This window comes from Streptomyces sp. NPDC044064, from assembly GCF_056434245.1.
Genome location: NZ_JBWKFN010000010.1, coordinates 1 through 56,376 on the forward strand (window position 1 = coordinate 1; position 56,376 = coordinate 56,376).

Here is a 56,376-nt window from a genome sequence, read left to right on the forward strand (position 1 = left end):
GGCTTCATCGTTCGACTTGCATGTGTTAAGCACGCCGCCAGCGTTCGTCCTGAGCCAGGATCAAACTCTCCGTGAATGTTTACCGGTAATCCGGTTAGCACGCACGAGAGCGGTGCGAGAGGAGGAATAGTCCCCTCACACTCAGCGTCCTCGCTGTGTTTTTCAAAGGAACCTCGTCCCAGCTGATGCTGGAGACGGGGTATCAACATATCTGGCGTTGATTTTTGGCACGCTGTTGAGTTCTCAAGGAACGGTCACTTCCTTTGTACTCACCCTCTCGGGCTTTCCTCCGGGCTTCCCTTCGGTGTTTCCGACTCTATCAGATCTTTTCTCGATCCGATTTCCTCGGTGCTTTCCAGGTTCTCGCTTTCGCGTTTCCCTTTCCGGCGGTTCCGACTTTATCAGAAGTTCTTGGCCGGTCTGACCGGCCGCTCATTTCTGAGTAGTTAAGTCGGGGATGCTTCTCAGAGTCACAGTCGCGACACCTTTGGAAGCAGATAGATTCTAAACGATCAGCCCTGAGCTTGTCCAGCTCCGGGCAACTCATTGAATCTACCTCCCCACTCCACCCGTGTCAACGGGTTTTGCGGGGCGAAGAGGAGACTAGCAGCTCACAGACCCCGGACGCACATCAGGCGGCCGTCGGGAGGGTCGTGCTGCGTTCGGCCGCTTCGAGGTCGCCCGTCTCACCGGCGCGTACCGCGCGGCCGCCCAGGACGTAGACGTACGCCAGGAAGGCCACCTCGGCCGCGACCCCTATGCCGATGCGGGCCCAGGTGGGCAGGCCGGACGGGGTGACAAAGCCTTCGATGGCGCCGGACACGAACAGGACCAGTGCGAGGCCTATAGCCATCCCCACGGCGGCCCGGCCTTCCTCGGCCAGTGCGGTGCGGCGGCTTCGGGGGCCCGGGTCGATGACGGTCCAGCCGAGGCGGAGGCCGGTGCCTGCGGCGACGAAGACCGCGGTCAGTTCGAGCAGCCCGTGCGGGAGGATCAGACCCAGGAAGGTGTCGAGGCGGCCGGCGGAGGACATCAGGCCGATGCCGACGCCCAGGTTGAGCATGTTCTCGAAAAGGATCCAGAGCACGGGCAGACCGAGGAAGACGCCCAGGACCAGGCACATCGCGGCGGCCCGGGCGTTGTTCGTCCACACCTGCGCGGCGAAGGAGGCCGCCGGGTGGCTCGAGTAATAGGTCTCGTACTCACCGCCGGGACGGGTCAGCTCGCGCAGCTGGCTGGGGGCCGCGATGGTCGACTGCACCTCCGGGTGGGTGCCTATCCACCAGCCCAGGAGGATCGCGATGGCGGTGGAGACGAGCGCGGTGGGCACCCACCAGTGGCGTGCGCGGTAGACCGCTGCGGGGAAACCCTGGCCTAGGAAGCGCGTGACGTCGCGCCATGAGGCGCGACGGGTTCCGGTGACGGCGCTGCGCGCGCGTGCCACGAGCTGGCTGAGCCGTCCGGTCAGCTGTGGATCGGGGGCGCTGGACTGGATGAGCGACAGGTGGGTGGCGGTGCGCTGGTAGAGAGCGACCAGTTCGTCGGCCTCGGCGCCGTTGAGGCGGCGCTGGCGGCGGAGCAGGGCGTCGAGGCGGTCCCATTCGGCTCGGTGTGCGGAGACGAAGACGTCCAGGTCCATCGGGTCTGCCTGCTCCTCGGCTGGTCGTCCACTGCTCTTGGTGGAGGCTCGTGATGCTGTCAGCTTGTCCTACTGGGGCGCGATGCGCCCTCAGCTTGGCAGACTTGCGCTGCACGGGGCAGACCAGGGGAAGGACGGCGGGCGTGAGTGAGCTGGTGACCGGCGAGGCGGTGGCGCTGGAACTGCGCCCGGCCAAGCTGCCGAGCAGGGCGTTGGCGGTGCTGCTCGACCTGGTCGTGGCAGTGCTCGTGTACATGGGCGTGACCATCGCGCTGGTGGCCGCGACTTCGTCGTTGGACGAGGCGGCCCAGCTCGCGGTGTCGATCGCGACCTTCATGTTGGTGCTGGTCGGCGGTCCGATCGCGGTGGAGACGCTCAGTCATGGGCGCTCGCTCGGGAAGCTGGCGTTCGGGCTGCGGGTGGTGCGCGACGACGGTGGGCCCATCCGGTTCCGGCACGCGCTGGTGCGGGGCTCGATCGGTGTGGTCGAGATCCTGATGACGTTCGGGATCGTGGCCTGCATCGCCTCGCTGGTGTCGGCGCGGGGCCGGCGGCTCGGGGACGTCTTCGCGGGCACCCTGGTCGTACGCGAGCGGATTCCCGTGGGGCGGGCCGGCTTCGTGCCTCCGCCTCCGCCGGAGCTCGCGGGGCGGTTCGCCGAGCTGGACCTGTCGGCCGTGCCGGACGGGCTGTGGCTCGCCGTGCGGCAGTACCTGACGCGGATGCAGCAGCTCGATCCTCAGGTGTCCTGGGACATGGGCCGGCGGCTCGCGGCCGATCTCGCGGCCCGTACCGGGGCTCCGGCACCGCAGGGTGTGCACCCGGCCGCCTTCCTGGCGGCTGTGGTCCATGAGAGGCAGGCTCGCGACGCGCGGCAGGCCTTCGGGGGCCCGGGTCCCGTGGTGCCCGGGGGTGCGCCCGCCGGCTTCGTGCCCGGCGCGCCCGGTGGTGCTGTGCCCGGTGGCTATGCTCCGCCGGTGCCTCAGGCGCCCGCGGCGAACGGGTATCAGCAGCAGGCGCCGGTGTGGCCGCAGAATCCCGGTCAGCCCGGCCCGTCCCAGGCGCCCGTCCGGCCGCAGTCCCAGGCTCCGGTCGTACCGCCCCCCTCGGCGCAGCGGGGCGAGACCCCGTCCGAGCGGCCGGCCGAGGGTTCCGGTTCCACCGGGTTCGCTCCGCCCGCATAGCCGGCCTCTCCGCCGGCTCGGCGGCGTCGGCTCAGTCGAATCTCGACGGCGGTGACTGGAGGTCCTCCAGCTCGATTCCGGGCGCGGACAGGACCACGTCCCCGGCGATGTGCACGGTGTGCTGTTCGCCCGTGTCCAGGGCTGTGACCTGGTATTCGTCCACGGTCAGGGGGGCGTTGTCAGTGGCGTGTGCTTCGCTGTTCACCAAGGCCCAGGACTGGTCCATGGTGCGGGGGGCGAGGACCGGGTCCGTGAAGGCCACGAGGCGCACGCGGGTGGCGGCGGACGAGGGGGTGAGGCGCAGCAGCCGGGCGGTGGCGACGAGGAACGCGGGGGACGTGCCGGTGAAGGCGTGGGCGCGCACATTGCCTTCGGTGGCATGGGCTCCGGTGGGGTCGGTGCGGACCCAGGTGACGCCGTCGAGGGCGGCGCCGCGTACCTGCCAGCCCCCCGCGTGGAGTTCGAGGCGGATGGGGCGGCCGAGGTCGTCCAGGGCTAGGTCGACCGAGCCGCTGTGGTCTCCCGCGGGGGTGGTCAGCCGGGAGACGTAGCGCCAGCCGGACGGGCCGGGGGCGCACTGGAAGTGCTCTTCTGCGAGAGGGGTGTGATCGTGCGGATCGTGGAGCGAATAGCGGCCGCGGGGCATGGGGGTCCTGGGGCTCGACGGGCGGGTCCGGCCTGAGGCCAAAGGGGCAGGCCCCCGGCACGGGGGTGCGGGGGCCTGCCTCGGAGGTACTGGCTGCGGACCTACGGACTCAGTAGCGGTAGTGGTCCGACTTGTACGGGCCGTCGACCTCCACGCCGATGTAGGCGGCCTGCTCGGGGCGCAGCTGGGTGAGCTTCACGCCGAGCGCGTCCAGGTGGAGACGGGCGACCTTCTCGTCGAGGTGCTTGGGCAGCGTGTAGACGCCGGTCGGGTACTCGTCGGGCTTGGTGAACAGCTCGATCTGGGCCAGGGTCTGGTCCGCGAAGGAGTTGGACATCACGAACGACGGGTGACCGGTGGCGTTGCCCAGGTTCAGCAGGCGGCCCTCGGACAGCAAGATGATCTTCTTGCCGTCCGGGAACGTCCAGGTGTGGACCTGCGGCTTGACCTCATCCTTGACGATGCCGGGGACCTTGGCGAGGCCGGCCATGTCGATCTCGTTGTCGAAGTGGCCGATGTTGCCGACGATGGCCTGGTGCTTCATCTTGGCCATGTCCGAGGCCATGATGATGTCCTTGTTGCCGGTCGTGGTGATGAAGATGTCGGCCTTGTCGATGACCTCGTCGAGGGTCGTGACCTGGTAGCCGTCCATCGCCGCCTGCAGGGCGCAGATCGGGTCGATCTCGGTGACGATCACCCGGGCGCCCTGGCCGCGCAGGGACTCCGCGCAGCCCTTGCCGACGTCGCCGTAGCCGCAGACGACGGCGGTCTTGCCGCCGATCAGGACGTCGGTGGCGCGGTTGATGCCGTCGACCAGGGAGTGGCGGCAGCCGTACTTGTTGTCGAACTTCGACTTGGTGACGGCGTCGTTGACGTTGATCGCCGGGAACAGCAGGACGCCGTCGCGCTGCATCTCGTACAGGCGGTGGACGCCGGTCGTGGTCTCCTCGGTCACGCCGCGGATCTCGGAGGCCAGCTGGGTCCACTTCTGCGAACCGTCCGTGATGGTGCGGTGCAGGAGTTCGAGGATGACGCGGTGCTCGTCGGACTCGGCGGTCTCCAGACCGGGGACCTTGCCGTCCTTCTCGTACTCGACGCCCTTGTGGACGAGGAGGGTGGCGTCACCGCCGTCGTCCAGGATCATGTTCGGGCCGCCGGTGGGGCTGTCCGGCCAGGTCAGCGCCTGCTCGGTGCACCACCAGTACTCCTCCAGGGTCTCGCCCTTCCAGGCGAAGACCGGGATGCCCTGCGGGTTGTCGGGCGTGCCGTTCGGGCCGACGGCGATGGCGGCGGCCGCGTGGTCCTGGGTGGAGAAGATGTTGCAGGACGCCCAGCGGACCTGCGCGCCCAGGGCGACGAGGGTCTCGATGAGCACGGCGGTCTGCACGGTCATGTGCAGGGAGCCGGTGACACGGGCGCCGGCGAGGGGCTGCGCCTCGGCGTATTCCTTGCGGATCGCCATGAGGCCAGGCATCTCGTGCTCGGCGAGGGTGATCTCCTTGCGGCCGAACTCGGCCAGGGAGAGGTCTGCGACCTTGAAGTCCTGTCGGCTGTCGACAGTCGTCATTGCGAGCTGCTCCTCGGGGTTGGGTCGAGGTGGGTACGGCTGGTCTGCGCGGCGGCGGACACAGGTGTGCCCGTGAAAGAGGCACAGGCATGCCCACGTACGCGCAGCGCAGTCCGTCGGAGGCCCTCTCTCCCTCGGCCGGTCCGCAGGGGGACCGCCCGACCGCCATCAGCAGCGACGTCTGGCTCCGTCCCAAGCTACACCGGAGGTCCGGGTCGTCCCCAGTCCGCATGCGAACAGTTCAGGTCGTTCCGGGGACGTGGCCGGGGGCCGGAGCGGGGTTTCGCGGGATGGCGGGCAGGGGGCGAAAGCGCGTGGGCGGAAGGCCTCAGACGGGTATGACCTGCGGCTTTCGCACCTTTGAGTCGAGGGTTGGGTGCTCGCCTGCCAGGTCTGCGCCGGCTTCTCTCCTGGCCGGGGAAGAATTACCGCGCCCCGAGTCCGCGGCGAGCGGGACTCGGGGGGCAGGACTCTCAGTGACCGACCGGGTGCGGGGTCGGCCCGCCAGGGGTCGCCGCCGGGTCCGGCCCCTTGGCGGCCTCGGCCTCGTTGTAGATGTCCGGCTCCAGGTAGATGACCCGGGCGATGGGGACGGCGGCGCGGATGCGGGCCTCGGCCGCGTTGATGGCCTTCGCGACCTCGGCGGCCGTGTCGTCGTGCTGGACGGCGATCTTGGCGGCGATCAGCAGCTCCTCGGGGCCGAGGTGCAGCGTGCGCATGTGGATGATGCCGGTGACGGTGTCGCCGTCGACGATCGCGGCCTCGATCTTCTTGACCTCGTCGATGCCCGCGGCCTCGCCGAGCAGCAGCGACTTGGTCTCGGCGGCCAGGACCAGGGCGATCAGGACGAGCAGGACACCGATGCAGACGGTGCCGATGCCGTCCCAGACGCCGTTGCCGGTGAGCAGGGCGAGGCCGACACCGCCGAGGGCGAGGACCAGACCGATGAGCGCTCCGAAGTCCTCCAGCAGGACCACGGGCAACTCGGGCGCCTTGGCGCGGCGGATGAACTGCGACCAGGAGAGCTTGCCCCGCAGTTCGTTCGACTCCTTTATGGCCGTACGGAACGAGAAGCCCTCGGCGATGATCGCGAACACGAGGACGCCCACCGGCCAGTACCAGTGCTCGACCTCGTGCGGGTGCAGGATCTTCTCGTAGCCCTCGTAGATGGCGAACATGCCGCCGACGGAGAACAGGACGATCGAGACGAGGAAGGCGTAGATGTACCGCTCGCGGCCGTAGCCGAAGGGGTGCTGCGGAGTCGCCTCGCGCTGGGCCTTCTTGCCGCCGATCAGGAGCAGGAACTGGTTCCCCGAGTCGGCGAGCGAGTGGACGCCCTCGGCGAGCATCGACGAGGAGCCGCTGAACGCGAACGCCACGAACTTCGATGCCGCGATCGCGAGGTTGGCGCCGAGTGCCGCCACGATCGCCCTGGTACCGCCTGACGCGCTCATGTGTACGCGTAGTCCCTTCGCCCTCGTCCGTCCACGCCGTCCGGGCGTGTGCCCGGCTTTGCCCGTGCTTTGCCGGTGGGCCATTCTTGCAGCCCGCCCGGGCGGCGACGCCTCAGGTGTCCACAGCCATGGTCATACGATCACGGTGGCGCGGAAGACCGTGCCCGTGCCGGACACCTCGGCTTTCTCGTCGGCGGGGACGAAGACCGACTGGCCGGGGGCCAGTTCGTGTTCGCCCGCCCGGACGCGACCGGCCGTGCAGAGCAGGATCTGCGGGGTGTTCAGGGTGAGGTCGTGGGTGGTGCCGCCCTCGGGGAGCACGTACCGGGAGAGCCGGAACTCGTCGATCGGCGTCTCGTAGACCTCCTCGCCGTCCGGGGAGGCCTCGGGGCGCAGCACGCCCGGGTCGCCTGCCTCGAAGCGGACGACGCGCAGGAGTTCGGGGACGTCGACGTGCTTGGGGGTCAGGCCGCAGCGCAGGACGTTGTCGGAGGTCGCCATGGCCTCGACGCCCAGGCCGTTGAGGTATGCGTGCGGGATTCCGGCGCCGAGGAACAGGGCCTCGCCGGGCTGCAGGCGGACGTAGTTGAGCAGCATCGCCGCGATGACGCCGGGGTCGCCGGGGTAGTGGTGGGCGATGTCGGCGTAGGGCGCGTAGTCGCCGCCGAGACGGGTGCAGGCGGCGGTGGCCTCGGCGACCGTGTGGGCCATCTCCTCCGGGTCGGCGCTGAGGATCGCCGTGAGGACCTCGCGCAGGGCCGCCTCCTCCGGGTGGGCGTGCAGCAGGTCGACGTACGGCTTGAGGGAGTCGACGCCGAGGCCGTCGAGCAAGTCGGCCGTCCGGACCGGGTCCCGGAAGCCGCACAGGCCGTCGAACTCGGTCAGCGCGCAGATCATTTCCGGCTTGTGGTTGGCGTCCCGGTAGTTGCGGTTCGGGGCGTCGACGGGGATGCCGCGCCGCTCCTCGTCGGCGTAGCCCTCCTTGGCCTGTGCCAGATCGGGGTGCACCTGGAGGGAGAGGGGGGCACCGGCGGCGAGGATCTTGAACAGGAAGGGCAGATGGGGGCCGAACTTGGCGACCGTCTCCGCTCCCAGTTCCTTCTCCGGGTCGGCGGCGATGACCTCGACGAGCGTCCCGCGCTCAGTGCGCGAGGGGGCACCCGGGTGCGCTCCCATCCACATCTCCGCCTGCGGTTCGCCGGTCGGCTCCACGCCGAGCAGGTGCGGGATGGCGGTGGTGGAACCCCAGGCGTAGGGGCGGACGGTGTTGTCGAGGCGGTCCATGTGGTTTCTCTGTCTCCGTTACATATGCTGCTCGGCCGACGCCGTCGCCGGTCCCGCCCCGGTGGTGGGCGCGGGCCGGACGGCCTGGAGCAAGGTCAGGCCCCGGAAGCGAGCGCCAGGTAAACGGCGGCGAAATCCGTGATGGCGATCAGTTCCGCGAGGGTCTCCAGATCGCCGCCCTCCTCCGGTTCCAGCTCGCTGATCGGTGTGTCGTGGCTGAGGGCCAGGTCGCGGGCGCCGGGAGCGGCGGTGAGGCCACCGCTGGGGCGGTCGCGGAGCAGCACCACGCGCGCGTGCAGTGCGGGCGTCTCCTCCACGCGGTCGCGGAAGAAGTCCTCGGGGTCGGCGCTGGCCGCGAGGGGACCGGCCAGCAGGGCGCTGTGGGCGGCGAGTGCCTCGGGGAGCTCGGCGACCACGGCGGGGCGGCCGGCCAGCTCGGCGAGTGCGGCGGAGAACCTGCGGCCCGCGGGCCCGGCCGAGCTGCCCTCCGTCCAGACGACGGGCAGCGCGTCGGCGAGCTCGGCGGCCAGGGTCTTGGCCGGGTTGCTGTAGGTCGCGATGGCCGGGCCGCAGCGTTCGGCGATGTGGTCCAGGCGGTCGGCGACCTTCTCCAGGGCGTCCGGCCCGGCGGTGAGCAGGCCGATGTGGTCGAGGAGGCCCAGCAGCGGGGTGAGCAGCGCCCAGAAGACGCCCGAGGAGGACGCGGCGAGGGGTTCTTCCTGGTCGTACGGCGTTGTCGCCATCGGTACGAACAGGCCGTGCGCGCCGGCCATCGCCTCGGCGAGCGGGGTGCCTGCGGGGGCCACGGCGACGACCGAGGCGCCGCGGCGGTAGGCCTGCTCGGCGAGCATGGAGAGGCTGGGTTCGGTGCCGTCCGGGGTGGCGATCAGCAGCAGGTCCACGGAGCCGGCCCAGCCCGGGAGCTCCCAGCGCAGGGCGCCCGCGGCCGGGGCCACGCCGGTCGGGGCCAATCGGGTGACGGGGCTGCCGGGGCCGGCGAGGCTGCTGATGAAGTCGGCCGTGTGGGTGGCGGCTGCTCCGGGGCCCGCGATCAGGACGGCGCGGGGCCGGCCGTCGGGCTTGAGGTCGCGGAGACCGGCCTCGATGGCGTGCCGGGCCGCGGTGCGGACGCGGGCGCCGGCTTCCGCCGCGCCGCGGAGGAGGCCTCGTCGGTCGGCCTCGGCGAGGCCCTCCGGGGCGTCGAGCAGCGATTCGTCGAGCATGGGCGGCAGCCTCCGATCGCCGGGGTCCTGTGCAGGGGGTCGAGCGCGGGGGTGGGCGCCTCGCCGTTGCGGGGCGGTGGGCCTCTTACGCGGGGCGGCGGGCCTCGTCGACGAGCAGGACCGGGATGCCGTCGCGGACGGGGTACGCCAGACCGCAGTCCTGGCCGGTGCAGATCAGCTCGGTGTCCTGCTCCTTGAGGGGGGCGTGGCAGGCGGGGCAGGCGAGGATCTCCAGGAGGCCGGCTTCGAGCGGCATGGGGTTTCCCTTCGGGAGTGGACGGCTTTGCCGATGTTCGGTCAGCGTACCGCTGGTGGGTGGGTTGAGCTGGGCTTGCGTGCCGCCCAGGGGACGCTGCCCCCTGGGCCCATGGATTTTTCCCACCTGCCCACCCGTCTCGGGCGGCCGGGAAGCGCGGTCCCGGTGGTGCGGCTCGCGCGGCCCGGCAGGGGGTCAGGCCCTGATGATCGCCAGTGCCTCGTCGCGGATCCTGGCCATCGTTGCCTCGTCCTTCGCCTCCGCGTTCAGGCGGAGGAGGGGCTCCGTGTTGGACGGGCGGACGTTGAACCACCAGTCGGCGGCGGAGACCGTGAGGCCGTCGAGGTCGTCGAGGGTGATGCCGGGGCGGCCCTCGTGGGCGGCGCGGATCGCGGCGAGGCGGGCGCCCTGGTCGGCGACCGTGGAGTTGATCTCGCCGGAGCCCGCGTAGCGGTCGTACTGGGCGACGAGGGCGGACAGGGGGCCGTCCTGGCCGCCGAGGGCCGCGAGGACGTGCAGGGCCGCCAGCATGCCCGTGTCGGCGTTCCAGAAGTCCTTGAAGTAGTAGTGGGCGGAGTGCTCGCCGCCGAAGATCGCGCCGGAGCGGGCCATCTCGGCCTTGATGAAGGAGTGGCCGACGCGGGTGCGGACCGGGGTGCCGCCGTTCTCCTGCACCACCTCCGGGACCGTGCGGGAGGTGATCAGGTTGTGGATGACCGTGCCCCTGCCGCCGTTGCGGGCCAGCTCTCGGACGGCGACCAGCGCGGTGATCGCCGACGGGGAGACCGGGTCGCCGTTCTCGTCCACGACGAAGCAGCGGTCGGCGTCGCCGTCGAAGGCGATGCCCAGGTCGGCGCCTTCCTCCGGGACCCGCTTCTGCAGGTCCACGATGTTGGCCGGGTCGAGCGGGTTGGCCTCGTGGTTCGGGAAGGTGCCGTCCAGTTCGAAGTACATCGGGACGAGGGTCAGGGGCAGGCCGGCGAAGACCGTGGGGACCGTGTGGCCTCCCATGCCGTTGCCGGCGTCGACCACGACCTTCAGGGGGCGGATGGCGGTCAGGTCGACGAGGGAGCGGAGGTACGTCGCGTAATCCTCCAACGTCTCGCGCGTGGTGAGGGTTCCCGGCTCGGCGACCGGTGCGGGGGCGCCCGACTCCAGCCAGCGCTCGGCCAGTTCACGGATCTGCGCGAGACCGGTGTCCTGACCGACGGGGGCGGCGCCCGCGCGGCACATCTTGATCCCGTTGTACTGCGCCGGGTTGTGGGAGGCCGTGAACATCGCGCCCGGGAGGTTCAGCTCGCCGGAGGCGTAGTACAGCTGGTCCGTGGAGCACAGGCCGATCTCGGTGACGTCCACGCCGCGGTCCGCCGCGCCGCGCGCGAAGGCACGGGACAGGGCCGGGGACGAGGGGCGCATGTCGTGCCCGACGACGATCGCCGCCGCACCCGTCACCTCGGCGAAGGCGGCACCGAAGAGGCCGGCCAGCGACTCGTCCCACTGGTCCGGGACCACTCCGCGTACGTCGTACGCCTTCACGATCTGCGACAGATCAGCAGCCACGGCCAACCCTCCTGAAAGTCCTATGGGTGACCACAAACTACCCGTCAGGGGTAAGGGGTGGGTGTGTGGACACCAAGTGGACCCTGAGGTGCCTCCGAGCCGTAACGCGGGGCGGGAGCGGTGTGGAGTGGTACCCGGGGGCCGACTGCCGTCGGGCGGGGCTCAGTTGTCCGGGGAACGCAGGACCCGCAGGTGGCCGCGGCGGGCGACCTCCATGGGGTCCGCGGTACGGCCGCCGCCGCCCGCCTGGGCCGCGCGCTCCTGGGGGCGGGCCGCCTCGCGCACGGCGTTGGCGAGCGCTTCGAGATCGTCGCCGCTGGGCCGTGCCGGAGCGGAGCCGTCGAGGAGGCGGACGACCTCCCAGCCGCGGGGGGCGGTAAGGCGCTCGGAGTGCTCGGCGCACAGGTCGTAGCAGTGGGGTTCGGCGTAGGTGGCGAGCGGGCCGAGGACCGCGGTCGAGTCGGCGTAGACGTACGTCAGCGTCGCGACGGCGGGTCGGCCGCAGGCGGTTCGCGAACAGCGACGTACAGGGCTCACGACGTTGGACGGTACCGCACTCTTGAGCGGGCCGCGACGACTCTCCACCAGGTCACTCCACCGTGTCGTGCTGTGAGACGCCCCACACGCCCCTCCGAACGCGCCCTTCTGACCTGCGGGGACAGGCCTGTTGGAGATGCCGGCCGGGAATCCGTCCGGTCATGAGTCGGTACAAACAACGTCAATTGCCTTGAGTTTGGCGGTCTTGGAGGGTTACGGAAACGAGCCAGACCTTGGCCGGAATGGTCATCCTGCGACATCGGGTGTCGATGGCCCGTTGCCGTGCGGCCGGAGTCCGGTTGCCGCGTGGGTGCCGGGCGGGGGGAGCGTCCGGGGACTACGCTTCACCAGTGATGGACAACCGTGTACCGCCCCGCGCCACCGGCCCCGGGCCCCGTCGACGTGATCGTCACGGGCGAGGCATGAGGGGACCTGTCGCGCCGCCGCAGGTGCCGTTGGCGGCCAGCCGTGCCGAGGTGTTCGCGGACCTGGTGCAGGACTCCGTGGAGCGCCTCGAGCGGCGGTGGCCGCAGCTGGCCGACATCGACTTCCTGGTGCTCGAGGTGCCCCGGCTGGAGCGCCGGGACACCGAGGCGTGGAGCGACGAGGCCGTGCCGTTGGGCGGGATCATCCCCGCGCGGGACGGGCGGCGGGCCCGGGTCGTGGTGTACCGGCGGCCGGTGGAGATCCGGACCAAGGGGCGGGACGAGCGGGCCGCGCTGGTGCACGAGGTGGTCGTGGAGCAGGTGGCCGAGCTGTTGGGGCTGACTCCGGAGACCGTTGATCCCCGCTACGGGGAGGACTAGCCGGCTCCTCCGGTCGCCCGATGCCGCGGCCGGCCGGGGCCGGCTTCGCCCCGGCCCCGCTCCTGACCGGCTACTTCTGCAGTACCGACAAGTCCTCGTCCGCCTCCGGTACCGCCACCAGACCCCGGTCACTCGGAAGCGTCTGGATGGTGAAGCCCGGGATGCCGGATTCCGTGGCCGAGAGGGTTCGGGCGGCGTAGAGGGGGGCGTCGGAGGTGGGTTCCACCGTGAGGGCGTACGTACCCTTCATGCCTGAGGGGACGGGGGCCGAAATGTCCTGTGTGGTGCCCGACTTGACCGTGTAGGTCTTCGTCACCGGGGAGCCGCCCTCGCTGCCCGCCGAGGCGGTGACCTTGACCGTGACCGTCGCGGTGGGCGCGGTCAGCGAGAGGGTCGAGGACTTGCCGCTGTTGTCCGCCGACGTCGCGCGCGTGCCGACGGGGGCCGTGGCGGGGATGAACGCCGTCTCCTGCTTGGCGCCCTTGCCGCGGATCACGCGCAGTGCCGCCACCACCGGGACCGACTGGTCCGTGGGCGTCAGCACCAGGGAGCCCGCCTCGCCGCGGGTGACGTCGCCGAGGTCGGCCGCGGTGGTCATACCGGACTTGACGTGCAGAGTCTCGTTCCCGGCCGGGGTGATCAGGCCGTCGGGCGAGGCCAGGCGGACCTTCAGGTCCGCGTCGGCGTCGCCGGGCGTGAAGGCGATCAGACGGACGTCGGTGGCGTCCTTCGGGATGCCGGGCAGGACCAGGCTGCCGGCCGGGTCGGCGGCCGCCGCCAGCCAGTCGCCGCCCACCTTGTCGTCCAGGGCCTGTACCGCCGCGCCGACCCGGCCGCTGCGCACGTTGACGTGCACCGTCAGATCGGTCTGCTGCTCGTCGGTGAGGGTGGACAGGAGGATGGGCTTGCTCGAGTGCGGGGGGATCGTGAAGCCGTCCGGCACCGTGGACTTGATCGCACCGCCCTTGCCGTACAGCTCGATGTCGACGACCGCGGCGGAGTCGTCCGGGTTGGTGAGGTGCACGTAGTCGGTGCGGTCGGTGGTCGTGCTGGCGCCCGGGAACCAGAACTCGGTGTCCGGGGCGGTGCAGTTGACGCCCTGGAGGCCGCGGCCGGTGCCCGCGGCGACCTCGGTGGTCTCCTGGACGGTCCAGCCCGGCGCGAACTTCCCGTCGGCGGTGCCGATCAGCGCGGGCGCGTCGGCGCCGGAGGTGTCACCGGTGACCGGTGTGCCGGGTTCCTTCGGGGTGAGGACCGGCTTCTCGGCCTTCTTCTTGGTGTCCTTGCCGGTCTTGGTGCCGCTCGTGCCGTCCGCCGACTGCTCGGTGGCCGCCTGGAGTTCGGCCTTGCCGCCGCTCGCCGCGCCCTTGGTGACGGGTGTGAACGACGTGTACGACGTGTCGGCGATGTCGGAGAGGCTGGGCGCGGGGCACACCAGGCCGGCGCGCTCCACGGGCAGTTCGGCGGCCGCCTTGGCGGTGCTCGCGCCGGACGCGGACGGTGAGTCGAGCGCGGCGAAGGCGGTGACGGCGGCCAGTGCGGTCGTGCCGGCGATCAGGGACAGGGTCGTGCGGTTCACTGCTGGCTCCCGTCGGGGCGCTCGCTGCCGGTGCCGTAGGGGTGCTGGGCCTGGTCGTAGCCCTGCTGGTACGCCGTCGGGTCGTACGGCATCTGCCCGTCCGTACCGCCGTAGGCGTAGGGGTCGTACTGGCCGTTCTGGTAGGGGTCGGGCTGGTACGCCTGCTGGTCGTAGCCGCCGGCCGGGTACTGGCCCGCGCCCTGGTACTGGTCGGTGCCGTAGCCGGTGTACTCGGCGCCCTGGTAGGCCGCGGCGTCCCAGTCGGCGTACTCCTGCTGGTGCGGGACGGCGGCCGGGGCCTCCTCCGGGACGGGAGGCACGCCGGGCTGTTCCTGGTCGGCCGCTTCCTCGGCCTGGGCGCGCAGGCGGCGGGCGCGGCGGCCCTCGCCCGTGGCGGCCTGGGCGGGCAGCGGCTGCTCCTCGGGGAGGTCGTCGTCGATGTCTCGGCGGCGGCCGGGCAGGGCGAGGACGACGAGGACGACGGCGAGCGCGCCCTGGGTCCACAGCCAGGCGGTGTGGGTGACCGGGGCGTCGTAGGTGACGTCGAGCCTGCCGCCGGTGGAGGGCAGCTGGAAGCCCTGGGCCCAGCCGTCGACCGTGGTGCGGGTGAGCGGCCTGCCGTCCAGGGTGGCCGTCCAGCCGTCGGACGCGGCGTCGGCCAGGCGCAGGACGCGGCTGCCCGAGCCCGAGGGGACGGTGGTGTGGATGTCCACCGGCCCGGCGGCGACCGGCTGGGCGGCGCCGGAGCCGCCCGCGGACACGATGGTGGCGCGGGAGACCTGCTGGTCGACCCGCCACAGGGCGCTGCCGTTCTGCTGGCTGAGCCTGCTCAGGCCGTGCGTGGCGTCCAGGACGCGGGTGACCTCGCGGGGTGCGCCCTTGTGGACGAGGACGTAGCGGACCGCGAAGCCGCCGAGCTGGCCCGCCTGGTCGGCGCCGGAGCCGGCGACGAGGTTGGCGACGACCTTGTCGAGCTTGGTGTTCTCGCCGTCGGCGGCGGCGAGTTCGGCGTCGCCCAGGCGGGCGCCGGAGCCGCGGACGAGGGTGTAGCGCACGCGCGCGGTGGAGTCGCTGTCGAGGATCAGGGTGCGGGCCTGGTCGTCGGTGGTGGCGTCCTCGGCGACGAACGCGGGGACCTGCACCGGGTCGCGGCGCTCCAGCGGGCCGTCGGCGCCGCGGATCATCCAGCCGGAGGCGACCAGGAGCGGGCCCGCGGCCGAGGCGAAGGCGATGAGGGCGGCGACCGGCTGGCGCCAGCCGAAGCTCTGCTCGGCCACGCGCGCGCGTGCCCCGTCGGCGCCGAGCGCGGCGGCGGCCAGCAGGGCGATGCCGTAGACGAGGGTGGCGGGTCCGGCCCAGGTGGAGTGGTTGGACAGGACGGCGAAGACGAGGCCGACCAGGGCGACCGCCCAGGCGGTCCGGATGCCCAACTGGCGTTCGGAGCGCAGGAGTGCGGCCAGGGCGGCGAGGACGATGCCGATGAGCATCAGGCCGTGGACGGTGCCGGGGCCGCCGGGGCTCGCGCCGAGCAGGTCGAGAGCGGTGGCGGACGAGGAGCCGTACTCCAGGCCCGCCTCCTTGAAGAAGCCCGTCGGGAGCAGGGTGAGCGACCAGGGGGCGAGGACCAGCAGCGGGGTGCCGAGCTGGGCGACGAAGCGCAGGCCGTGGGCGACGAGGTCGCCGCGGCGCACGACCAGCACGCCGAGGCCGAGGAACAGGGCGATGGGCCAGACGATCGGCGTGAACGCGGTGGTGACCGTCAGCAGCAGCGCGTACGCCCAGGTGGCCCGCCAGCTGCCGCGCGCGCCGGAGGCATGGGCGAGGCCGCTCGCGGCGATGCCCGCGCGTGCGATGAGCGGCAGCAGCACGGCGAGGACGGCGGTGCCGATGCGGCCGCCGGCCAGGGCGCCGGTGGCGGCGGGCAGGAAGGCGTAGGCGACGGCCGCCCAGGCGCGCAGCAGGCGGGAGGTGACGAGGGGCCGGGAGGCGAAGTAGGCGGTGAGGCCGGCCAGCGGCACCGAGCAGATCAGCAGGACGGTGACCGCGAGTCCGGCGGAGCCGAACAGGAGCGACGCGAGCGCCGCCACGACGGCGAGGTAGGGCGGTGCGGACGGGGTGCCGCCGGCGCCGACCGGGTGCCAGCTGTCCGCGAAGCGGGACCAGAGGTCGCCGGCGTCGGCCGGGGCGGGCAGCAGGGCGCCGCCCGCGAGCGCGCCGCCGCCGAGCAGGGCACGGCAGGCGGCGAGGGAGACCAGGAGCAGGGCCAGGAAGAGCACCGGGCCGGGCTTGCGGGCGATCCGCTTGAGCCGGGCGAACTGCTCGATCTCCAGGAATTCGGCGTCGTCGCCGCCAGGACCCGACTCCACGGCGCCGCCGTGCCGGCCGGCCGAGGCGGTGTCGGTGTCGGAGCCGCCGGAGAAGTTGCCGGCGATCTGTTCCACGGTGGCGCGGACGGTGGCGCCGGGCGGCGGGAAGAGCTGGCGCAGTTCGCCCTTGTCGATCTGGGAGGGTCCGCGGCGGCGCCGTCCGGCGAGGATCCGCTCGGGCCGCAGCAGGGTGCCGAGCAGACCGCGGATCTCGTCGACGGCCTGTCCCGGGACCTTGCCGACGAGGTAGGCGACGGTCCGCAGCAGGGTGCCGAGGACGAGTCGCAGCAGCACCCAGGGCAGCACGGCGGCGCGGTTGTTGACGAGGAGCGTGTAGACGGCGCCGGCCTTGTCGACCTTGTGCGGGGAGGCGGCGGTGCGGCCCACACAGTCGACGGTACGGCGCTCGCGGGAGGCCGCCTCGGCGTGCCGTACGACCGCCTCGGGGGCGATGAGGACGCGGTGGCCGGCCCGGTGGGCGCGCCAGCACAGGTCGACGTCGTCGCGCATCAGGGGCAGCCGGCGGTCGAACCCGCCGAGCTGTTCGAAGACGTCGCGGCGGACGAGCATGCCGGCGGTGGAGACGGACAGCACGGTGCGGACGTGGTCGTGCTGGCCCTGGTCCTGTTCGCGGCGGTCCAGACCGGTCCAGCGGCGGCCGGAGTTGGCGATGGAGACGCCGACCTCCAGCAGTTGCCTGCGGTCGTACCAGCCGCGCAGCTTGGGGCCGACGACCGCCACGTCGTCGCGGCCCAGTTCGATCTCGTTCTCGACGACGCGGAGCAGCTGGGCGAGGGCGTCGGGTTCGGGTGCGCAGTCGTCGTGCAGCAGCCACAGCCACTGGACGGGCTCGCCGTGCGGCAGTTCGGGCATGTCGTAGGCGTCGTCGCGCCACGAGCGGGTGACCGGGTCCCAGCCACTGGGGCGCTTGAGGTACGACAGCTCGTCCGGGCCGAGGACGGGGACGGTGCGGCACGCCTCCTCGACGGCCTGGCCGAAGCCGGTGCGCCGGGCGAGGTGCACCACGCGGTCGTCGCCGAGGGCCTCGGTGACCAGCTGGGCGGAGGAGTCCGCGCTGCCGGTGTCGGCCGCCACCGCGTACTGGACGGGGCGCTCCTGGCCGAGCAGCCCGGCGAGCGCGTCGGGCAGCCAGCGGGCGCCGTCGTGGGAGACGAGGACCGCGGTCACCACATGACGCGGGAACTCAGGAGTGGCGGCCTGCTCTTGGGCTGCCGTATGGCTGTGCACGGACATCGAGGTACGGGCCCCGGTTCGATGGACTGCGGTGGACGCCTGTGCCCACGGGGGGCAGCGGGGCGTCTCGGACGAGCGCCCACACTATCGGCTGGCCATGACGACGGCCCGCCGCCTGTGGATAACCCTCGGGCAACGGGCCGTTAGTCCAGTTTGTGTGCGTTCGCGCCTTCAGATGGCGGCCTTCTTCAGGCGGCGGCGCTCACGCTCGGACAGGCCGCCCCAGATGCCGAAGCGCTCGTCGTTGGCGAGGGCGTACTCAAGACATTCGGAGCGCACCTCGCAGGCGAGGCAGACCTTCTTCGCCTCTCTGGTGGAGCCGCCCTTCTCGGGGAAGAAGGACTCGGGGTCGGTCTGGGCGCACAGCGCGCGCTCCTGCCAGCCGAGTTCCTCGTCCGCGTCGTCGACCAGCAGTTGCTGCACCAGCTCGGTCATGTGCGCCCCTCGTCTGTCTTTCGCGTCCCCGTGTGTAGCCGTTACCGATTTCGGCTGAACGACACGAGTGAAATTACAAGTGTGCTGCTCCGGGCGAGTCAAGCCGAGATCTGCTATTGAGCCCGTTATTCACTCTGCGGAACCAAGGCCGTGCGGAAAGTGTTCAAATCGGCATAAACCTTGCCACGCAAGCGAGGCCCAGAGGGGCGGCGGACCCCGTACAAACCTCTGTACGAAGAAGGACGCCCTCGCGTTCGATCGAGTTCCGCGAGACTGGAGCGGTCGGTTGTGCGCCATGTGTCCTCGGGGCCGGGTGAACAAACCTTTCACCTGACGGATGAACCGGATGAGGTGAAACGTGTCCCACATCCCGGGCGCCGAGTTGACAGTGCGGGTGTGAACCGCTGTCCTAGGGGGCATGCTCGCGAACTTGGCACTCACCTCGACCCGCACCGCCGGGTCCTTCGGTGCTGCCCGGGTCCGCTGTAGCTGTTGTTGCTGTCCCAGCTGTTGAGCCCGACGCGCTCCGGCTGTCGCCGAGTCCTGTGACCCGGCCGTTTTCTCCTTCGCAGAACCCCCCGTTCAGGGCACCCGCTCTTCCGCTCTTCCGCCGAGGAATCACAGCATCCCTATGAACAGCGACAGCGACCTCCAGATCGCCGGCGACATCCTCGAAGTCCCGCACCTGCTCCAGCCGCCGCGCGAGCACCCGGCCACCGTCGCCGAGTTCGCGGGCCTCGCCCGCGAGATCGCCGCCGACCGCTCCCAGTGGGCGCACCTCGTCCGCTACGACGCCACCACCCGCTGGTACCACCGGCTGCGCACGGGTCCCGGCTACGAGGTGTGGCTGCTGTCCTGGGTGCCCGGGCAGGGCAGCGGACTGCACGACCACGGCCGCTCCTCCGGTGTCCTCACCGTTCTGGAGGGCACGCTGACCGAGCGGACCGAGCGCACCACGCGCGCGCTGAAGCCCGGCACTCAGCGGGTGTTCGCGCCCGGGTACGTGCACGAGGTGGTGAACGACGCGCTGGAGCCGGCGGTGAGCCTGCACGTCTACTACCCGGGCCTGACCGAGATGCCGATGCACACGCAGCACTGCGAGGCGCGCACCGAGCCGCGCCCGGTGACCGCCTGAGCGATCGACGCGCGGCAGATCACCGGCCGACGGTCCGGCCGATGGACCATCCGGCCGATCGCCCGCCCGGCCGAATGATCGTCTGGCCGATTGACCACCTGACGCGTTGTCGTACCCGCCTGCCAGACTGGGCCCCATGCGCATTGTGGTTCTGGCAGGCGGCATCGGTGGTGCCCGGTTCCTGCGCGGTCTGAAGCAGGCCGTGCCGAACGCGGACATCACGGTGATCGGCAACACCGGTGACGACATCCACCTCTTCGGTCTGAAGGTCTGCCCGGACCTCGACACGGTGATGTACACGCTGGGCGGCGGCATCAACGAGGAACAGGGCTGGGGGCGGACCGACGAGACCTTCCACCTCAAGGAAGAACTGGCGGCCTACGGCGTCGGCCCGGACTGGTTCGGGCTCGGCGACCGGGATTTCGCCACACACATCGTGCGGACCCAGATGCTGGGCGCCGGCTTTCCGCTGAGCGCGGTCACCGAGGCGCTGTGCGACCGCTGGAAGCCGGGCGTACGGCTGATCCCGATGACCGACGACCGCGTGGAGACGCACGTGGCGGTCGAGACGGACGGCGAGCGCAGGGCGATCCACTTCCAGGAGTACTGGGTGCGGCTGCGCGCCTCGGTCCCGGCCGAGGCGGTCGTGCCGGTCGGCGCCGAGCAGGCCAAGCCCGCGCCCGGCGTCCTGGAGGCCATCGCCGAGGCGGACGTCATCCTCTTCCCGCCGTCCAACCCGGTCGTGTCCATCGGCACGATCCTCGCCGTGCCCGGCATCCGGGAGGCGATCGCCGACGCGGGCGTGCCGGTCGTGGGCCTCTCCCCCATCGTCGGTGACGCGCCCGTGCGCGGGATGGCCGACAAGGTGCTCGCCGCGGTGGGCGTGGAGTCCACGGCGGCGGCGGTCGCCGAGCACTACGGCTCCGGGCTGCTGGACGGCTGGCTGGTCGACACCGTCGACGCGGGCGTGGTCGAGCGGGTCGAGGCGGACGGGATCCGCTGCAGGGCCGTACCGCTGATGATGACCGATCTGGACACGACCGCGCAGATGGCGCGGGAGGCGCTGGCGCTCGCCGAGGAGGTACGGGGAGCGTGAGCGAGGAGCGCGCGGAGTACCGGGTCTGGGCGCTGCCCGGCATCCCCGAGGTGCAGCAGGGCGACGATCTCGCCAAGCTGATCGCCGCGACCGAACCCGGCCTGGCCGACGGGGACGTGCTGCTCGTGACGTCCAAGATCGTGTCCAAGGCCGAGGGACGGATCGTCGAGGCGGCCGACCGGGAGGCCGCGATCGACGCCGAGACCGTGCGGGTGGTGGCCCGGCGCGGCACACTGCGCATCGTCGAGAACCGGCAGGGCCTGGTCATGGCCGCCGCCGGGGTCGACGCCTCCAACACCCCGGCCGGGACCGTGCTGTTGCTGCCCGAGGACCCGGACGCCTCCGCGCGCGCGATCCGCGACGGGCTGCGCGACACCCTCGGCGTCGACGTCGGGGTGATCGTCACCGACACCTTCGGACGGCCCTGGCGCTCGGGGCTCACGGACGTCGCGATCGGCGCCGCCGGGGTGCGCGTGCTGGACGATCTGCGCGGAGGCACGGACGCGTACGGCAATCCGCTCAGCGCCACCGTCGTCGCCACCGCGGACGAACTGGCCGCCGCCGGTGACCTGGTCAAGGGCAAGGCGGCGGGACGGCCGGTCGCCGTGGTGCGCGGGCTGGCCCATGCCGTGGCCGACGAGCACGGCGAGGGGGCGCGGGCGCTGGTGCGTAGCGCGCAGGACGACATGTTCCGGCTCGGCACGTCCGAGGCCGTGCGCGAGGCGGTGGCCCAGCGCCGTACCGTGCGGGCCTTCACCGACGCCCCCGTGGACCCGGGCGCGGTCCGGCGTGCGGTGGCCGCGGCGGTGACCGCGCCCGCGCCGCACCACACCACACCCTGGCGGTTCGTGCTGCTGGAGTCGGAGGAGTCGCGGGTACGGCTGCTCGACGCGATGCGCGACGCCTGGATCGCGGATCTGCGCCGGGACGGCAAGAGCGAGGAGTCCATCGCCAAGCGGGTCCGGCGTGGGGACGTGCTGCGGCACGCGCCGTATCTGGCCGTGCCCTGCCTCGTCATGAACGGCTCGCACACCTACGGGGACCCGCGGCGGGACGGCGCCGAGCGGGAGATGTTCGTGGTCGCGGCCGGCGCGGGCGTGCAGAACTTCCTGGTGGCACTGGCCGGGGAGCGGCTGGGGTCGGCGTGGGTGTCCTCGACGATGTTCTGCCGGGACGTGGTGCGCAAGGTGCTGGGGCTGCCGGGGGACTGGGATCCGATGGGGGCGGTGGCGATCGGGAATCCGGCGGAGGAGCCGAGGCCGCGGCCCGAGCGGGACGCGGCGGCGTTCATCGAGGTGCGGTGAGGGTCCCGTACGACCGCCCGCTCTCGCCTAGTCTCGTAGGACGGCAGACCCGGCGCCGCCGGCACCCTCAGGACCCGTAGGACTCATTCGTGTCAGGACGATTCGCTCCGCGGCCCACCCGTACCACCGTGCGCGGTGGGGAGGTCGCCGTGCCCGCCGGGGTGCCCCGGCAGGGCGCGGGGGCCGCTGCGCGGGTGCGCAGCTGGGTGCCGGAAGCGCCGCTCGATCTCGGGCTGGTGCTGGGACCGCTGCGGCGCGGGCCGGCCGACCCGACCTTCCGGACGACGCGGGACGGGTCCGTGTGGCGGGCCTGCCGTACGCCCGCCGGACCCGGGACGCTGCGGGTGTACGTCCACGGCGGTGAGGTGCGCGCGGAGGCGTGGGGACCGGGTGCCGAGTGGCTGCTGGAGCAGGTGCCGGAGCTGCTCGGTGCCGCCGACGATCCGGACGCGTTCGTGCCGCGGCACCGGGTCGTGGCGCTGGCACGGCACCGGCGGCCGGGGCTGCGGCTGACGCGGACCGGGCTGGTGCTGGAGTCGTTGATTCCGTCGGTGCTGGAGCAGAAGGTCACGACCGATGAGGCGTATCGGGCGTGGCGGTTGCTGGTGCGCAGGTTCGGGGAGCGGGCGCCCGGGCCCGCGGGGGTGAGCGAGCGGCCGATGTGGGTGACGCCGGCGCCTCGCACCTGGGCGCTGATTCCGTCCTGGGAGTGGCACCGGGCCGGGGTCGACGACAAGCGGGCCTCGACGATCCTGCGCGCCGTGCGGGTTGCCGCGCGGCTGGAGCAGGCGGTGGGGATGTCGGCGGAGGAGGCTCAGGCGCGGTTGGAGGTCGTGCCGGGGATCGGGCCGTGGACGTCGGCGGAGGTCGTGCAGCGCAGTCACGGGGCGGCTGACGCGGTGACGGTCGGGGACCTGCACCTGCCGGGGATCGTGGGGTGGGCGTTGGCCGGGGACCGGGATGCCGACGACGCGGAGATGCTGCGCCTGCTGGAGCCGTATGCCGGGCAGCGGCATCGGGCGGCCCGGCTGATCCTGCTGAGCGGTCAGGTACCTGCGCGCAGGGCGCCGAAGATGCCTCGGGTGGACATCGGTCTGCTGTGAGCGGCCGACGGGGGCGCAGCCCCCATGGGCCGTGCCCCCTGCCCACCCGCAGGCTACTGATCCGAGGAGAAGCGGAGCGCTCCCGCCGGGATGCGGGCGTCGCACCACACGCGTACGCCCTCGCGGAGTTCGTTGTCGGGGCCGACCACCGCGCCGTCGCCGATGACCGTGCCGGTGAGGACGGAGCGTTCGCCCACTCGGGCCCGGGCGCCGATGAGGGAGTCGGTGACGACGGCGCCGGGTTCGATGACGGCGCCGGGGAGGATCGTCGAGCCGAAGACCCGCGCGCCGTTCGCCACGAACGCGCCCTCGCCGACCACCGTGCCGCCCGTCAGCTTCGCGTCCGGGGCGACCGTGGCCGTGGGCAGGATCAGCCGGTCGCCGCAGCGGCCGGGGACGGCGGGGGACGGGGCCCGGCCGAGGACGAGGTCCGCGGAGCCGCGGACGAAGGCGGCGGGGGTGCCCAGGTCGAGCCAGTACGTGGAGTCGACCATGCCCTGGAGGTGGGCCCCGGCGGAGAGGAGGTCCGGGAAGGTCTCGCGTTCCACGGATACGGGGCGGCCCGCCGGGATGGTGTCGATGACCGAGCGGCGGAAGACGTACGCGCCCGCGTTGATCTGGTCGGTGACGATCTCCTCGGGTGTCTGCGGCTTCTCCAGGAAGGCGAGGACGCGGCCGGTGTCGTCGGTGGGGACCAGGCCGTAGGCGCGTGGGTCGGTCACCTTGGTGAGGTGCAGGGAGACGTCCGCGCCCGTCGACTCGTGGGTGTGCACGAGCCGCCTGATGTCCAGGCCGGTCAGGATGTCCCCGTTGAAGATCAGCACCGGGTCGTCGGGGCCTGAGTGCAGACGCGAGGCCACGTTGCGGATGGCGCCGCCCGTGCCGAGCGGCTCCTCCTCGGTGACGTACTCGATGTGCAGCCCGAGGGAGGCACCGTCACCGAAGTGGGGCTCGAAGACCTCGGCGAGATAGCTCGTCGCGAGGACGATGTGTTCCACGCCCGCCGCTCTCGCCCGCGCCAGCTGGTGCGTGAGGAACGGCACCCCGGCCGCCGGGACCATGGGCTTCGGTGTGTGCACCGTGAGCGGACGCAGCCGGGTGCCTTTGCCGCCGACCAGGAGGATCGCTTCTGTCACCTGTCGTCTCTGCTTCCTGCCGGGACCGGCCGAACGACTCGTTTCGGCCGGCCAGTGTATGCAGACCGTGCGACGGTGCCCTCGTTGGCCGCGCGGTGTCCCGCGAGATCGGCGTCCGGTTTCCCCCAACCGACCCCCGCCGTCCGCGAGCCTCCCCGCCCGTCCCCCTGACGGCGGTGAACGCGCGCCCCCGTGCCGTCAGCGCCCCTGATACCGCGCCGCGCTGGAACGGGCCGTGCCGAGCTTGGCGTAGAGCCGCTTGCCCGGACACTCGGTGGCGAACCCGTCCCGATGGCCGGAGATCACGTTCAGTCGTACGTTCTTCCCCTTTGGGTAGAGATTGCCACCGCCCGACGTCAGGTATGTCTTTCCGCCCGGATCGGCCCCGAAGAGCCCGAGCTTCCAGGCGGTGAGCCTGGCGACGGCCGTCACCGCGGCGGTGGACGGCTGGGTGGAGCTGTATGTGCCGATCACGGCGATGCCCATGCTGTTGCTGTTGAACCCGAGGGTGTGGGCACCCAGCACCGCCTTCGCCACGCCTCCGGCCCGGCCCTCGTAGATGCTTCCGCACTTGTCGACGACGAAGTTGTAGCCGATGTCCCGCCAGCCCATGCTCTTGACGTGGTAGCGGTAGATACCGCGGATGACGGAGGGGGCCTGGGAGCAGGTGTAGTTGTTGCCCGAGGCGGTGTGGTGCACGAAGGCAGCCTTGACCGTCTTCGTGTAGAGGAATCCGCTCTCGCGCAGTGACTCGTCCGCGCCCCAGCCGCGCCGCGTCACGATCGGCGGCCGTGGCCCGATGTACGGCTTCGCGCGCGGAACACCTCCGTTCAGGCGGGCCAGTTCCAGCTCGGTGTCCCGTCGGCCGAGCTGGGGGATCTCCAGGGCGCCGTAGGGCACGAGGTCGGTGTTGGCCGCGTAGGCGGCGACCGTCGTGTCCGTGTGGGTGCCGGTGCGGGGCACGTCCGCCGGCGGGCCCTGGGGCGGTGCCTCGGCCCCGGGGTCGACGAGTTCGACGTGCAGCCCGGCCGGCAGCGACCGGTCCTGGTCGCCGGCGGGGCCGCCCCGGTCTCCGGTCGCCGGGGCCGGCTCCGCGCGCACCCGTACGTCCACACCGTCCGAGTCGCCCACCCACAGCGGCGCGGTGGCCCCGCGCACCCGGCCCGAGGACCGTTCCGCCGTGCCCGGGTCGGCGCCGTGCTCCTCGTTGTGCGTCTCGACGTCCTGCCAGCCGGACCACGCCCGGGACGCGGTGGACCGGGTACGCACCTGGACCCGGCCGTGCAGTTCGACGTCGGGGTCGTCCCAGACCAGGCCGACCAGCGAGAAGTGCCGTACGCCTGCGCGGTACAGGCCCTGCTCCGGGGCCGCGCCGGGATCGCGGTCGCCGGAGAGGGGAACGAGGGGCAGCGACCGGGTGCTGCCCGGGACCGCGGTCTCCCCCACCCGGCCCGTGGCGGCCGCCCGCTCCGCCCGTGCGGGCACGGCGGTCGCGGGCAGGGCCGGCGGCAGTGCGAGGGCGGCCGCGCACGTGACACCGACCGAGGTGGCGCCGACGGAGGCGGTGAGGAATCCACGCATGCCCACGATGCTGGACATGGTCATATGGATCTGTCCATCAGGGAACTGACGGGCCGTCGGGAGCCGTTCCGCCGAACCGGTGGCCCCGGCGCGCGGTGCGCAGGCCGGCCCCGGCGTACCCTTGCGCGGGTGAATGCCACCGATCGCACCCCTGCCGACCTGCTGCGTTCCGCGCTCGCCGCGGATCCCGGCCGCCCCCTGGTGACCTTCTACGACGACGCCACGGGCGAACGCGTCGAACTGTCCGTCGCCACCTTCGCCAATTGGGTGGCCAAGACCGCGAATCTCCTTCAGGGCGACCTGTCCGCCGGGCCGGGCGACCGGGTCTCGCTGCTGCTGCCCGCGCACTGGCAGACGGCCGTGTGGCTGCTCGCCTGTGCATCGGTGGGGGCGGTGGCGGATGTGGCCGGGGACCCGGCCGCCGCCGACGTCGTCGTCAGCGGGCCGGACTCCCTGGAGGCGGCGCGGGCGTGCCGCGGGGAGCGGATCGCTCTCGCGCTGCGGCCGCTGGGAGGGCGCTTCCCGCAGGCGCCGGACGGCTTCGCCGACTATGCCGTGGAGGTGCCGAGCCAGGGGGACCGGTTCGTGCCGTTCGCGCCCGTGGATCCCGAGGAGGCGGCCCTGATCGTCGCGGGGGCCGAGTTCAGCGGGGGCGAGGTCGTCGAGCGGGCCCTGGCGGACGCGGTGCCGCTGGGCCTGGCAGGGCCCGGATCGAGGCTTCTGTCCGCCCTTCCGTACGACACCTGGGAGGGGTTGAGCGCGGGGCTGTACGCGCCGCTGGCCGCCGGGGGGTCTGTGGTGCTGTGCAGGAACGTCGACCGGCTGGACGAGGAAGCCCTCGCCAAGCGGGTCGAGAGCGAGCGGGTGACCGTGCTGCGCCGCTGAGAGGGGGGTGGGGCGACGTCGGGCGAGCGCGGGTGCGGGGGGCTGTTCGCGCCCACGCGGCGGCGCCGCACATCGACACGGCCCCGCGCCCCTTCGACTCGGCCGCCCTCACCCATGTGGAGTAGCAAAGGGCGGCTCCCACCCCTCTCCCCCGCCATCGTCGTAAGAGCAGAGGCATGACGCTCGTACGCCATGAGGGGACCCGCACCGTGAACGACAGCGTTCGTCGGGGGCTCGGGGCCTCGGCCGCCGGGGAGGGGCTCCTGCGGCGGCATCGGCGGCGGTGGGTCCAGGGGGCGGCGCTGGCGATGGGCGTGGTCGTCGTGGCGGCGGCCGGTGCGGGGTGGGCCGTGTACGCCAAGCTCAGCGCCAACATCACCCCGGACGACGCGGCCGCCGCGGAACTCGCCCGCTACGAGCGGGAGCGGCCCACCGCGCTGGTGCGGGGCGCGCAGAACATCCTGCTGATCGGGTCCGACACCCGGGCCGGGGACGGGAACGGGCAGTACGGGCGGGACCTGGGCAGCGAGCGGTCGGACACCACGATCCTGCTGCATCTGGCCGCCGACCGGCGCAGCGCCACCGCCGTCTCGCTGCCCCGGGACCTGATGGTGGACATCCCCGGCTGTCTGCGGGCGGACGGCAGCCGCAGCGAGCCGGCGTTCGCGATGTTCAACCACGCCTTCCAGGTGGGCGGTTCGGCCTGCACCATCCGTACCGTCGAGAAGCTGACGGACATCCGGATCGACCATCACGTGGTGGTCGACTTCAGCGGGTTCAAGGAGATGGTCGACGCCGTCGACGGGGTCCAGGTCTGCCTGAAGGAGCCCATCGACGACAAAGCGGCCAGGCTGAAGCTCCCCGCGGGCCGGGTGACCCTCGACGGGGAGCAGGCGCTCGGGTACGTGCGGGCCCGCAAGTCGATCGGCGACGGCAGCGACACCGAGCGGATGGAGCGGCAGCAGCGGTTCCTCGGTGCGCTCGTCAACAAGGTGCAGAGCAACGACGTCCTGCTGAACCCCGTGAAGCTGTATCCGGTGCTGGACGCGGCCACTTCCTCGCTCACCACGGATCCGGAACTGGCAAGTCTGCGCGGTTTGTACCAGTTGGTGCGCGGACTGCGGGACATCCCCGCGGAACATGTGCAGTTCCTGACGGTTCCGCGCGAGTCGTACGTCTACGACTCCAATCGTGACCAACTCGTGGAGCCGGAGGCCGAGAAGCTGTTCGCGCGGCTGCGGGCGGACCAGCCGGTGGTGGTGGCACGGTCGGATTCTCAGGAAGTTCTCAGGGAGACCCCCGGGGCGAGTCCCGGGAACAACCCCTCCGCCGCTCCGACGTTCCGCGGGAACACGGCGGCCGAGCACACCTGCGAGTAAGGCGTGCATCAAGGCGACGAACTTCAGTCCAGAAATATGGGGTGGATTGCCCAGTTGTAGGAAGGTGGAATTTGTCACCGGCGTCGCTTGACGCTGAACTGGGCGGATAGTGTGAGCGATCCGGTGCACCCCCCGCGAGGTCAGCCCTGGGGTCGTGCACCGATTCACCGAGACCCGAGCGCCTTTGAGGGGGAAGGCGCCGCGTGGCCCCGACGGAGGATTCGGACAACCGTGGACGCGCAAGGCCGTGGGCGGGCGGACAACATCGACCCCGCAGACCAGTGGGTACTCAATCCGAATACCGGCGAATACGAACTGCGACTGAGTGATTCCGCACCGCAGTCGTCGGTTCCCGGTCCGCGTAGACCGAACTCCCGTGATTCCGGCGGTGCCGGGCGCGGCCGCGGTGACGCGGCGGGGGGCGGGACGCGCGAGATGCGGGAGGTGCGCGGCGCGGAGGTGCCGGGTCCCCGTTCGGGCCGGCGCAAGGGCGCCGAGCCCGAGCCGCCGCCGACCCGGCGCGGCCGGCGGCCGGTGAAGAAGAAGTCGAAGGCCAAGAAGGTGCTGGCGTGGACCGCCGGCGGCACGGCGTTCGTCCTGGTCGCCGTCGGCACGGCCGGCTATCTCTACCTGAAGCACCTGGAAGGCAACGTCACCACCACGGACGTCGGTGACGCGGCCAAGAACAGCTTCAGCAAGGACGACGCCTTCAACATCCTGATCATCGGCACCGACAAACGGACCGGCAAGGGCAACGAGGGCTACGGCGACTCCGGCAGCGTCGGGCACGCGGACACCAACATCCTGCTGCACGTCGCCAAGGACCGTACGAACGCGACCGCGCTGAGCATTCCGCGCGACCTGATCGTGGACGTGCCGGACTGCGAGACCACGCAGGCCGACGACACCAAGAAGGTCATTCCCGGCACCGACGGGGTCCGCTTCAACACCAGCCTGGGCCAGGAGGGCCGGGACCCGGGCTGCACGATGCGCACGGTGAAGGCGGTCACCGGCATCGAGCCCGACCACTTCATGATGGTCGACTTCAACGCCGTGAAGACGCTGACCTCGGCGGTCGGCGGCGTCGACGTGTGCCTCAAGCACGCGGTGAAGGACAAGCAGTCGCATCTGGACCTGCCCGCCGGCCCGTCCAAGATCGAGGGCGAGCAGGCGCTGGCGTTCGTCCGTACCCGGCACAGCTGGGGCAACCAGGGCGACCTGGACCGCATCAAGGTGCAGCAGCAGTTCATGGGCTCGCTGATGCGCAAGATGTCCTCCAGCGACACCCTCACCAACCCGGCCAAGCTGATCGACCTCGCGGAGGCGGCCACCAAGGCGCTGACCGTCGACAAGGGCATCGGCAAGGTGAGCACGCTCAAGGACGTGGCGCTGGAGCTGAAGAAGGTGCCGCCGAAGAACATCTCGTTCATGACGGTGCCGGTGGTCGACAACCCGGCCGAGAAGGTCCACGCGACGGTCGTCGTCGACAGGACAAGGGCGCCCGAGGTCTTCGACGCCATCAGGAACGACGTCTCCTTCACCGAGGTGAAGAAGAAGCAGAAGGCGGCCAAGGACGCGGCGGCCGCCCGTCTCAAGGGCAGCAAGTCCCAGCCCTCCGAGGTGCGGGTGCGGGTCCTCAACGGCGGCGCCGAGGCCGGCAGCGCACAGGAGACCCTGCAGTGGCTGCAGACCCAGGAGGGCGTGCTCAAGTCGGAGAACGCGGGCAACGCGCCCGCGGAACTGAACAAGACCACGCTGGAGTACGCGCCCGACCAGGCACCCCAGGCACGTGAGCTGGCGGCCCTGATGGGGCTGCCGGGGTCCGCGCTGAAGCCGGGCAAGAGCGTGACCAACTCCCAGGGCCTGCCCGCGATGACGCTCACCCTGGGCAAGGACTTCAAGGGTGCGGGCGTCTCCCTCACCCCTCCGTCCAAGGCTCCGTCCGTCGACAAGTCCACCGCCGACAAGGTTCAGTGCGCCTCATAGGTAACCCAACGGGTCCGTCGTGCGTCTAACTCGGCGCGGGACGGACCCGTTTCATGGCGCAGGGTGGGGAGGGCAGGGAGTTGTCGCAGAGCGATGTGCGCGGGGAGCCTCCTGCGGTCGAGGACACGATGGCGCTCACGCCGCAGGCCGCTCAGGCGCCTGAGGGGTCCGGACGGCACGGTGGCGGGCGTCGCGGCGGCCCGAGGAAGACCGAGCGGCGGGGGCCGCGGCGGCGCGTGCTGCGCTGGTCGGCGACCGTGCTGACGGTGGTCATACTCGGCACGGCCGGCGCCGGATACCTGTACTACCAGCACCTGAACGGCAACATCCAGAAGGGCCGCCGCAGCAACGGCGACGACAAGGCGCAGCGGACCCGGCCGAACGCGGCCGGCCAGACTCCGCTGAACATCCTGCTGATCGGCTCCGACAGCCGTAACTCGGACGAGAACGTGAAGCTCGGCGGCGCCAAGTACGACCGCGGCAGCCCTCCGCTCGCAGACGTGCAGATGCTCATCCACCTCTCCGCGGACCGCCGGAGCGCCGCCATGGTGAGCATTCCCCGGGACACCCGGGTCGACATCCCCAAGTGCACGGACCCCGACACCGGCAAGGTCTACCCGGCCACCAATGCCATCATCAACACCACCCTGGCCCGGGGCGGCGCCGGCTGCACGCTGAGCACCTGGGAGAACCTCACCGGTGTCTACATCGATCACTGGATGACGATCGACTTCGCGGGCGTGGTGAAGATGGCGGATGCCATCGGCGGCGTCGAGGTCTGTGTGAAGCAGAACGTGTGGGACCACTCCACGCCCGCCCAACGCGGCGGCTCCGGGCTGAAGTTGAAGGCCGGGCGGAAGAAGGTCGAGGGCGTGCAGGCCCTGCAGTGGCTGCGTACGCGGCACGCCTGGGGCAGTGACGTGATGCGGGCCCGCGCCCAGCACATGTACCTCAACTCGATGATCCGCACGCTCAAGCAGCAGAACGTGTTCACCGACACCGGGCGGCTGATGGACCTGGCCGAGGCGGCCACCAAGTCCCTGAAGGTGTCCGAGGAGATCGGCACCGTCAAGAAGCTGTACGACCTGGGCACGGAGCTGAAGTCGGTGCCGGCGGACCGCATCACGTCGGTGACGATGCCCAACGTCGAGGACGCGCAGAACAGCGAGCACGTCGTGCCGGAGAAGGCCGGCGCCGACAAGCTGTGGCAGATGCTCCGCGACGACGTCCCCTTCGACAAGAACGGCAAGCCGTCGGGGGCGAAGAAGGGGGCGGGCAAGTCGCAGCCGACGAAGACCCCTTCGGTCGACGCGGCCCGGCTCGGGGTGCTGGTGCAGAACGCCACGCAGTCCTCCACCGAGGCCGCGGTCGCCGGCCGGGCCGGAACGGTCGGCCAGGCGCTCGTGCAGAAGGGATACGGCAGGGCCACTGCCGACACCTCGGCATCGCTGTCCGCGGACCAGACCGTCGTGCGCTACCCGAGCGCCGATCTGGCAGGGGACGCGCAGGCAGTCGCCAAGGCGCTGGGCATCCCGATGAGCCAGGTGAAGCAGTCGACCGACGTGTCGGGGGTCACTGTCGTCGTGGGCGCGGACTGGCGCACGGGCACCGCCTACCCCAAGAAGTCCGCGCCGAAGGCCGGCGACCTGCCCGGCAACTCCGACGCCATCAACGGCTCGGACAGCTCCCAGTGCATGGACGTGTACAAGCCCTACCAGTGGTGAACGCAGCACGAGGGCCCCTCCGCGGCGTGCGGAGGGGCCCTCTTCGTTCCTGTGCTCAGCGGGGTTCGAGCACCGCCGGCCGCCGCGAGGCGATCACTCGCTTCGCCAGGGACCTGGGGCTGGTCAGAAAGCCCCAGCCCCACGACATGTGCATGGTCGCGAGAGCCGCCGGGATCTGCAGCCGGGCCTTGGCCGGCAGCCCCTTGCCCGCCGGGACCGAACCCGCCACGATCGCCGCCAGATAGCCGCCGGGGATCACCAGACCCCACGGCGTGAGAGCGGCACCCACCACGAGACCCGCCGCCATGGCGCACACCGCGGTCGGCGGGGCGAGGTAGCGCAGGTTGATGGAGCCCTCGTGGTAGCGGGCGACGACATGGCGCCAGCGGCCGTAGTCCTTGTACTGCTTGGCGAGCGCCTTCACGCTCGGCCGCGGCCGGTACGACACCTTCAGCTCCGGCGAGAACCAGATCAGGCCGCCCGCCTCACGGATGCGGAAGTTCAGCTCCCAGTCCTGGGCGCGGATGAACTCCTCGTTGTAGCCGCCCTGTTGCTCCAGCGCCTCGCGGCGGAAGACACCGAGGTAGACCGTCTCGGCGGGGCCCGCCTGACCACCGGTGTGGAAGGCCGCGTTGCCGACGCCGACCTTCGAGGTCATGGCTGCGGCGACCGCGTGCTCCCAGTCGTTCTCGCCCTCGGCGTGCATGATGCCGCCGACGTTCTGCGCGCCGGTCTCCTCCAGGAGCCGAACGGCGGTCGCGATGTAGTTCGGCGAGAGCATGCCGTGGCCGTCGACACGGACCACGATCGGGTGCCGGGAGGCCTTGATCGCCGCGTTCAGCGCGGCGGGGGTGCGGCCGGTGGGGTTCGGGACGGTGTGCACACGGGGGTCTTCCGCGACCAGCTCGGCGGCGATCTCGTCCGTGCGGTCCTTTGACGGACCGAGGGCGATCACGACCTCCATCTCGCCGGCGTACTCCTGCGCGAGGATCGCTTGGACGGCCCCGCGCAGATGCCGCTCCTCGTTGAGGACGGGCATGATCACAGAAACGGCGGGGTGTCGCACGTCGGGCTTGGCGTTCATAGGGGGCTCACGTTACCGCGAACGGGGGACACCGGTGCGCGCCGCCGGGCGCGTGCAGGCGGGCTGGAGATCGTATCGGCCTACGGTTCTCACAAATCCCGCATACGGCCGCAGCCCGGAGGTGTCCCTTGCCCAGCCCGCCCAGGTCCCCCGCCCGGCCGCAGCGCCGACCGCAACAGCCCCGCCGGGTGCCTCGGCAGCCCGCACGGGCCGTGCGGCCCCCGCGCCCCAGGCGGCCGCGCTGGGCCATGCGGGCGGTGACCACGCTGTCCGTGGTCGTGCTCGCCTCCGCCGGGATCGGCCATGCGGTCGTCACCAGCCTGGACGCCGGCATCACCCGGGTCGACGCCTTCAAGGACATGAAGAACCGGCCCCGCGCGGGCCACGGCATGAACGTCCTGCTGGTCGGCACCGACGGCCGGGACAAGATCAGCGAGTCGCAGCGGCGCACGTACCGGCTGGGCGGGCAGCCCTGTCACTGCACCGACACGATGATGATCGTGCACATCTCGGAGGACCGGGAGCGGGCGAGCGTGGTGAGCCTGCCGCGCGACTCCTACGCAGAGGTGCCCGAGCGCGTCGACCCGGGCACCGGCCGGCGGCACGCCCCGCACCCCGTCAAACTGAACGCGGCCTACGCCGAGGGCGGCCCCCAGCTGACCATCGCCACGGTCGAGAACATGACCCATGTGAAGATCGACCACTATCTGGAGGTCGACTTCACCAGCTTCATGAAGACCGTGGACGTGCTCGGCGGCGTCCGCATCTGCACGGCGACGCCGCTGAAGGACTCGTACACCGGACTCGACCTCGCGCCCGGCACCTACACCCTCAACGGCGGGCAGGCGCTGCAGTACGTGCGCGCCCGGCACGTGGACGGGGCGAGCGACCTGGGCCGGATGAAGCGGCAGCAGCGGTTCCTGGCCTCGCTGATCGAGCGGGCCACCTCCTCCGGGGTGCTGCTGAACCCGATGCGGTTCCGGGACGTGACCCGGGCGGTGCTCGGCTCGGTGCGGGCCGACGAGGGCTTCGGCACCGACGAGCTGCTCGACCTCGGCCGGGCGATGCGGAACTTCTCGCCGTCCTCCTCCGAGTTCTCCACGGTGCCCATCGGCCAGATGAACTTCCCGGTCAAGGGCCTCGGCTCGACCCTGAGGTGGGACCCGGCGGCGTCCGGCCGGCTCTTCCAGGCCCTGCGCGACGACAAGCCGCTCGCGGTGGACCACCCGCACCGCGGACCCCGGCCCGCGCCGGTCGAGGTCGCCCCGCGGCAGGTCCGGGTCCAGGTGGAGAACGGCACCGGCACGGCCGGGCTCGCCAAGCGGATCGACGCGGCGCTCGCGGCGGCCGGCTTCGCCACCACCCACCGGCCGACCACCGCGACCGTGCACGACGTCAGGCGCACGGTGATCTCCTACGACCCCCGCTGGGACCGCTCCGCCCGCACCCTGGCCGCGGCCCTGCCCGGCAGCGCGCTGCGCGCGGTACCGGGGATGGGCCAGACGCTGAAGGTGACCGGCGGGTCCGACTTCAAGACCGTGCACCAGGTGAAGGTCGAGGACCCGGCCAAGCCGGAGCAGAGCGCGCTGCGCGGCAACGAGGTGGTCTGCCCGGCTTCCGGGGAAGCCTCCCAGGGCGCATAGGGCCCTGGGTCAGGCCCTAGTCCTCGAAGCCCTGCGCCGCGCGCCTCTCGCGCAGCTCGCGGATCTCGCGTCGGCGGGCCAGGCGGTGGGTGCGGCGGATCTGGGCCTCCTGGTTGCGGCGGCGGTCGCGCTCGGTCTCCGCGATCACCGGGGGCACCCGGCGCGGCTTGCCGTCGGCGTCCACGGCCGCGAAGACCAGATAGGCCGAGCCGACCTGGGTCGGCGGCGTCGACTCGTTCCAGCGCTCGGCCAGGACCCGCACGCCGACCTCCATCGAGGTCCGGCCGGTCCAGTTGACCTGGGCCTTCACATGGACCAGGTCGCCCACGCGGACCGGCTCGAGGAAGGCCATCTCGTCCATGGACGCGGTGACGGCGGGACCGCCGGAGTGCCGGCCGGCCACCGCGCCCGCCGCGTCGTCGACCAGTTTCATGATCACCCCGCCGTGCACCGTCCCCAGCAGGTTGGTGTCGTTGTGGGTCATGATGTGGCTGAGGGTGGTGCGGGAAGCGGATATCGCCTTGCCCGGGATGTCCGGATCCGCGTCCGGGGCCTGGTCTGTCATGGCCCCCACCTTATGCCGAAGGACATTCACGGAATTTGTGACGGCTTCGCAACAGCGCCGCTCTGATTTTCCGACACCCCTTGTAAGGCCCACACCCGTGCCCTGCACACTGGGGCGCATGAATGACTGGCCCCAGGGATGGTCCGACGACAATCGCGGCCCGCGCTACGGACGCGGCAGCGGCGGCGCGCAGCCGGAAAGCGCCCGTGTGATGCGCCAGGTGCGGCGCGGCCCGGCGGGGCCGCCCGGGCAGCAGCGCGGGTACGGCGCCGGGGTCCCGCAGCAGCCGTCGTACGTCGACGGCCAGGGACACGACGACGGCGCCGGCTACGGCGACTACGACAGCGGCTACAACACGGGCCAGGTCTACGGCGGCGGCCAAGGCGGCGGCTTCGTGCCCAACGACAACGACGCAGACCCGAACGTCGGGCAGTACCGGCCGCGGCCGAACTGGCGCCGTCGCATCAAGTGGACCGCGATCACGCTGGCGAGTGTGCTGATCGTCACGTCGGTGGCGACGTACTTCTGGGCCGACTCGAAGCTGCGCCGCGAGGTCGACCTGGCGACGGTCATCGACCGGCCGGAGGCCGGTTCGGGCACGAACTACCTGATCGTCGGCTCGGACAGCCGCGAGGGCATGTCCAAGGCGGACGAGAAGAAGCTGCACACCGGTGCCGCCCAGGGCAAGCGCACCGACTCGATGATGATCCTGCACGTCGGCGACAACGGCGACACGCTGATCTCGCTGCCGCGCGACTCGGACGTGGAGGTCCCCTCGTACAAGGGGTCGTCGTCCGGGAAGGTCTACCCGGCCAAGGGCCGGCACGAGAAGCTGAACGCGGCCTACGCCGAGGACGGCCCGACCCTCCTCGTGCGCACGATCGAGTACAACACCGGTCTACACATCGACCACTACGTGGAGATCGGCTTCCAGGGCTTCGCGAACATCGTGGACGCGGTCGGCGGTGTCGACATCGACATCGACAAGGGCTTCAAGGACAAGTGGTCCGGCGCCGACTTCAAGGCGGGCAAGCAGACCCTCACCGGTCAGCAGGCCCTCGCCTTCGTCCGCACCCGGCACGCCTTCGCGACCAGCGACCTGCAGCGCACCAAGAACCAGCAGAAGTTCCTGGCCGCGCTGGCCCACCAGGTCGCCACCCCGTCGACGGTCCTGAACCCCTTCAAGCTCTACCCGACCATGGGCGCGGGCCTGGACTCCCTGATCGTCGACAAGGACATGGGCCTGTGGGACCTGGCGTCCATGTTCTGGGCGATGAAGGGCGTCAGCGGCGGTGACGGCACCTCGATGAACATGCCGATCTCCGGGTCCACCGGCGGCAACCTCGTCTGGGACAAGGCGAAGGTGAAGACGCTGGTGAGCCAGTTGAAGAACGACGAGAAGGTGACCGTCACCGGCAACTAGGCGGTCGCGGAGGCGAGCAGCGAGACATGGGGAAGGGCGAGCTGCCCTTCCCCGTCCGCGTATGCGGCGCTCAGCCGCTCGTACTCCCGCCGGATCCGGGCGACCGTCTCCGCGTCCTGGGAGGTCACGACCAGCCCGACGGTGGCGACCCCGCCGGCCGCACCGCCCCACCACTCCTCGACGCCGGCCCGGTGCTCCCAGGCCAGTTCGGCGGCCTCGGCACCGCCGAATCCGGCCTGCGCGAGCAGCTCCGACAGCCCTTGCGGGGTGCGCGTGAAGTCCTCGTCCGGGTCCAGGCGCGGCAGGTACGACGGCGGTACGGCACCACCGGCCGCGCACGCCTGCCCGAGCAGCTCCTGTCCGGCCCCGCGCCGGGCGCCCCACAGTGTCAGGGCGATCCGTCCGCCGGGTCGCAGCACCCGCCGCAGCTCGGCGAGCGCGGCCCGCGGCCGGCCCACATGGTTGAGTACGAAGTTGCCGACCACCGCGTCGAACTCCCCGTCAGGGAAGGGAAGTTCGGGCAGGACGGCGACCTCGGCGGCCACCCCGCGCCGCCGCGCCCCGGCGACCATCCCGGCGTCGGCGTCCACGGCCCGCACCAGCGCGCCCCGCTCCTGCGCCGCCAGGGCGGCCGTGCCGGTCCCGGTCCCGACGTCGAGGACCCGCGTCCCCGCGCCGACCCGGGCCGCGTCCAGCAGCGCGGGCACCGGGTACGCGCACAGCCGGCCGAAGCTCGCGGCGTACGCCTCGGTCCGCCCCGCCCACATCGCCCGCTCGGCGGCGTCGAAGGCCGCCGTCGCATCCGTCTCGATCATGAACCCAGCGTGCCGTACAAAGGTTCAAGGGCACCCACGGGGGTGCCCTTGAAACGCCCTCATGGGCAGGGGTCACATGCGTGCGCCCGCCATCGCCCGGCACATCTCCGCGGCGCGGCGACACGCCTCGGCACAGCGCATCATCTGCTTGTCGTCGGGCATGGACATACACGCCTCGGCGCACATGTCACAGGCCCTGGCGCACATCGCGCACATGTCGGCGGACATCGGCGAGCGGCGCATCATCATGTCGGCGCACATGCGGGTCATCTCGGAGCAGTCCATGAGCGCGCGCATGATCTGCATCTGGGCCTGGCCGCCCATCTGCATGCAGGAGCTCATGGTCTCCTCGCAGACGTTGTGGCACGTCATGCAGGCCTCGACGCAGTCCTGCATCTCCTTGGTCATGGCGGGCACGGTGGTTCCGGGCTGGGTCATGGCTCCTCCTGGGGAGGGAGAGGGGTCCGGGGCGGGCCCCGTGTGCTTCCGTCCTACGCCGGAGTGCCCCGCTCTGCCATTTGACGTCTGCCCCGCCTCGCACCCGTTCGGCCCACAGGGCGGCTTCAGACGGTGGGGGTGGTGCCGCCGTCGATGACGTACTCGGCGCCGAGGATGGCCGACGCACGGTCGGAGACCAGGAAGGCGATCAGGTCGGCGACCTCCTCGGGGCGGTCGGGACGCCCGAGCGGGATGCCGCCGAGGGAGTCCATGAGCCGGTCCAGGGCCACCTCCCGGGTGACGCCCGCCTCTTCGGCGATCCGGGTCACCAACTGGTCGGCCGCGCTGGTCCGGATGAAGCCGGGCGAGACCGCGGTGACCCGTATCCCGTGCCGGGCGACCTCGTTGGCCAGGCCCTTGCTGTAGGTGGTCAGCGCGGCCTTGGCGGCGGCGTAGGCGAGGGTGCCGTTCCACAGCGGCATCCGGCGCTGGATGGAGGTGACGTGCACGATCACGCCCCGGCCGGCCTCGATCATCCCGGGCAGCAGGCCGCGGTCCAGGCGTACGGCGGCCAGCAGGTTGACGGTCAGCTCGCGGGCCCAGTCGGCCTCGCCGAGGGCCGCGAAGCCGCCGGCCGGAGCCTCGGATCCCCCCAGGGTGTGGACGAGGATGTCGGCGCCGCCCAGGCGGGCGTTCACCTCGGAGACGACCTCGGCGGCACCCTCGGCGGTGGAGAGGTCCGCCGCGACGAACGTCTTCTCCTCGACCTCCTCGGGGCGGCTGCGGGCTGTGACGAGCACGCTCGCGCCGGCCCGGCGCAGGCGTTCGGCGACGGCGGCTCCGGTGCCCCTGGTGCCGCCGGTGACCAGCGCGCGCCGGCCGTCGAGGGATTCGCTGGTGGGCATGGTGACGGTGCCTTCCGTGACCGGGACCGGGCCCGGGAACACCCCCGCTGTCCACGCTACGCCGGTACGCCGGCAGCCCCCGTCCGAGGCGGACGGGGGCTGCCGGGAAGCGCGGGGGGCGTGCCTTACGGCAGGTTGCGGGCCATGACGATCCGCTGGACCTGGTTCGTCCCTTCGTAGATTTGCGTGATCTTCGCATCGCGCATCATGCGCTCCACCGGGTAGTCGCGGGTGTAGCCGTAGCCGCCGAGCAGCTGGACGGCGTCGGTGGTGACCTCCATGGCCACGTCCGAGGCGAAGCACTTGGCGGCCGCGCCCTGGAAGGTGAGGTCCTTGTCGCCGCGCTCGGAGGCGGCCGCGGCCTGGTACGTCAGGGCGCGGGCGGCGGCGATCTTCATGGCCATGTCGGCGAGCATGAACTGGATGCCCTGGAAGTCGGCGATCGGCTTGCCGAACTGCTTGCGCTCCTGGACGTAGCCCTTGGCGTAGTCGAGGGCGCCCTGGGCGACACCGAGGGCCTGGGCCGCGATGGTGATGCGGGTGTGGTCCAGGGTCTTCATGGCGGTGGCGAAGCCGGTGCCCTCCTCGCCGATGATGCGGTCGGCGGGGATGCGGACGTTGTCGAGGTAGACCTCGCGGGTCGGGGAGCCCTTGATGCCGAGCTTCTTCTCCGGGGCGCCGAAGGAGACGCCCTCGTCCGACTTCTCGACGACGAAGGCGGAGATGCCCTTGGTGCGCTTGGCCGGGTCGGTCACGGCCATGACCGTGTAGTACTCGGAGACGCCCGCGTTGGTGATCCAGCGCTTGACGCCGTTGAGGACGTAGTGGTCGCCGTCGCGGACCGCCTTGGTCGTCATACCGCCCGCGTCCGAGCCCGCCTCCGGCTCGGAGAGGCAGTACGAGAACATCGCGTCGCCCTTGGCGAGCGGGGTGAGGTACTGCTTCTTCAGGTCCTCGGAGCCGGACAGGATCACCGGGAGCGAGCCCAGCTTGTTCACGGCCGGGATGAGGGAGGAGGACACACAGGCGCGGGCGACTTCCTCGATCACGATGACCGTGGCGAGCGCGTCGGCGCCGGCGCCGCCGTACTCCTCGGGTACGTGCACGGCGTGCAGCTCGTTGGCGACCAGGGCGTCGAGGGCCTCCTGCGGGAAGCGGGCCTCCTCGTCGACCGCGGCGGCGAACGGCGCGATCTTCGCCTCGACCAGCGAACGGACGGCGTCCCGGAGCATGTCGTGCTCCTCGGACGGGCGGTACAGGTCGAAGTCAGCCGATCCGGCCACGGTCTCTCACGCTCCAAAGACACAGTGATACTGACGCTAATTACCGTTAAGTAACTCAAATTTTAGAGGGCCGCCCGAAGGACGCCTACGTGAGATGGGCGACAGCGGGGAAATTGCCCGGTGGACGCCCCGACTATGCTCGGCTCCGCATCACCGACGTACCCGATCTGGAGCACATCCATGAGCCTGAAGATCACCGTGATCGGCACCGGCTACCTGGGCGCCACGCACGCCGCGGCCATGGCCGAACTCGGATTCGAGGTGCTGGGGCTCGATGTCGTGCCCGAGAAGATCGCGATGCTGGAGCGCGGCGAGACCCCGATGTACGAGCCGGGGCTCGAGGAACTGCTGCGCCGGCATGTCGCGGGCTTCGAGGGGTCCACCGGACGGCTGCGCTTCACCCAGGACTGGGCCGAGGTCGGGGCCTTCGGTGACGTGCACTTCGTCTGTGTGAACACTCCCCAGCGGCACGGGGAGTACGCGGCGGACATGTCGTACGTCGACGCCGCCTTCGCCTCCCTCGCCCCGCATCTGCACGGACCCGCCCTGGTCGTCGGCAAGTCGACCGTGCCGGTCGGCTCGGCCGAGCGGCTGGCCGCCTATCTGGCCGAGCACGCGCCCGCCGGTGCGGACGCCGAGCTGGCCTGGAACCCGGAGTTCCTGCGCGAGGGCTTCGCCGTGCAGGACACGCTGCACCCGGACCGGATCGTGGTGGGTGTGCGCGGTGAGCGCGCGGAGAAGCTGCTGCGGGAGGTGTACGCGACGCCGGTCGGCGAGGGCACGCCGTTCGTGGTGACCGACTTCCCGACCGCCGAGCTGGTGAAGACCTCGGCGAACTCCTTCCTCGCCACCAAGATCTCCTTCATCAACGCGATGGCGGAGGTCTGCGAGGCCGCGGGCGGTGACGTGGTGAAGCTGGCGGAGGCCATCGGCCACGACGACCGGATCGGGAAGAAGTTCCTGCGCGCCGGCATCGGGTTCGGCGGTGGCTGTCTGCCGAAGGACATCCGGGCGTTCATGGCGCGCGCCGGTGAGCTGGGCGCGGACCAGGCACTGACCTTCCTGCGCGAGATCGACTCCATCAACATGCGCCAGCGCGGCCAGATGGTGGAGCTGGCCCGGCAGGCGCTGGGCGGCGGTCCCTTCCTGGGGAAGCGGGTGGCGGTGCTCGGCGCCACCTTCAAGCCGGACTCGGACGACGTCCGTGACTCGCCCGCGCTGAACGTGGCCGGGCAGATCCATCTGCAGGGCGGCCAGGTGACCGTGTACGACCCGAAGGGCATGGAGAACGCCCGCCGGGTCTTCCCCACCCTGGGCTATGCCGACTCGGCCCTCGACGCGGTCCGGGGCGCCGATGTCGTGCTGCACCTGACCGAGTGGCGGGAGTTCCGCGAGCTGGACCCGGCGGCGCTGGGCGAGGTCGCGGCGGCCCGGCTGATCCTGGACGGGCGCAACGCCCTGGACTCGGAGCAGTGGCGGCGGGCCGGGTGGACGTACCGGGCCATGGGCCGCCCGACCGCGTAGTCCGGCGCCGCAGCGGCACCCCCCCCAGAGGCATCCACGAGGACGCCGGTTCGGCCGAGGCTCAGTCGGCCGAACCGGCGTCTTCCCGCATTCTGCACCACCGGACACATACGTGGCCGATGAACTCCCCGTGGTTCACGCCTCCTTCGCGCGGTAGCGGCGCATCTTCGCGCGCGCCCCGCACACCTGCATCGAGCACCAACGGCCCCGCCCCGCGGGGCTGCGGTCGTAGTACGCCCAGTGGCAGGTCTCGGCCTCGCACGCCTTGAGACGGGCCCAGGTGCCGGCGACCAGCGCCTCGGCCACGGCGGCGGCGACCCGCGCGAGCAGCGGGCCGGTGTCGGCCGGGGCGAGGCTCGCGGAGCCGTCGTGGCCGTCCACGGCGACGTACAGGGGCGCGTGCGCCAGCAGCTCGCCGAGCGGGGTGACCTCGCCGTGCGGCGGATGGCCGGCGTGCGCGAGCAGCGTGGCCCGCAGCGACTCGCGCAGGGCGCGGGCCCGCGGCAGCTCCTCCTCGGCCAGTCCGAGGCGCGCCCGGCCGTCCGCCGTGTCGAGCGAGTCGGCGCCCGACTCGAGGTCCAGCGTGTTCACCAAGGACTCGACCAGGGCCAGGCCTCCCGGCGCGGGCGATCTCTCACTCATGACTGCAAGTTACCTCCCGAATCCGGTTGCGACGTTACCGCTCATGCAGGAGCATCAGGTAACGCGTTACCGGTTACACATCTCTAAAGGTAACTCCGACTTCGAGGAGGAAGTCATGGCACTCGCCAAGCTGGGTGCGGTCGTCCTGGACTGTCCCGATCCCCGCGCGCTGGCCGGCTTCTACGCCGGGGTGCTGGGCGGCACGGTGGAGGGCGAGGGCGACTGGGTCGATCTGTCGGTGCCGGGCGGTCAGGCGCTGGCCTTCCAGCGCGCGCCCGGATTCGTGCCGCCGCGGTGGCCCGCGGCCGACGGCTCCCAGCAGTTCCATCTGGACCTGGTGGTGGAGGACCTGGACGCGGCCGAGAAGGACGTGCTGGAGCTGGGGGCGAAGCCGCTGGCCGAGCAAGGCGGCAGCAGCTTCCGGGTCTACGCGGACCCGGCCGGACACCCCTTCTGTCTCTGCGCCTGCTGAGCGGGCCGGAGCCGGCAGGCCCTAGGGGGTTTCGTTCGGTTCAGCCCGGGTCCGACCTGATCCAAACGAACCCCCCTAGCCGTCCAGCTCCGCGATCCGCGCGTTGGACGGCTCCCGGCGGTGCTGTGCGGCGCGGGCCGTGAAGTCCGCGCTGCGGAGCACCCGCTGGACGTTTCCCCAGGTCAGCAGGGACAGCTCGGGCTCGGACCAGCCACGGCGGAGCAGTTCGGCGATCAGATGGGGGTAGCGGGAGGCGTCGGCGAGGTCGTGCGGGTGGGCGGCGCCGGAGTCGTAGGTGCCGGACAGGCCGACGCACTCGGGGCCGGCGACCGCGCGGACGTGGTCGAGGTGGTCGGCGACGTCCTGGACGGTCGGGCCGGTCTGTTCGGCGGTCAGCGGCACCATGCACAGACCGCCCGCGGCGCCCAGCTCGGCGAGCAGCTCGTCGGGCAGGTTGGCCGGGTGCGGGCGCAGGGCGCGGGCGGCGGAGCGGGTGCACAGCACCGGGGTCTTGGAGAGCGCGGTGGCCCGGCCGACGGTGGCGTCGGAGGCGCCGGAGAGGTCGGCCAGGACGCCGAGGCGGTTCATCTCGCGGACGACCTCCTCGCCGAACCGGGTCAGCCCCGCCTCGCTCGCCCAGGCGGTGCCCGTCAGGGTGAGGACGCGCAGGCCGAGGGCGTGCAGGACGCGCAGGATGCCCAGGGAGTCGTCCAGCGCGGGCGCCCCGGCCGGGCCCAGCACGACGGCGGTCCGGCCGCAGTTGCGGGCGTCGATGATCTGTCCGGCGGTGCGCGCCAGGCGCAGTCCCTCCGGATGGGAGTCGATCACCGAGCGGACGAAGTCCAGCTGCTCCAGGGTGGCGCCCACCGCGCGGTCCCCCGCCAGGCCCTCGGGCAGGTGCAGCGACGAGAACAGGACGCCCACGTGCCCCTCGCGCATCCGTGGCACATCGGTGTCGACGGCCAGCTCGCCCAGCTCCAGGTCGTACCAGGACAGATGGCGCAGGGCCCACGGCAGGCCGCTGTAGCCGTCGGCAACGGGGTGGTCGGCGAGCAGGGAGTGCGCCCGCCGCAGCGTCTCGTCGGCCTGGGCGTACGACTCCCCCGGGAACGGGCCGCCCGGCAGGCCGTGGTCCCCGCCGACCCCGGTCGTGGTGGGCCTGTCGTCCTGCAGGTCGGCCATGGCGGCTCCGTACGTCGTCGAGAGCTACGTCGGTCGTGAGCTACGTCTGATGCGGCTGGCGTACCGCCACGGTCGCACGGGGCGCGGGGATCCTTCCTGATGAGTGGGGCGTTCGGGGGTACGACCGGTCACGCGTCCCCGGCCGCCCGGATCACCTCGTCCAGCGTCTCCCGGGAGCGGACGAGGTCGGCGATCGTACGGTCGATGCGGTCGCGTTCGGCGGCGAGGTCGGCAACCAGCCTCGGCGTGGCGATCACGGAGGGCCCGCCGTCCTGGTCGCGCATGCACGGCAGCAGCTGCCGGATCTTCGCACTGTGCAGCCCGGCCGCGTACAGCTCCTGGATCCGTACGACCCGGTCGACGGCCGCCTCCGGGTAGTCCCGGTGTCCGCCGGGCGTGCGCCCGGCCGCGAGCAGCCCCTGGGTCTCGTAGTAGCGCAGCGACCGTTCGCTCACGTTGGTGCGCCGGGCCAGTTCACCGATCCGCATCGTCCGCCTCCGGGGCCGTCGGCCACTTGATTCTGACATCAGTGTCAGCTTCTACCGTACGGCCATGACACGGACAACCGACTTCCTGGCCCCGGCCCGGCTCGGCCGGCTCGCACTCCCCAACCACCTGGTCATGGCCCCGCTCACCCGCAACCGCGCGGAGGCCGACGGCACCCCGACCGCGCTGATGGCCGGCCACTACGCCCAGCGCGCCTCGGCCGGCCTGATCATCGCCGAGGGCTCGACGCCCAACGCGGTCGGGCAGACGTACCCGGACATCACCGCGATCCACACCGACCGGCACACGGCGGGATGGCGGCAGGTGACCGAGGCCGTGCGGGCGGGCGGCGGGCGCATGTTCCTGCAGCTGCAGCACGGCGGCCGGGTGAGCCATCCGGCGACCACGGGCCTGACCCCCGTGGCACCCTCCCCGGTCCCGCTGCCGGAGACGATCTTCGCTCCCGGCGGCCACCGGCCGGCCGCGGTTCCGCGCGAGATGACGGCGGACGACATCCGCGCCACGATCGCCGACTTCGCCGCAGCGGCCCGCCGGGCCGTCGAGGCCGGCTTCGAGGGCGTGGAGGTGCACTCGGCCAACGGGATGCTGCTGCACCAGTTCCTCGCCGACAACACCAACCGCCGCTCGGACGCCTACGGCGGCTCCGTCCAGGCGCGGGTGCGGTTCGCGGCGGAGGTGACCGAGGCGGTGGCCGACGCGATCGGCGCCGAACGGGTGGGCATCCGGATCTCCCCCGGCTCCACCGTCAACGGCGTCCGGGAGGACGACACCACCGGTCTCTACGCCGCCCTCACGGACCGCCTGAAGGAACTGGGCCTCGCCTATCTGCACCTGGTGCGCTCCGCACCGGAGTCCGGCTGGTACCGCCGGATCCGCGCGGACTGGCCCGGCACCCTGATCGGCAACCCGGACCTGACCGACCTCACCACGGCGGCCGTCACCCGGGAGAGCGCGCGCATGCTGGCCGCCGGAGCCGACCTGGTGGCGCTCGGCCGGCCGTTCCTCGCCAACCCGGACCTGGTCGCGCGGCTGCGCCTGGGCGCCCCGCTCAACCCGGTCCGGGAGCGGTACCTGATGTACGTGGGTGGGGCGGACGGCTACACCGACTACCCCACCCTCGACGCTCAGCCGTCCAGCGACTCGATGGTCGCGTTGGACGGGCCGCGCGTGGCCTGAACCTCACGGGCCACGTCCTCCGCCGCGCCCAGTACCCGCACCGCGTTCTGCCAGGTCAGCTTGGCCAGGTCGGCCTTGGACCAGCCGCGGTCGAGCAGCTCGGCGATCAGGTTCGGGTAGCCGGAGACGTCGTTCAGGCCGTCCGGGGTGAAGGCGGTGCCGTCGTAGTCGCCGCCGATGCCGAGGTGGTCGATGCCGGCCACCTCACGCATGTGGTCGAGGTGGTCCGCGACCGTGGAGACCGTGGCGACCGGGCGCGGGTTCCGCTCCTCGAAGGCGCGGTGGATCTTCATCGCCTGGGGGGTGGTGTCGAGGTGGTGGAAGCCGTTGGCGCGCATGTTCTGGTCGGCCGCGACCGTCCAGTCCACCGCCGCCTGGAGCACGAACTTCGGCACGAAGGTCACCATCGCCATGCCGCCGTTGCCGGTCAGCCGCTCCAGGACGTCGTCCGGGACGTTGCGCGGGTGGTCGCAGACGGCACGCGCGGAGGAGTGCGAGAAGATCACCGGCGCGGACGAGGCGTCCAGCGCGGCCCGCATGGTCGTGGCCGCCACATGGGAGAGGTCCACGAGCATGCCGAGCCGGTTCATCTCACGGACGACCTCGCGGCCGAAGGCGGACAGGCCGCCCACGTTCGGTGCGTCGGTCGCCGAGTCCGCCCAGTCCACGTTGTCGTTGTGGGTGAGCGTCATGTAGCGCACGCCGAGCGCGTACAGGCCGCGGAGCGTGCCCAGGGAGTTCCCGATGGAGTGACCGCCCTCGGCACCCATCAGAGAGGCGATACGGCCGTCCGCGCGGGCCGCCTCCATGTCGGCCGCCGTCAGGGCCGGGGCCAGCTGCGCCGGGTAGCGGGCCAGCATCTGCCGGACGCCGTCGATCTGCTCCAGCGTCGCCGGGACCGCGTCCGGCTGGTCGGAGGGGACGTACACCGACCAGTACTGGGCACCGACCCCGCCCTCGCGCAGCCGCGGCAGGTCGGTGTGCAGGCTCGCGCTCTGGGAGGCGGCGAGGTCGAGGGCGTCGAGGTCGTAGCGGACCTGCTTGCGCAGCGCGTACGGCAGGTCGTTGTGCCCGTCGACGACGGGGAACTCGCGCAGCAGTGCGCGGGCGTCGTCCAGCGAGGTCACGGGCCTCACTTCCCGAAGCCGAAGCCGCCCGCGGCGCCGCCGACCTTGGCACGCAGCCGCTTGCCCTTCTCGGTGGCCTGGTCGCCCAGGTCCTGCTGGAAGTCGCGCATCTTCTGCAGCAGCTCCTCGTCGTGCGCGGCGAGCATGCGGGCCGCGAGCAGACCGGCGTTGCGGGCGCCGGCGACGGAGACGGTGGCGACCGGGACGCCGGCTGGCATCTGAACGATGGACAGCAGGGAGTCCATGCCGTCGAGGTACTTCAGCGGCACGGGCACGCCGATGACCGGCAGCGGGGTGACCGAGGCGAGCATGCCCGGCAGATGGGCCGCGCCGCCGGCACCGGCGATGATCGCCTTCAGACCGCGGTCGGCGGCCTGCTCGCCGTACGCGATCATCTCGCGCGGCATGCGGTGCGCGGAGACGACGTCGACCTCGTACGCGATCTCGAACTCGTCCAGCGCCTTGGCGGCGGCCTCCATGACGGGCCAGTCGGAGTCCGACCCCATGACGATGCCAACAACAGGGCTCATTCGGTGATCGTGCCTCTCAGGTAGCCGGCTGCGTGACGGGCGCGCTCCAGCACGTCGTCCAGGTCGTCGCCGTAGGTGTTGACGTGTCCGACCTTGCGGCCGGGCTTCACGTCCTTGCCGTACATGTGGATCTTGAGCTTGGGGTCGCGGGCCATGCAGTGCAAGTACGCGGAGTACATGTCCGGGTAGTCGCCGCCGAGGACGTTGGCCATCACCGTCCATCTGGCGCGCGGGCGCGGGTCGCCCAGCGGCAGGTCGAGCACGGCACGCACGTGGTTGGCGAACTGGGAGGTGATCGCGCCGTCCTGGGTCCAGTGGCCCGAGTTGTGCGGACGCATCGCCAGTTCGTTGACGAGTATGCGGCCGTCGCGGGTCTGGAACAGCTCGACGGCGAGGTGGCCGACGACGCCGAGTTCCTTGGCGATGCGCAGCGCCATCTCCTCGGCCTGGAGGGCCAGCTCCTCGTCCAGGCCGGGCGCGGGCGCGATCACGGTGTCGCAGACGCCGCCGACCTGCTGCGACTCGACCACCGGGTAGGCGACGGCCTGGCCGTGCGGGGAGCGCACCACGTTGGCGGCCAGCTCGCGGACGTAGTCGACCTTCTCCTCGGCGAGGACCGGGACGCCCGCCCTGAACGGGTCGGCGGCCTCCTCGACGGAGTCGACGACCCACACGCCCTTGCCGTCGTAGCCGCCGCGGACGGTCTTGAGGACGACGGGGAAGCCGTCCCCTTCGCCCGCGAACCGGACCACGTCCTCCGGGTCGCTCACGATCCGGTGCCGCGGGCACGGCACACCGATCGCATCGAGCTTCGCCCGCATCACGCCCTTGTCCTGGGCGTGCACAAGAGCGTCGGGCCCCGGGCGCACGGGGATGCCGTCCGCCTCCAGGGCCCTGAGGTGCTCGGTGGGTACATGTTCGTGATCGAAGGTGATCACATCGCAACCGCGCGCGAACTCACGCAGCGTGTCCAGGTCGCGATAGTCGCCGATGACGACATCGCTGACGACCTGCGCCGCGGAATCCTGAGGGGTGTCACTGAGGAGCTTGAACCTGATGCCCAGCGGGATGCCAGCTTCGTGCGTCATACGCGCGAGCTGTCCACCGCCGACCATGCCGACTACCGGGAACGTCACGCCCCTAGGGTATCGGCCACGACGACCGGGCCGGATTACGTCCCTCACACCGCGTCTTACCCGGGGCTTTCCCGGCTCTTTCCGACCCGTTCCCAAGCTGTGGCCTGGTCCGGGGGCGGCGGACAGGTCACCTGGATAGCATGGCTGGGTTGACGAAACCTACCGACGGGAGCTGCACAGCCATGGAACCTCGTTCCTCGGGGCTGCAACGGCTCGTACGCGAGGTGGCCAAGTTCGGCGCTGTCGGAGGCGCCGGCGTCCTTGTCAATCTCGGCGTGTTCAACCTGGTCCGGCACGTCTCGGACCTGCCGGTGGTGCGCGCCAGCATCATCGCGACCGTCGTCGCGATCGCCTTCAACTACGTCGGCTTCCGTTACTGGACGTACCGGGACCGCGACAAGGGCGGCCGCACCAGGGAACTCACGCTGTTCCTGATGTTCAGCGCGATCGGCCTGGTGATCGAGAACGGCGTGCTCTTCCTCGCGACGTACGGCTTCGGCTGGGACAGCCCGCTGCAGAGCAACATCTTCAAGTTCATCGGCATCGGCGTCGCCACCCTGTTCCGGTTCTGGTCGTACCGCACCTGGGTGTTCCGCACGATGCCCGCCCGGGAGGCCGTGGCGCGCGCGGAATCGATCCTGGAGCAGGAGTCGAGAAAGCCCGCGCCGCAGCAGCGCGTCCCGTAGGGATCCGCTAGCGGACCGTCGGCTGGTCCCCGTCCGCCGCCGGCTTGCGGGACGGGTGCGTGCGGGACAGGAACAGGCCGAAGACCGGTGGCTGGGACTGGAGCAGTTCCAGGCGTCCGCCGTCGGCCTCCGCGAGGTCACGGGCGACGGCCAGCCCGATCCCCGTCGAGTTGCGCCCGCTGATCGTGCGCTCGAAGATCCGGGCGCCCAGGTCGCCGGGGACGCCCGGCCCCTCGTCGGTGACCTCGACCACGGCCTGGTTGCCGGTGACCCGGGTACGCAGGGCGACCGTGCCGCCACCGTGCATCAGCGAGTTCTCGATCAGCGCGGCCAGCACCTGCGCGACCGCGCCGGGCGTGCCGACGGCCCGCAGATGCCGCTTCCCGGAGCTGACGATGGCCCGGCCCGCGCTGCGGTAGGCGGGCCGCCACTCGGCGAGCTGCTGCTGGATGACCTCGTCCAGGTCGAAGGAGACGGCGGAGCCGGTGCGCGGGTCGCGCGAGTTGGTCAGCAGCCGCTCCACCACGTCCGTCAGCCGCTCCACCTGCCCCAGCGCGATCGTCGCCTCCTCCTTCACCGTGTCCGGATCGTCGGTGAGGGTGATCTCCTCGAGCCGCATGGACAGCGCGGTCAGGGGTGTGCGCAGCTGGTGGGAGGCGTCGGCGGCGAGGCGCCGCTCCGCGGTCAGCATCCGGCCGATGCGCTCGGCCGAGGAGTCGAGCACGTCGGCGACCCGGTCCAGCTCGGGGACGCCGTAGCGCTTGTGCCGCGGGCGCGGATCGCCCGAGCCGAGGCGTTCGGCGGTCTCGGCGAGGTCGGTCAGCGGGGAGGCGAGCCGGTTGGCCTGGCGTACGGCGAGCAGGACGGCGGCGACCACCGCCAGCAGCGCCACCAGACCGATGATCAGCAGGGTCCGGCCGACCTCGCGGGTCACCGCGGAGCGGGGCTCCTCGACGGTGACGGTCTCGCCCTCCTCGCCCGTCTGCGTGGAGCGGATGACGTCGCCCTCGGGCTTGGTGCCGATCTCGATCGCCTGCCGGCCCGGGACCCGGATCTCGGCGTACTGCTCCTTGCTGACCGGGTTGCGCAGGACGTCGGCGTTGACGTTCTCCGCGGCGAGGATGCGGCTGTCCACGATGCTGGCCAGCCGCACCGCCTCGGACTCCACCCGCTCCTGGGCGCTGTTGCTGATCGTCCGCGTCTCGACGATGACGAGAGACACGCCGAAGACCGCGATCACCACCAGCACGACGGCAAGGGTGGACTGGATGAGACGGCGACGCACTGGGCCCTCCGGGGGTTGGCTTTACGACACCAGTGTGGCAACCCCCTGAGGGGCGCGGGGAACTGCGCGACCGGCCCACGACGGCCGGCAGCCGCGCACCCCGCAGAAGACCCCCGGCGCGACCGCGAAGTCGGCCAAGCCCCAGCGGCAGCGCTAGCTCTTCTCGAAGCGGAAGCCGACTCCACGCACCGTCGCGATGTACCGGGGGTTCGCCGCGTCGTCCCCGAGCTTCTTGCGCAGCCAGGAGATGTGCATGTCGAGCGTCTTGGTGGACGACCACCACGTGGTGTCCCAGACCTCGCGCATCAGCTGGTCTCGCGTCACGACCCGGCCGGCGTCCCGCACCAGCACCCGCAGCAGGTCGAACTCCTTCGCCGTCAGCTGGAGTTCCTCGTCGCCCATCCACGCGCGGTGCGACTCGACGTCGATCCGCACACCGTGGGTGGCCGGCGGCTGCTGCGGCTCGGCGGCGCCGCGGCGCAGCAGGGCCCGCACCCGGGCGAGCAGTTCGGCGAGCCGGAAGGGCTTGGTCACGTAGTCGTCGGCGCCCGCGTCCAGACCGACGACGGTGTCCACCTCGTCGGCCCGCGCGGTCAGGATGAGGATCGGTACGGTGTGGCCGTCGGCCCGCAGCCGGCGGGCGACCTCCAGGCCGTCCATGCCGGGCAGGCCGAGGTCCAGCACGACGAGATCGACGCCGCCCTGCATTCCGGCGTCGAGCGCGGTGGGTCCGTCCTCGCGCACCTCGACCTCGTAACCTTCCCGGCGCAGGGCGCGGGCCAGCGGCTCCGAGATGGACGCGTCGTCCTCGGCGAGCAGTACACGGGTCATGCAGTGATGGTAGACCGCCCGCGCGCAGTGCTGGGGTGTGATCGGTTCCAGGAGTTCTTACCTTGCCGGCCCCGTGGTACGAACCATTGCCCGGGAGGTGCGATGGTAGATAACGCCTTCGAAACAGGTCGCGCGGTTCCCTCGACACCTGTGATCCGCGTCTCAAGTCCTTCCATATCCGGCACTGTCCTGCCGTATGGTGACCTGAACGCCTGTAGCACACCGGGGACCTTTGGCGGGATCAACGCTGAAGGTCTCTTTTGTGTGCGGGCTGACGAAGATCAGCCTTGAAAGGAATGACCTCTGGCCGGGCTCCGGACGCGGTAAGCGTCCAGGGCGTGGATCCCGGTGGTCGCCGTCCACCGCTCCGTGATCCGGATCGGACTCCCCCCGGGCGTGGGGGTGGACGACCGACCCCGCCGGTGCCGGCCACACCCCCACCGGGCGCGCAACGCTCCAGCTGCCGCGTCCCGACCAGCAAGGAACGACCATGGCGTCCAGCCTGACGAAGGACTCGGTCCGCCCGGGCACCCCCGGTTCCGAGAAGACCTTCTTCGGCCACCCCCGCGGACTGGCCACTCTCTTCATGACCGAGATGTGGGAGCGATTCTCCTACTACGGCATGAGGGCCCTGCTCCCGCTGTACCTGGTGGCCCCCGGTGGCCTGCACCTGAACGCGGGCACCGCGACCGCGATCTACTCGGTGTACGTGTCGCTCGTGTACCTGCTCGCCCTGCCCGGCGGCTGGTTCGCGGACCGCGTTCTCGGTCCCCGCAAGACGGTCGCCGTCTCCGGCCTGATCATCATGCTGGGCCACCTGTGCCTGGCCCTGCCGGTCTCGGCCAGCTTCTTCGTCGGCCTCGGTCTGGTCGCCATCGGCTCCGGTCTGCTGAAGGCCAACATCTCCACGATGGTGGGTCACCTGTACAAGGGCGCCGACGACCCGCGCCGTGACGGTGGCTTCACGCTCTTCTACATCGGCATCAACCTGGGTGCCTTCGCCGCGCCGCTGATCATCGGCACCGTCGGCGAGAACTACAACTGGCACCTCGGCTTCGCGCTGGCCGCGCTCGGCATGGCGCTGGGTCTGGCCCAGTACCTGCTCGGCAGCCGTCACCTGAGCGAGAAGAGCAGCGTCGTCCCCACGCCGCTGTCCGCCGAGGAGAAGTCCGCCACGCTGCGCAAGGGCCTGATCTGGCTGGGCATCGCCGCGGTCTTCTACGCCGCCGTCGGCTTCTCCGGCCACTTCACCCTGAACTGGGCGCTCATCCCGCTGACCGTCATCGGTCTGATCGTGCCGGTCTTCGTCATCACCCGCATCCGGCGGGACAAGGACCTGGACGGTGCCGAGCGTTCGAAGGTGTCGGCCTACGTCTGGTTCTTCGTGGCCGCCGCCGTCTTCTGGATGATCTACGACCAGGGCGGTTCGACCCTGTCGATCTTCGCCGACGGCAAGGCCGAGAACACCATCTTCGGCTGGGAGTTCCCGGTCTCCTGGTACCAGTCGGTCAACCCGGTCATGATCATGGCCCTGGCGCCCGTCTTCGCCTGGCTGTGGCTGTGGCTGAACCGGCGCGGCAAGGAGCCGAGCACGATCGTGAAGTTCGCCTCCGGCCTGGTGCTGATCGGTGCGTCGTTCTTCCTCTTCCTCGCCCCGCTGTCGATCGCCGAGGGCGGTCACAAGGCCGCCGCGATGTGGCTGGTCGCGATCTACTTCGTCCAGACGATCGGTGAGCTGACGCTGTCTCCGGTGGGTCTGTCCGTCACGACGAAGATGGCGCCGAAGAAGTACGCCTCGCAGATGATGGGCGTCTGGTTCCTCGCGGTCACCGCGGGCGACTCGATCACCGCGCTGCTCTCCAACCCGGCCATCGGCGGGGTGAACCTCGACCGGACGGGCTTCGTCACGCTGGAGGCCGTGCTCGCCGTGATCGCCGGTGTCGCGGTGTGGATGTACCGCAAGAAGGTCAACAAGCTCATGGGTGACGTCCACTGACGTAGCCCAGTGCTCCGAGAGGGCCACCGCATCCCTGACGGTGCGGTGGCCCTCTCGCGTTGTCCGGGAACTACCGCGTCCTGCGCCGCGGCATGAACGTGAACACCGCGGCGCCCAGCAGGATCGCCGTGCCCGCCACCAGACCGAGGGCCTTGAGGGCGCCGTGGTCGCCGGAGCCGGTCTCGGCGAGGCCGCCCGCACCGCTGCTGCTGGTGCCGCCGGCGGACGACGAGCCTCCGGAGGCCGACGTGCCGCCCGAGGCGCCGCCCGGCTGCTGGGCGGTGTCCAGGGTGAGGGAGACCAGCGACTTGTCCGGCGTACAGGTCGTCGTCGTACCCAGGGCCTTGATGGTGAGCACGCCCGGCGCCAGCGTCGAGGTGCCGCTCGCACCCGGCTTGTAGGTGCCGGTGAGGTCCGGGATCTCGATCGGGTCGCCGGACTTGATGGGCTGTGCGTTCGTCGGCCCCTCCACATGCACGGTGCCCTTGTCCGCGCCGCCCAGCACCACCTCCATCGACGGCTTCACGGAGTCCTTCGGGATGTCGGCGGGGCTGTTCATCACCGACTTCTTGAACTGCACCGTGAGGTCGTAGTCACCGCCGTTCTTCCTGGCGTTGATCTGCACCGGCGAAGTCGCCTTCTTGTCGCCGATCGGGGTCTTGCAGGAGTAGGGGACCTGGACCTCCTTGCCCGGGAAGTCGGTCCGGCCCGTGCCGCCGGTCGCGGTCGGGGTCGGGGTCGCGCTCTTCGTCGGCGTGGCCGACTGCGTGGGCGGCGAGCTGGACGTGCCGCCGCCGCCCGGCGTCACCTGGATCGTCGCCGCCTTCTGCACGGTCTCCTTCGGCGTGCACTTGGTGTCCGTCGACATCGCGTTGACCGTGTACGCGTCCGGCGTCAGCGTCACCTCGCCGGCCGTCGTCAGCTTCAGGGTGCCCTTCATGTCGGACAGCACCATGGCGCCGCCCTTGGGGATCGCCGGGTTCTGCCGCGGGCCCTGCATGGCGATGCCGGCGGCCTGCGCACCGGCCGCCTTGAGCACCCCGGACGGCTGCACCGAGTTGGCGGGCAGGTCGATGATGTCCGGGTTCTTGGAGGCGGCCTGGACGAACTTCCACACGATGTCGACCGTGTCGCCCACCTTGGCCGTGGCCGGCGCGGTGATCTCGACCTTCGTGGTGCCGTCGACCGGGTCGATGCCCGCGGGCGGCACGCAGTGGGTGGCGAACGACACCTCTGCCGCCTGCGCGGGCACGGCCGCCACGCCCAGCAGCACACCCGCCGAACAGAGCACCAGTGCGGCGCCGGCGGCGCCCGTCCTGCGGGCCGGTGTGACTCTCCTTCGCATGCTCACGTGGGTCCCTTCGTGGTGGGAGTCGTAGGACTCGTCGGGCTGTCGTCGTGCGGTGCGGAGAGCCGGCCGGCCGGGCTGCCCGGAGCGGAGTCCGGGGTGAACCACGGCAGGGTCGGAGTCGGGTCGGGCTCGGGCCCGGGGGTGCGGGAGCGGGGCAGCCGCAGCGCCATGGGGGTCCCCCCGCCCGAGCGGAGCCAGGGGTGGGGGAGGGCGCGCCGCCGATGGCGGACGCCGCCCGGCCGGCGCGGCCGTACCCGGTCCACGACGGCCATCCCGACGCGGAAGACCGCGGCCGGGACGACCAGGCAGAGCAGGATCCAGAACAGCGTCACGCCCCAGGGCCGGCCCACGCCCCACGGCTGCTCGGCCAGGACCCTGCCGTCGTACCGGAGGGAGACGGTGTAGTCGCCGTGCGCCCCCGCCGCCAGTTCGACGGGCAGCTCGATCTGCGCCTTCTTCCCGGGTGCGAGGGTGCCGCGCCACTGCTGCTCGTCCCACTGGGGCGCGAAGACGCCGTGCGCGGTGCCGACGCGGAAGACCGGGTTCTTGATCTCGGTGGAGCCGACGTTGCCCGCGGTGAAGACGAGGGTGCGGCTCGGGGGCGCGCCGAACCAGGTGAGCACGCCGCTGGAGCCGGTCAGCCGGGTGTCGGAGAGGATCGACAGCCGGCCGCCGGAGGGCTCGGCGGGCAGCGGGGCGACGGGATGCCCGGCGACCTGGAGGACGGCGTCCGCCTCGGCCTTCGCACCGGTCACCGTGGCGACGTGCACCACGCAGGGGCACGGCACGGGCGGCTCGGCGACCGGCAGCTTCCTGGTGAAGGACCCGCTGCCGTCGGTGGTCACGGCCCGGCCGTCGCCGTTGGCGCAGGAGTTGGTGCCGCCGATCACGCCCCGGGACGGGGTGGACCGGCCGCAGATCAGCATCATCAGCAGTGTGTGCGGCCGCCAGCCGCTCCCGCTGACGGTGACCGAACCGCCTGTGCCCGCCTGGGCCGTGGACAGCTTCACGACGGGCCCGTCCGCCGCGGCCACGGGTGCGGAGAGCGGCAGCAGGAGCAGCGCGAGCACCACCGCCAGCACGGGCATCCGGGCCCCTTTCCGGCGCGCCCCTTCGGCTGTGCCGCTCACGTCACCGCTCCCGTCGACTCGACTTCCGTGTCCGTGTGTTCGCCGTCCTCCGTGCTGCTCCTGCGACGCCTGCTCCGCCGTACGGCCACCAGCGCGGCCGCCGCCACCGGCGCCCCGAGGGCCGCGGTCACCACGCCCCAGGGCACGAACCGGGCCGAGGTGTGCGTGGTGTCGTGGGCGCCGCCCGCCGCCGTGACCGTCAGCCGCACGTCGACGGCGTCCAGCGCGGGCCGGCCGGGCCACGGCTCGCTGAGGGTGCGGCGGGACGCCGGGGGCAGGTGGACCTTCAGGGTGCGTGCGGGGCGGTCCAGAACCGGGCCGAAGAGGCCGTCCGCACGGACCGCGAGTTTCGGTACGAGGGTGGTCGTACCGCGGTTGACCAGCTCGTACGTGATCCGGTCGCCGTGCACCGCCACATGTTCGACGGTCAGCGCGGACAGGGCCGGGCCGCCCACGCGCAGCCGGAGCGGGACGGCCGCCGTACGGCCGTCCGCGCCCCGGGCGGTGATGGTGCCGGAGCGGTCGCCGGGTGCGGCGCCGGTCGGCACAGTCACCGTGAACGGCACCTCGGCGCGGGTGCGCGCGGGGACGCGCAGCCCGGTCCGGGCGAACGCGATCCGCACGCCGGTGCCGCGCAGCCGGACGGTGAGCGGCTTGTGGCTCCGGTTGGTCACGGACACCGTGTCCTGCAGGACCGTTCCCGGGGCGCCCTCGGCGTAGAAGGAGGGACGTCCGGTGCCGGCGGGCGCGAGGGACCAGGCTGCCGCGGCTTCCGCGTGCGGTGCGGAGACCGGCAGCAGGAACAGGGTGAGGCCGAGGACACGGGCGGCGGCGGACGGCATGGGCGGCTCCAGCGGTCGGAGACTGCGGTTCGGCGGCGTGCGGCTGGTTCAGCGGCGCGTGGCCGGGTTCCGCCGGGTCAGCCACAACGCGCCCGCCGCACCCGCAAGAAGAACCGTTCCGCCCAGGGTGCCGAGGGCGACGGCGGAGTCCTCGGGGCCGGTCTGCGGAAGCTGCCCGCCGGAGCCGCCCGACGAGGAGGACGAGGAGGACGACGATCCGCCGGCCGCCGTCACGTCCAGCGTCAGGGACGGCTTGGGGCTGTTGGTGGGGGTGCAGGTGGTCGTCGTACCGAGCGCCTTGATGATGAGCGTGCCCGCCGTGAAGGTGACCTTGCCGCTCTTCTCCGGTGTGTAGGAGCCGCTCAAATCGCTGATCTTGATGGGGGTGTTGGCGGGTATCGCGGCCGCGTTGGCCGGACCGGTGACGGCGAGAGTGCCGCTGTCGGCGCCGCCGACGGCGATGGTGGCGCTCGGCTTCATCGCGCCCTTGCCCAGCTCGACCGGGCTGGAGGAGACGCCCTTCTGCCAGGACATGGTGATCTTGTAGCTGTTGCCGCTCTTGACGCCCTTGATGTCGATGGGCGAGAGGGCGCTCTTGTCCCCGATCGGCGTCTTGCAGTGGTAGTTGACGTCCACGACGTCGGCGTGGGCCGCCGGCGCGGCCAGCAGTACCGCCGAGCCGGC

At 71.6% G+C, this 56,376-nt stretch carries 49 protein-coding genes and 1 rRNA gene (1 of these 50 only partly in view); 17 read left to right on the plus strand and 33 right to left on the minus strand.

Annotated features, from left to right (window positions below):
- Both AC07DS_RS17605 and AC07DS_RS17610 read right to left on the minus strand, forming a co-directional pair.
- Positions 1-76: ribosomal RNA gene (locus AC07DS_RS17605) — 16S ribosomal RNA — on the minus strand; the annotation flags it as partial.
- Positions 77-631: 555 nt separating this feature from the next.
- Complete coding sequence (locus AC07DS_RS17610) at positions 632-1,639, minus strand: stage II sporulation protein M (protein ID WP_479146288.1); 1,008 nt, start codon at positions 1,637-1,639, stop codon at positions 632-634.
- Between the two features lie 143 nt (positions 1,640-1,782).
- On the opposite strand from AC07DS_RS17610, the gene AC07DS_RS17615 reads away from it, so the two are divergent.
- On the plus strand, positions 1,783-2,823 hold the full coding sequence (locus tag AC07DS_RS17615; protein ID WP_479146290.1) for an RDD family protein: 1,041 nt from the start codon (positions 1,783-1,785) through the stop codon (positions 2,821-2,823).
- A gap of 31 nt (positions 2,824-2,854) precedes the next feature.
- Here AC07DS_RS17615 and AC07DS_RS17620 read toward each other — a convergent pair whose 3' ends face one another.
- The 8 genes from AC07DS_RS17620 to AC07DS_RS17655 form a co-directional block, all read right to left on the minus strand.
- The gene (locus tag AC07DS_RS17620) at positions 2,855-3,469 is read right to left on the minus strand and encodes a hypothetical protein (protein ID WP_479146292.1); all 615 of its coding nucleotides are present in this window, start codon (positions 3,467-3,469) and stop codon (positions 2,855-2,857) included.
- A 109-nt stretch (positions 3,470-3,578) separates the two neighbouring features.
- Positions 3,579-5,036 (minus strand): adenosylhomocysteinase, encoded by a 1,458-nt coding sequence (gene ahcY, locus AC07DS_RS17625; RefSeq protein ID WP_479146294.1) that lies wholly within the window; start codon positions 5,034-5,036, stop codon positions 3,579-3,581.
- Positions 5,037-5,509: 473 nt separating this feature from the next.
- Entirely contained in the window at positions 5,510-6,490 is a 981-nt protein-coding gene (locus AC07DS_RS17630; protein ID WP_479146296.1) for a cation diffusion facilitator family transporter, read from the minus strand.
- 132 nt (positions 6,491-6,622) lie between these two features.
- The gene (gene manA, locus AC07DS_RS17635; RefSeq protein ID WP_479146298.1) at positions 6,623-7,774 is read right to left on the minus strand and encodes a mannose-6-phosphate isomerase, class I; all 1,152 of its coding nucleotides are present in this window, start codon (positions 7,772-7,774) and stop codon (positions 6,623-6,625) included.
- A 95-nt stretch (positions 7,775-7,869) separates the two neighbouring features.
- Positions 7,870-8,997 (minus strand): SIS domain-containing protein, encoded by a 1,128-nt coding sequence (locus AC07DS_RS17640; protein ID WP_479146300.1) that lies wholly within the window; start codon positions 8,995-8,997, stop codon positions 7,870-7,872.
- Between the two features lie 85 nt (positions 8,998-9,082).
- Positions 9,083-9,253 carry a Trm112 family protein gene (locus AC07DS_RS17645; protein ID WP_007382472.1) on the minus strand — a complete coding sequence of 57 codons (171 nt, stop codon included), beginning with the start codon at positions 9,251-9,253 and terminating at the stop codon, positions 9,083-9,085.
- Between the two features lie 195 nt (positions 9,254-9,448).
- On the minus strand, positions 9,449-10,813 hold the full coding sequence (locus AC07DS_RS17650) for a phosphomannomutase/phosphoglucomutase (RefSeq protein ID WP_479146301.1): 1,365 nt from the start codon (positions 10,811-10,813) through the stop codon (positions 9,449-9,451).
- 162 nt (positions 10,814-10,975) lie between these two features.
- On the minus strand, positions 10,976-11,398 hold the full coding sequence (locus tag AC07DS_RS17655) for a DUF3499 domain-containing protein (RefSeq protein ID WP_351812215.1): 423 nt from the start codon (positions 11,396-11,398) through the stop codon (positions 10,976-10,978).
- 305 nt (positions 11,399-11,703) lie between these two features.
- Between AC07DS_RS17655 and AC07DS_RS17660 the strand changes: the two genes are divergently transcribed.
- Entirely contained in the window at positions 11,704-12,156 is a 453-nt protein-coding gene (locus tag AC07DS_RS17660) for a metallopeptidase family protein (protein ID WP_479146698.1), read from the plus strand.
- Between the two features lie 70 nt (positions 12,157-12,226).
- On the opposite strand, the gene AC07DS_RS17665 is transcribed toward AC07DS_RS17660, so the two are convergent.
- The 3 genes from AC07DS_RS17665 to AC07DS_RS17675 all read right to left on the minus strand — a co-directional run bounded on the left by AC07DS_RS17665 (position 12,227) and on the right by AC07DS_RS17675 (position 17,790).
- Positions 12,227-13,735, minus strand: coding sequence for a DUF5719 family protein (locus AC07DS_RS17665; RefSeq protein ID WP_479146303.1), 1,509 nt, complete (start codon positions 13,733-13,735; stop codon positions 12,227-12,229).
- Positions 13,732-17,355 (minus strand): glycosyltransferase family 2 protein, encoded by a 3,624-nt coding sequence (locus tag AC07DS_RS17670; protein ID WP_479146305.1) that lies wholly within the window; start codon positions 17,353-17,355, stop codon positions 13,732-13,734. The genes AC07DS_RS17665 and AC07DS_RS17670 overlap by 4 nt, the downstream gene beginning before the upstream one ends.
- A gap of 171 nt (positions 17,356-17,526) precedes the next feature.
- A complete protein-coding gene (locus AC07DS_RS17675) occupies positions 17,527-17,790 on the minus strand; it encodes a WhiB family transcriptional regulator (protein WP_010986447.1) in 264 nt (87 codons plus the stop codon).
- Positions 17,791-18,421: 631 nt separating this feature from the next.
- Between AC07DS_RS17675 and AC07DS_RS17680 the strand changes: the two genes are divergently transcribed.
- From AC07DS_RS17680 to AC07DS_RS17695, 4 genes are all read left to right on the plus strand, one after another.
- Positions 18,422-18,925 carry a cysteine dioxygenase gene (locus tag AC07DS_RS17680; RefSeq protein WP_479146307.1) on the plus strand — a complete coding sequence of 168 codons (504 nt, stop codon included), beginning with the start codon at positions 18,422-18,424 and terminating at the stop codon, positions 18,923-18,925.
- A gap of 136 nt (positions 18,926-19,061) precedes the next feature.
- Entirely contained in the window at positions 19,062-20,021 is a 960-nt protein-coding gene (gene cofD / locus AC07DS_RS17685; RefSeq protein ID WP_479146309.1) for a 2-phospho-L-lactate transferase, read from the plus strand.
- The gene (locus tag AC07DS_RS17690; RefSeq protein WP_479146311.1) at positions 20,018-21,325 is read left to right on the plus strand and encodes a coenzyme F420-0:L-glutamate ligase; all 1,308 of its coding nucleotides are present in this window, start codon (positions 20,018-20,020) and stop codon (positions 21,323-21,325) included. Before cofD ends, AC07DS_RS17690 begins: the two co-directional genes overlap by 4 nt.
- Before the next feature lie 89 nt (positions 21,326-21,414).
- Positions 21,415-22,428, plus strand: a complete 1,014-nt coding sequence (locus AC07DS_RS17695; protein WP_479146313.1) for a DNA-3-methyladenine glycosylase family protein — start codon at positions 21,415-21,417, stop codon at positions 22,426-22,428.
- 53 nt (positions 22,429-22,481) lie between these two features.
- Here the strand turns inward: AC07DS_RS17695 and manB are convergent, their stop codons facing one another.
- The gene (manB, locus tag AC07DS_RS17700; RefSeq protein WP_479146315.1) at positions 22,482-23,564 is read right to left on the minus strand and encodes a mannose-1-phosphate guanylyltransferase; all 1,083 of its coding nucleotides are present in this window, start codon (positions 23,562-23,564) and stop codon (positions 22,482-22,484) included.
- Positions 23,565-23,762: 198 nt separating this feature from the next.
- On the minus strand, positions 23,763-25,163 hold the full coding sequence (locus AC07DS_RS17705) for a peptidoglycan recognition protein family protein (RefSeq protein WP_479146317.1): 1,401 nt from the start codon (positions 25,161-25,163) through the stop codon (positions 23,763-23,765).
- 111 nt (positions 25,164-25,274) lie between these two features.
- Between AC07DS_RS17705 and AC07DS_RS17710 the strand changes: the two genes are divergently transcribed.
- The 4 genes from AC07DS_RS17710 (at position 25,275) to AC07DS_RS17725 (ending at position 31,119) form a co-directional block, all read left to right on the plus strand.
- Complete coding sequence (locus AC07DS_RS17710) at positions 25,275-26,030, plus strand: TIGR03089 family protein (RefSeq protein ID WP_479146319.1); 756 nt, start codon at positions 25,275-25,277, stop codon at positions 26,028-26,030.
- Positions 26,031-26,206: 176 nt separating this feature from the next.
- Positions 26,207-27,409: an LCP family protein gene (locus AC07DS_RS17715; RefSeq protein ID WP_479146321.1), complete on the plus strand. Its 1,203-nt coding sequence runs from the start codon at positions 26,207-26,209 to the stop codon at positions 27,407-27,409.
- 231 nt (positions 27,410-27,640) lie between these two features.
- Positions 27,641-29,395, plus strand: a complete 1,755-nt coding sequence (locus tag AC07DS_RS17720) for an LCP family protein (protein ID WP_479146322.1) — start codon at positions 27,641-27,643, stop codon at positions 29,393-29,395.
- Positions 29,396-29,448: 53 nt separating this feature from the next.
- Positions 29,449-31,119 carry an LCP family protein gene (locus AC07DS_RS17725; RefSeq protein ID WP_479146324.1) on the plus strand — a complete coding sequence of 557 codons (1,671 nt, stop codon included), beginning with the start codon at positions 29,449-29,451 and terminating at the stop codon, positions 31,117-31,119.
- Between the two features lie 55 nt (positions 31,120-31,174).
- On the opposite strand, the gene AC07DS_RS17730 is transcribed toward AC07DS_RS17725, so the two are convergent.
- Complete coding sequence (locus tag AC07DS_RS17730; RefSeq protein ID WP_479146326.1) at positions 31,175-32,203, minus strand: glycosyltransferase family 2 protein; 1,029 nt, start codon at positions 32,201-32,203, stop codon at positions 31,175-31,177.
- Between the two features lie 128 nt (positions 32,204-32,331).
- Between AC07DS_RS17730 and AC07DS_RS17735 the strand changes: the two genes are divergently transcribed.
- Complete coding sequence (locus tag AC07DS_RS17735; protein ID WP_479146328.1) at positions 32,332-33,846, plus strand: LCP family protein; 1,515 nt, start codon at positions 32,332-32,334, stop codon at positions 33,844-33,846.
- A gap of 16 nt (positions 33,847-33,862) precedes the next feature.
- On the opposite strand, the gene AC07DS_RS17740 is transcribed toward AC07DS_RS17735, so the two are convergent.
- On the minus strand, positions 33,863-34,411 hold the full coding sequence (locus tag AC07DS_RS17740) for an acyl-CoA thioesterase (protein ID WP_479146330.1): 549 nt from the start codon (positions 34,409-34,411) through the stop codon (positions 33,863-33,865).
- 118 nt (positions 34,412-34,529) lie between these two features.
- Between AC07DS_RS17740 and AC07DS_RS17745 the strand changes: the two genes are divergently transcribed.
- The gene (locus AC07DS_RS17745) at positions 34,530-35,834 is read left to right on the plus strand and encodes an LCP family protein (RefSeq protein WP_479146332.1); all 1,305 of its coding nucleotides are present in this window, start codon (positions 34,530-34,532) and stop codon (positions 35,832-35,834) included.
- On the opposite strand, the gene AC07DS_RS17750 is transcribed toward AC07DS_RS17745, so the two are convergent.
- The 4 genes from AC07DS_RS17750 to AC07DS_RS17765 all read right to left on the minus strand — a co-directional run bounded on the left by AC07DS_RS17750 (position 35,831) and on the right by AC07DS_RS17765 (position 39,275).
- The gene (locus tag AC07DS_RS17750) at positions 35,831-36,649 is read right to left on the minus strand and encodes a class I SAM-dependent methyltransferase (protein ID WP_479146334.1); all 819 of its coding nucleotides are present in this window, start codon (positions 36,647-36,649) and stop codon (positions 35,831-35,833) included. The two genes, AC07DS_RS17745 and AC07DS_RS17750, sit on opposite strands and share 4 nt — an antisense overlap.
- A gap of 72 nt (positions 36,650-36,721) precedes the next feature.
- The gene (locus AC07DS_RS17755; RefSeq protein ID WP_479146336.1) at positions 36,722-37,087 is read right to left on the minus strand and encodes a four-helix bundle copper-binding protein; all 366 of its coding nucleotides are present in this window, start codon (positions 37,085-37,087) and stop codon (positions 36,722-36,724) included.
- 125 nt (positions 37,088-37,212) lie between these two features.
- Positions 37,213-37,992 carry an SDR family oxidoreductase gene (locus AC07DS_RS17760; RefSeq protein WP_479146337.1) on the minus strand — a complete coding sequence of 260 codons (780 nt, stop codon included), beginning with the start codon at positions 37,990-37,992 and terminating at the stop codon, positions 37,213-37,215.
- A gap of 125 nt (positions 37,993-38,117) precedes the next feature.
- Entirely contained in the window at positions 38,118-39,275 is a 1,158-nt protein-coding gene (locus tag AC07DS_RS17765; RefSeq protein WP_479146339.1) for an acyl-CoA dehydrogenase, read from the minus strand.
- A gap of 180 nt (positions 39,276-39,455) precedes the next feature.
- On the opposite strand from AC07DS_RS17765, the gene AC07DS_RS17770 reads away from it, so the two are divergent.
- Positions 39,456-40,799: a UDP-glucose dehydrogenase family protein gene (locus tag AC07DS_RS17770; RefSeq protein ID WP_479146341.1), complete on the plus strand. Its 1,344-nt coding sequence runs from the start codon at positions 39,456-39,458 to the stop codon at positions 40,797-40,799.
- 135 nt (positions 40,800-40,934) lie between these two features.
- On the opposite strand, the gene AC07DS_RS17775 is transcribed toward AC07DS_RS17770, so the two are convergent.
- Positions 40,935-41,441: a CGNR zinc finger domain-containing protein gene (locus tag AC07DS_RS17775; protein ID WP_479146343.1), complete on the minus strand. Its 507-nt coding sequence runs from the start codon at positions 41,439-41,441 to the stop codon at positions 40,935-40,937.
- 115 nt (positions 41,442-41,556) lie between these two features.
- On the opposite strand from AC07DS_RS17775, the gene AC07DS_RS17780 reads away from it, so the two are divergent.
- Positions 41,557-41,913, plus strand: a complete 357-nt coding sequence (locus tag AC07DS_RS17780; RefSeq protein WP_479146345.1) for a VOC family protein — start codon at positions 41,557-41,559, stop codon at positions 41,911-41,913.
- A 75-nt stretch (positions 41,914-41,988) separates the two neighbouring features.
- On the opposite strand, the gene AC07DS_RS17785 is transcribed toward AC07DS_RS17780, so the two are convergent.
- A complete protein-coding gene (locus tag AC07DS_RS17785; protein ID WP_479146347.1) occupies positions 41,989-43,095 on the minus strand; it encodes a dipeptidase in 1,107 nt (368 codons plus the stop codon).
- A gap of 128 nt (positions 43,096-43,223) precedes the next feature.
- Complete coding sequence (locus AC07DS_RS17790) at positions 43,224-43,583, minus strand: MerR family transcriptional regulator (RefSeq protein ID WP_479146349.1); 360 nt, start codon at positions 43,581-43,583, stop codon at positions 43,224-43,226.
- A gap of 64 nt (positions 43,584-43,647) precedes the next feature.
- Between AC07DS_RS17790 and AC07DS_RS17795 the strand changes: the two genes are divergently transcribed.
- Complete coding sequence (locus AC07DS_RS17795) at positions 43,648-44,778, plus strand: alkene reductase (protein WP_479146350.1); 1,131 nt, start codon at positions 43,648-43,650, stop codon at positions 44,776-44,778.
- Here the strand turns inward: AC07DS_RS17795 and AC07DS_RS17800 are convergent.
- From AC07DS_RS17800 to AC07DS_RS17810, 3 genes are read right to left on the minus strand one after another with little or no spacing between them, the layout of a single operon-like run.
- Positions 44,727-45,905 (minus strand): dipeptidase, encoded by a 1,179-nt coding sequence (locus tag AC07DS_RS17800; protein WP_479146352.1) that lies wholly within the window; start codon positions 45,903-45,905, stop codon positions 44,727-44,729. The genes AC07DS_RS17795 and AC07DS_RS17800 overlap by 52 nt on opposite strands.
- A gap of 5 nt (positions 45,906-45,910) precedes the next feature.
- Complete coding sequence (gene purE / locus AC07DS_RS17805; protein ID WP_479146354.1) at positions 45,911-46,435, minus strand: 5-(carboxyamino)imidazole ribonucleotide mutase; 525 nt, start codon at positions 46,433-46,435, stop codon at positions 45,911-45,913.
- The gene (locus tag AC07DS_RS17810; RefSeq protein WP_479146355.1) at positions 46,432-47,571 is read right to left on the minus strand and encodes a 5-(carboxyamino)imidazole ribonucleotide synthase; all 1,140 of its coding nucleotides are present in this window, start codon (positions 47,569-47,571) and stop codon (positions 46,432-46,434) included. The genes purE and AC07DS_RS17810 overlap by 4 nt, the downstream gene beginning before the upstream one ends.
- Before the next feature lie 182 nt (positions 47,572-47,753).
- On the opposite strand from AC07DS_RS17810, the gene AC07DS_RS17815 reads away from it, so the two are divergent.
- Positions 47,754-48,257, plus strand: coding sequence for a GtrA family protein (locus tag AC07DS_RS17815; RefSeq protein ID WP_479146357.1), 504 nt, complete (start codon positions 47,754-47,756; stop codon positions 48,255-48,257).
- 7 nt (positions 48,258-48,264) lie between these two features.
- Here AC07DS_RS17815 and AC07DS_RS17820 read toward each other — a convergent pair whose 3' ends face one another.
- A complete protein-coding gene (locus tag AC07DS_RS17820; RefSeq protein WP_479146359.1) occupies positions 48,265-49,542 on the minus strand; it encodes an ATP-binding protein in 1,278 nt (425 codons plus the stop codon).
- Positions 49,543-49,695: 153 nt separating this feature from the next.
- Positions 49,696-50,373 carry a response regulator transcription factor gene (locus tag AC07DS_RS17825; RefSeq protein ID WP_020940464.1) on the minus strand — a complete coding sequence of 226 codons (678 nt, stop codon included), beginning with the start codon at positions 50,371-50,373 and terminating at the stop codon, positions 49,696-49,698.
- Positions 50,374-50,863: 490 nt separating this feature from the next.
- Between AC07DS_RS17825 and AC07DS_RS17830 the strand changes: the two genes are divergently transcribed.
- Complete coding sequence (locus AC07DS_RS17830) at positions 50,864-52,369, plus strand: oligopeptide:H+ symporter (protein ID WP_479146361.1); 1,506 nt, start codon at positions 50,864-50,866, stop codon at positions 52,367-52,369.
- A gap of 70 nt (positions 52,370-52,439) precedes the next feature.
- Here the strand turns inward: AC07DS_RS17830 and AC07DS_RS17835 are convergent, their stop codons facing one another.
- The 4 genes in view from AC07DS_RS17835 to AC07DS_RS17850 are tightly spaced (at most 48 nt apart) and all read right to left on the minus strand, a layout consistent with a single transcriptional unit that may run on beyond the window.
- Positions 52,440-53,714, minus strand: coding sequence for a hypothetical protein (locus tag AC07DS_RS17835; RefSeq protein ID WP_479146362.1), 1,275 nt, complete (start codon positions 53,712-53,714; stop codon positions 52,440-52,442).
- A 2-nt stretch (positions 53,715-53,716) separates the two neighbouring features.
- Positions 53,717-54,808 (minus strand): hypothetical protein, encoded by a 1,092-nt coding sequence (locus AC07DS_RS17840; protein ID WP_479146364.1) that lies wholly within the window; start codon positions 54,806-54,808, stop codon positions 53,717-53,719.
- Between the two features lie 38 nt (positions 54,809-54,846).
- Positions 54,847-55,692, minus strand: coding sequence for a COG1470 family protein (locus tag AC07DS_RS17845; protein ID WP_479146365.1), 846 nt, complete (start codon positions 55,690-55,692; stop codon positions 54,847-54,849).
- Between the two features lie 48 nt (positions 55,693-55,740).
- Positions 55,741-56,376: the 3' portion of an LPXTG cell wall anchor domain-containing protein gene (locus AC07DS_RS17850; protein ID WP_479146367.1), read on the minus strand. The gene runs 48 nt beyond the window's last position; only the last 636 of its 684 coding nucleotides appear in the window; its start codon lies off the right edge, out of view; it ends in the stop codon at positions 55,741-55,743.

Excerpts from the sequence above, each read along its gene's own strand:
- AC07DS_RS17610 (WP_479146288.1), bottom strand. The coding sequence starts at position 1,639 with ATGGACCTGGACGTCTTCGTCTCCGCACACCGAGCCGAATGGGACCGC.
- AC07DS_RS17620 (WP_479146292.1), bottom strand. The coding sequence starts at position 3,469 with ATGCCCCGCGGCCGCTATTCGCTCCACGATCCGCACGATCACACCCCT.
- ahcY (WP_479146294.1), bottom strand. The coding sequence starts at position 5,036 with ATGACGACTGTCGACAGCCGACAGGACTTCAAGGTCGCAGACCTCTCC.
- AC07DS_RS17630 (WP_479146296.1), bottom strand. The coding sequence starts at position 6,490 with ATGAGCGCGTCAGGCGGTACCAGGGCGATCGTGGCGGCACTCGGCGCC.
- manA (WP_479146298.1), bottom strand. The coding sequence starts at position 7,774 with ATGGACCGCCTCGACAACACCGTCCGCCCCTACGCCTGGGGTTCCACC.
- AC07DS_RS17640 (WP_479146300.1), bottom strand. The coding sequence starts at position 8,997 with ATGCTCGACGAATCGCTGCTCGACGCCCCGGAGGGCCTCGCCGAGGCC.
- AC07DS_RS17645 (WP_007382472.1), bottom strand. The coding sequence starts at position 9,253 with ATGCCGCTCGAAGCCGGCCTCCTGGAGATCCTCGCCTGCCCCGCCTGC.
- AC07DS_RS17660 (WP_479146698.1), top strand. The coding sequence starts at position 11,704 with ATGGACAACCGTGTACCGCCCCGCGCCACCGGCCCCGGGCCCCGTCGA.
- AC07DS_RS17670 (WP_479146305.1), bottom strand. The coding sequence starts at position 17,355 with ATGTCCGTGCACAGCCATACGGCAGCCCAAGAGCAGGCCGCCACTCCT.
- AC07DS_RS17675 (WP_010986447.1), bottom strand. The coding sequence starts at position 17,790 with ATGACCGAGCTGGTGCAGCAACTGCTGGTCGACGACGCGGACGAGGAA.
- AC07DS_RS17680 (WP_479146307.1), top strand. The coding sequence starts at position 18,422 with ATGAACAGCGACAGCGACCTCCAGATCGCCGGCGACATCCTCGAAGTC.
- cofD (WP_479146309.1), top strand. The coding sequence starts at position 19,062 with ATGCGCATTGTGGTTCTGGCAGGCGGCATCGGTGGTGCCCGGTTCCTG.
- AC07DS_RS17705 (WP_479146317.1), bottom strand. The coding sequence starts at position 25,163 with ATGTCCAGCATCGTGGGCATGCGTGGATTCCTCACCGCCTCCGTCGGC.
- AC07DS_RS17715 (WP_479146321.1), top strand. The coding sequence starts at position 26,207 with ATGACGCTCGTACGCCATGAGGGGACCCGCACCGTGAACGACAGCGTT.
- AC07DS_RS17725 (WP_479146324.1), top strand. The coding sequence starts at position 29,449 with ATGGCGCAGGGTGGGGAGGGCAGGGAGTTGTCGCAGAGCGATGTGCGC.
- AC07DS_RS17730 (WP_479146326.1), bottom strand. The coding sequence starts at position 32,203 with ATGAACGCCAAGCCCGACGTGCGACACCCCGCCGTTTCTGTGATCATG.
- AC07DS_RS17740 (WP_479146330.1), bottom strand. The coding sequence starts at position 34,411 with ATGACAGACCAGGCCCCGGACGCGGATCCGGACATCCCGGGCAAGGCG.
- AC07DS_RS17745 (WP_479146332.1), top strand. The coding sequence starts at position 34,530 with ATGAATGACTGGCCCCAGGGATGGTCCGACGACAATCGCGGCCCGCGC.
- AC07DS_RS17750 (WP_479146334.1), bottom strand. The coding sequence starts at position 36,649 with ATGATCGAGACGGATGCGACGGCGGCCTTCGACGCCGCCGAGCGGGCG.
- AC07DS_RS17755 (WP_479146336.1), bottom strand. The coding sequence starts at position 37,087 with ATGACCCAGCCCGGAACCACCGTGCCCGCCATGACCAAGGAGATGCAG.
- AC07DS_RS17760 (WP_479146337.1), bottom strand. The coding sequence starts at position 37,992 with ATGCCCACCAGCGAATCCCTCGACGGCCGGCGCGCGCTGGTCACCGGC.
- AC07DS_RS17770 (WP_479146341.1), top strand. The coding sequence starts at position 39,456 with ATGAGCCTGAAGATCACCGTGATCGGCACCGGCTACCTGGGCGCCACG.
- AC07DS_RS17775 (WP_479146343.1), bottom strand. The coding sequence starts at position 41,441 with ATGAGTGAGAGATCGCCCGCGCCGGGAGGCCTGGCCCTGGTCGAGTCC.
- AC07DS_RS17780 (WP_479146345.1), top strand. The coding sequence starts at position 41,557 with ATGGCACTCGCCAAGCTGGGTGCGGTCGTCCTGGACTGTCCCGATCCC.
- AC07DS_RS17785 (WP_479146347.1), bottom strand. The coding sequence starts at position 43,095 with ATGGCCGACCTGCAGGACGACAGGCCCACCACGACCGGGGTCGGCGGG.
- AC07DS_RS17790 (WP_479146349.1), bottom strand. The coding sequence starts at position 43,583 with ATGCGGATCGGTGAACTGGCCCGGCGCACCAACGTGAGCGAACGGTCG.
- AC07DS_RS17795 (WP_479146350.1), top strand. The coding sequence starts at position 43,648 with ATGACACGGACAACCGACTTCCTGGCCCCGGCCCGGCTCGGCCGGCTC.
- purE (WP_479146354.1), bottom strand. The coding sequence starts at position 46,435 with ATGAGCCCTGTTGTTGGCATCGTCATGGGGTCGGACTCCGACTGGCCC.
- AC07DS_RS17815 (WP_479146357.1), top strand. The coding sequence starts at position 47,754 with ATGGAACCTCGTTCCTCGGGGCTGCAACGGCTCGTACGCGAGGTGGCC.
- AC07DS_RS17825 (WP_020940464.1), bottom strand. The coding sequence starts at position 50,373 with ATGACCCGTGTACTGCTCGCCGAGGACGACGCGTCCATCTCGGAGCCG.
- AC07DS_RS17830 (WP_479146361.1), top strand. The coding sequence starts at position 50,864 with ATGGCGTCCAGCCTGACGAAGGACTCGGTCCGCCCGGGCACCCCCGGT.
- AC07DS_RS17835 (WP_479146362.1), bottom strand. The coding sequence starts at position 53,714 with ATGCGAAGGAGAGTCACACCGGCCCGCAGGACGGGCGCCGCCGGCGCC.
- AC07DS_RS17840 (WP_479146364.1), bottom strand. The coding sequence starts at position 54,808 with ATGCCCGTGCTGGCGGTGGTGCTCGCGCTGCTCCTGCTGCCGCTCTCC.
- AC07DS_RS17845 (WP_479146365.1), bottom strand. The coding sequence starts at position 55,692 with ATGCCGTCCGCCGCCGCCCGTGTCCTCGGCCTCACCCTGTTCCTGCTG.